Genomic DNA, 56010 nt, shown 5'->3' with positions numbered 1-56010 from the left:
GTATTGCTCGTGTCCGGGCGTATCGGCGATGATATATTTGCGCTTTTCTGTGGTAAAAAAGCGATATGCCACATCGATTGTGATTCCTTGCTCTCTTTCACTTGATAGCCCATCGACAAGCAACGCAAAGTCCAAATTCCCGCCTTGTGTGCCGATTTTTGCACTCTCTTTTTCTAATGCGCTTAGCTGGTCTTCAAACAACGCCTTTGAATCATAGAGCAATCGCCCTATAAGCGTGGATTTGCCGTCATCTACGCTCCCGCAGGTTATGAATCTACATAGCTCTTTGTTTTGGTGCTTTGCTAAATATTCGTGCAAAGTCTCGTGTGTCGCGTTCTTTTTCATTAGAAATACCCCTCTTGTTTTTTCTTTTCCATACTTGATTCTTCATCGCTATCTATGAGCCGTCCTTGTCGCTCACTCGTATTTGCAAGGAGCAATTCCTCGATGATTTTTTCCAAAGTATCTGCGGTAGATTCTACCGCGCCTGTGAGCGGATAGCACCCCAAAGTGCGAAAGCGCACCATTTCTTTGCGCGCATTTTTGGCAATCTCGCTAGGGATGCGTTCATCATCGATGAGAATCTTTGTGCCTTTATATGGGCTTACCAAGCGTTCTTTGGCAAAATACAGGCTAGGAATGGGAATCTTTTCAAGCAAGATATATTGCCACACATCTAACTCTGTCCAATTACTAAGCGGAAAAACGCGAATCGATTCGCCCTCTTTGTGCCGTCCGTTGTAGAGATTCCACACTTCGGGGCGTTGATTTTTAGGGTCCCAGCGGTGATTTTCATCACGGAATGAATACACGCGCTCTTTTGCCCTTGACTTTTCCTCATCGCGCCTAGCCCCGCCAAACACCGCGTCAAACTTATACAAATCTAACATTTGCTTTAACCCCTGCGTTTTCATAATGTCCGTGTGCATTGCGCTTCCGTGCGTGAATGGCGAAATGTTGATTTTTTCGCCCTCAGGGTTGCTATATACGATGAGATTCATACCCACTTCCTTTGCGCGTTTATCGCGAAACTCAATCATCTCGCGAAACTTCCACTTCGTATCCACATGCACCAGCGGAAATGGCGGGAGCGCGGGATAAAACGCCTTTTGGATTAAATGCAGTAGCACCGAGCTATCCTTGCCAATGCTATAAAGCATAGCAGGATTGCCAAACTCCGCGACAACCTCGCGGATAATGAAAATCGATTCAGCTTCCAAAGCCTTTAAATGCGTGGTTTTGTTCATTTTTCGCTCCATTTGAATCTAAAATTTTAAAAGCGCAATTTTAGCAAAAAATTCACACTTTTTAGATTCGCGAGGCTTTTAGATTCGCAAGGTTTGAATCAAAAATGCGTTGTAGATTCGCAGGGTTTGTTAGATTTGCGCGAATCAAATCAAAATCTACCTTTTAGATTCGCCTAAATCTATGACAAATCGCCACTAGATTCGCATTTTAGATTCGCTAGATTTGCCCTAATCATAGCACCCACGCCAAATGCAAGTGCGAATAAGATTTTGCTTAATTTTTGCATTTCTCACACTCTGTTTAAAATTTACATTTTAAAAACGCGATTCATCGCCTTTGCCTATTTATTTTTACCAAAGATTGCGCGATATTCATCATTGTCTAAATATTGCTTTAAATAATCTAGCGCACTTTTGCCAAACTCATCTTTTGCATTTATATCTGCGCCGTGTTTGATAAGAGATTTTATTACATCAATTTGTGTCTTTTCATACTTCTCATTATCGTATAAATACCGCGACACTAACGCCAAAGCCGTATTGCCTTTATTGTCTTTTAGATTGACATTTGCGCCATTTTCTATGATAGGCTCTATGGCATCAAACCAGCGCAAACTTGCAAGATATAGCAAAATGCTTTTACCTTCATCGTTTTTTTTATCTATATCCACGCCATTTGCAACCAAAACATCTATCATTTGGGTATTAACTCTATCTAGGACATCAATAATATCAAACACCGAAATACTACTTATATCCGCACCATTTTGTATTAAAAATCGTGTTATTTCCTTGCTATCATATCCATATTCTGTCAATGCGAACTTCAGTGCTCCAAGCCCAAAATTTACATCTGCACCATTTTCTACTAAAAATTTAACCATTTCTAAATTTCCATTGACTACTGCCAACTCCAATGGAGTGCTAGAAGATTGCATACAATCATCATAACCGACACATAAATCTACATTCACATTTGCGCCTTGTGATATGAGGCGTCTTGCCTCTTGCAAATCCCCAAATAAAGCTGCAGATATAAGTTCCCTATCAATGTCTTTTAGATTCGCATTTGAGTGTGAATCTAAATGCAAATCTGTCGAATCTTGAACCATTTCACACGCAGTTATCAAAATCACCACGATTGCTAATCCTAAAATTTTGCTTGCATTTTCTCACTCCATTTAAATTTAAATTTTAAAAGCGCGATTGTAGCGAAAATTTGTGCGTTTCAGATTTGTGGTAAAGTTTAGATTCGCGGGGCTTTGATTTTCGTGAATCTAAAAGCGCGGATTCGCACGATTTGCGATAGTTTGAATCAAAATTTACCTTTTAGATTCGCGCAAATCGTGCATTATTTTTGCTGATATTTTTCGCACACTTTAAGATTTGGCTCAATCTCACAGGCTTTTTTGTGAAATTCATATCCTTTTGTGATATTTTTTTGTGTGCCTTTCTCTGATTTTATTAGCGAACCAGCATTATAACAAGCCTTAACCTCATTCAAATCACACACTCTTCAAATGTGAAATTTGAATCCACGCGCGATTTATCTTAATCGTTGTTTGTTATTTTTTGTGCTTTTGCGCGGAGAATGAGAAATAAAATAAGCGAAATCCCGCACACTAGCGCGATTGTAAGAAATGCGTCCGCATAAGTCACCTTTGCCGTAAAGTCAAAAAATCTAATGCCAAAAATGCTAAATCCCAAAATTTGCCCCTTATAAAATTTGTAAAAAATGATTTGCGAATCGTGTGTTTTAAAAAAAAGCGAAATTGTAGCAAAAATTTAGAGCGATTTTGCGTGAAAAATAAATCAAACGCCATAATTCTTATCGGATTTGTAAAAATTTGCTATAATTTTGGCTTTTATATGATTTAGCAAGGGCAGAAATGGCGACAAGTGCGAGTTACAAGGACTTTGTGTTAGAGCAGTTAGCGCGGTGTAATGATAAGTTTTTAGAAAATCGATTTGCATTTAGCGCGAAAAAAATGTTTGGCGAATATTGTGTTTATGCGGATTCGAGTGAAACTTGCGTAGATTCGCATTTAGATTCGCCAAAAAAAGTGCTATTTTTGCTCTGCGATGAGAGCGTATTTATCAAAAAGTATGAATCTTTGGACGCAATCGTGCGCGAAAATAGCGAATTTTTCACGCTAGGCTATCCATTTGATGGCGCAAGAGAGCATTATATAATAGACATTGAAAATCTCACGCTCATCGCACAAATCATACAATCCGCACTGCCATTTCTCCCCACACCAAAGCCACGCAAATCAAAAGGCAAGTAATTAGTGCAAAATTTGTAGCAAGATTCGCGCTTTTAGCTCTTCGGGCGAAAGGCTTTGATGATTGATTCATCTGTCTCTAAATAATCTCCGCCAATTAAGTCCAAGCAATAAGGCACAGCGGGGAAAACTGCGTCCAAACATTCTTTGATGCTTTTTGGTTTGCCGGGCAGATTTATGATGAGGCTCTCATCGCAGATTCCAGCACTTTGACGCGACAAAATCGCCGTTGGCACATATCGCAAACTTATGCTTCGCATTAGTTCGCCAAAGCCGGGCAACATTTTTTGGCATACCGCTTCGGTGGCTTCCACGGTTACATCACGCTTTGCGGGTCCCGTGCCACCTGTGGTTAAAATCAGCGAACATTCTTTTGATAAGTCAAGCAATGCGCCCTTTATGATTTCAAATTCATCGCTCACAAGGCGGTATTTCGCCTCCCATTTGGTGGTTAGATAGCTTTGCAAAACCTCAACAATCGCCTTGCCACTAATATCCTCATACACACCATTAAACGCCCTATCTGACGCCACCAAAACGCCTATTTGAACTATTTTTTCTTGCATTTTGTCCCCCATTTATTTGAATCAAATCCGCGCGAATCTAAAGCTAAATTTACCATTGTAGCGAATCTATCCACTCCAAAACTTCTCTGTGATTATCTAAATCAAGTATAGTTTTGCCCTTAAATGCGGGATTTTGCGCAATATTTGCAGAATCTATCACCGCAATCGCATTTGCATTTTCCACATCGCTATCCACAAAATCCCCGCGCACCACGCAGATTCGCCGATATGGCATAGTCTTAAATCCCTCAATAAAGATATAATCAAGCGGTTCGCAGCGATTTAGCAAATCCATAATTATGTCATTTTGTAGCCCTTTTTGCAGGCGAATCGTAGTTTGCGCAGGTGATACAACCGCCACATTTGCGCCAGATTCAAAGAATTTGTAGCTGTCCTTGCCAATGGTATCAAATACGACTTTATTTTTGGGGTCGTGCTTTATCACGCCTACTTTAAATTCAGGGATTAAAATCTTGCAAAGTCCCGTAATCAGCGTAGTTTTCCCACTATTTGAGACACCGCTAAAACTAATGATTTTTGTCATTTTTGCCCTTTTATCGCGCGAATCTCATAGCTCCAAAATCCCCGCACCTCGCAGTTTTTTGCTTCTATCTTTGGCATAGATTCGCGCTCCATCTTTAATATCATATTTCCATATCGGCGCATTTGCCTTAAAATCCTCGATAAATTCATCATAAATCGCTAGTGCCGCTTTGCGATTGCGCGACAAAATAGCGCACATAAAGGACGATTCGCCCACGCTCACATCGCCTTTTGAGTGCGCCATCAAAATCTGCAAGTTTTTTTCAGCACTTTGTGCGCGAATCTGCCACGAATCAACCCACGATTTTAGCAAAGGCATATAAATATCAAAGCTAAGCGCACTTATGCCATTTTCAGCGCGGACAACGCCGATAAACACCGCAACTGCGCCAAAATTCTGTGCCTTTGCCACTTCCTGCCACTGCGCTAAAATCGTATTTGTATCAAGCGCAGAATCTACGATAATTAGATTTTCCATTTTTATCCTTTAAATTTCGTTTGAATCGTAGAATCCACTAGCGCACCATTTGCAATGATTAGATTTTCCATAACCTGCCCCCATTAAATTTTTGTGCGATTCACGCGAATCTAGCGCGATTTACCACGCAAAATCATACGAATCCAAAAACGCGATTCACCCGCCACACACAGGCGGTAGCAACGAAATCTCATCATTATCCTTAAATTCAATCTCGCTAGGATTTTGGATAATCTTATCATTCAAAGCCACCGCACATAGCGGTATCCACGCTTTTAGCTCATCGATTTTGCCAAGCTCTGCCTTTAACTCATCGAAATTTTTACAATCCACTTCTATCGAATCTAACCCAATGGGTCCCAAAAAATGCACCTTTATCATCTAAATCCTCCCTACAATCGCAATAAATCATTTAGCAAAATTATATCCACAAATTCGCCTTTTTGGTAGCTTTTTTGCGCCAAAATGCAAAATGCGCCACTAAAATCATTTATCATATATGAATTGCGGTTGTTGCGCGGATTCACCGCATAAAAGCCCGATTCGACACTCAAATCCGCCAACTCAAAGCAAAGTCTATCATTTTTCACATTATCCACAGCGCGAAGCAATTTGCCCTTTTTGATAGGGATTTGCGGGGGCAAATTTAGCATTTTTTGCATTATGATTCGCCCAAAGAGCAAAAAACTCACAATGCTAGAAGACGGATTGCCGGGCAGTGCGAAAATGTGCTTCCCACTAAATGCGCCATCGCATTTGATATGCGCAACCACTTTGCCGGGCTTAATTTTCACACCGCTAAACACGCACTCGCCAAACTCGCGGATTATGTCCTTTGTAAAGTCAAAGTCGCCCCTACTCATACCGCCTGTGGTGATGATAATGTCATTGTCGCGCAAGCTGCGCGAAAGCGATTCGCGGATAGATTGCGGATTATCTTGCAAAAGCGGGTAGATTTTGCACTCTGCATTCAAAGCCCTTGCAATCGCACAAAGTGCGTGATTATTTGAGCTATAAATGTAATTTTGGCTTTGTGGCAACTCGCCTAGCTCGATTAGCTCATCGCCCCCGCTTAAAATGCCTACGCGAATCTTACGATAAACGCTAATTAAAATATTGTGATTTTGCGCCAAAATCCCTACGCTAAATGGCGATAAAATCTCGCCTTGTGCGAGTAAAATATCGCCTTGCTTGTAGTTTTCGCCCATTTTGCGGATATATTGCCATTGCTTTGGTGTAGATTCTGCGTTTTTTGTGTGATTCGCAGAATCTGATTTTAAATCGTTTGCAATTCTAGTATCTTGCGTGAGATTCGTGGGTTGCGTAGAAAAATTCGATTGAGATAAGGCTGGTTGCCTATCGAATGAGAATTTTTCAAGCTCCCGCGAAGATTGCGTAAGAGACGAATTGCCCACCAAAAAAATTCGCCCATTTTTCACTTCTACATTTTCTACGATTACCAAACAATCCGCACCTTGTGGCATTTTCGCGCCTGTAAAAGTTTTGATACACTCGCCTTTTTGAATCGCACACGAATCGGCATTACCAGCTTTATTTACACTTGCGATTTTTAGCCCAGATTCGCTCAAAATCCCCAAATCCGCGAATCTAAACGCATAGCCGTCCATATTTGAAGTGTGAAATTTGGGATTATTTTCCCGCGCCAAAATACTCTCACAAAGCACACGCCCCACGCATTTATCGATAAACACTCGTTCAATCCCAACACACTCAACCGCAAGATTTTCTAGCAAATCCACGCACTCGCTAAAAGAAATATTATCGTTTTTCAAAATTTATCCTTATTATGTTTTGCTTATATTGTCCGTAAGACCCCAAACCAAAGCCATTACCCAAAATAAAAAAGTCCAACCCAATAGCAAATTAAGGACTAAAATGGCATTTTGGTTATTGTGGTTTCGCCTCCAAGCAACAGCAGATGGTAGTAAATAGCCTAATGATATTATAATCAAAACATAGCTTAACAATACCCGCACTTCAATTCCTTAAATTATTTTTTGTGATTGTAGCAAAAAAATCTTTTATGATATAATGCGATTTTATTTTAAGGCAAGGGCTTGTTATGAGCAAAAAAGATGAAGTTAAAGCACAAATAGGTATTTTTAAATTTTGGCTTGGCGTTGTGGTGGCTACGCTTTTGGCACTTATTGGCTGGTGTGCTACAAATTACCAAAATGTCGAAACTTGGTTGCTAGTGTTGTCTCTTGTATTGTCTTTTGTGTGTTTTATTCTAATCGTTTGGATTTACAGCAAAATCAATAAAAAAATCAAAAAATTAAGGAGGCTATAAATGAAAACTTTTATTGTTGCTTGTATGGTTGCAATGCTATTTGTTATCCCTGCTATGGCTATAAAAGCGGTTTTAGACAATGACAAAGATTAGATTATTTTAAATGCAAGTGAGGCACAAATGCAAAATTTAGATGAGATTCTTAAAAATCACAAGCTAGGTCGTGCGGATTATAACAATATCACACAGATTTTAGGGCGTTCGCCAAATCTACTTGAAATAGGCATTTTTAGCGCGATGTGGAGTGAGCATTGCAGCTATAAATCAAGCAAAATTTATTTGAGTGGCTTCCCCACGAAAGCAGAGTGGGTGATTCAAGGACCGGGTGAAAATGCTGGTGTGATTGACATTGGCGGGGGCTATGCGGCGATTTTTAAGATGGAGTCGCACAATCACCCTAGCTTTATTGAGCCGTATGCGGGGGCGGCTACGGGCGTGGGTGGCATTATGCGTGATATTTTTACGATGGGTGCGCGTCCTGTGGCTAGTCTTGACTCGATACGATTTGGCGAGATTTTGCGTGATGATGAAGTCGGCAAATTGCATAAATACCTGCTTTCACGCGTGGTAGCTGGGATTGGCGATTATGGTAATTGTATGGGAGTGCCGACAATCGGGGGCGAAACGAGTTTTGAATCCTGCTACAACGGCAATATTTTGGTAAATGCGCTGAATCTTGGCATTGCAAAAAAAGAGCGCATTTTCTATGGTAGGGCAAGTGGCGTGGGCAATTCTATCATTTATGTGGGGAGCAAAACGGGGAGAGATGGGCTTGGCGGGGCTGTTATGAGTAGCGATAGTTTTAGCGAGGATTCAAAGTCTCTGCGCCCCACGGTGCAAGTAGGCGACCCATTTAGCGAAAAGTTGCTGTTAGAGGCGTGTTTGGAGGTGTTTGAGAAAAATTTAATCGTTGGGATTCAGGATATGGGCGCAGCGGGGCTTACGAGTTCTAGCTTTGAGATGGCTTCGCGTGCGAGTGATTCGGCAAATCAAAGCGGAATGAAACTATATTTAGACAAAATCCCTACAAGAGAGCCAAATATTTCACCTTATGAGTTAATGCTTAGCGAATCCCAAGAGAGAATGCTGCTTTGTGCTAAAAAAGGCGCGGAGCGCGAGATTATGGAGATTTTTGCAAAATGGGAAGTGAATGCCGAAATCATCGGCGAAGTAACCGATAGTGGTGTAATGGAACTATTTTGGGAAAATGAGCGCGTGGGCGAAATCCCTATCGCTCCTATTAGCCACAATGCGCCGATTTTAAAGAGAGAAGTGCATAAGCCAGAGTATATCGAATCCTTGCAAAGCGTGGCGATTCAAAAGAGCGAAAAATCCCAAAACGAGCTATTTCGTGCGATTTTGAGCCACCCAGAGATTGCCGATAAAAGCTACATTTACACGCAGTTTGATAACACTATTTTATGTAACACCATTGTCGGCAGTGGCAGTGGCGATGGGAGCGTGATTCGCGTCCGTGAGAATGGGAATTTTTTGGCGATGAGTGTGTATTGCAATCCGCGCTTTTGCTATCTCTCCCCAAAAGATGGCGCAAAAATCGCCGTAGCTACCGCAGGGCGCAACTGCGCAACGCGGGGCGCGAAGCCACTAGCGATTACTGATTGTCTAAATTTCGGTAGCCCTGAAAATCCTAGCGTTATGTGGCAGTTTGGCGAAGTGTGCGAGGGCATAAAGGAAGCCTGCGAAGTGCTAAAAACGCCTGTGGTAAGCGGAAATGTCTCACTTTACAACCAAACAAATGGCGTGGATATTTACCCCACGCCTAGCATTGGAATGGTGGGGCTAATTTGTGGCGAATCTAATGCAAATTTAGGCGAATCCACCGCAGATTCACGCGAATCCACCGCAAAAATTTTAGACTCCGCACTCAAAAGCAAAGGCAATCTTATCGTGCTACTAGGCGATTTTGGCGAATGTTTTGGCGGGAGCTTGTGGCTAAAAGTCGCACACAACCAAATCGTAGGCACACCCCCGCAAATCAATCTCTACAAAGAACTTGCCTTGTGGAATGTCCTTCAAAATGGCGCGGGGTTCATCAAATCCGCCAAAGCTGTGAAAGAAGGCGGAATCGCCATCGCTGTGGCAAAAATGGCGTTATTTGGCGGATATGGCGTTGCTGTTGATTTAGATGAAGGTAAGGACGCAATTTTTAGCGAATCCCAAAGCAACGCGATTGTGGAAATCACAGAGGGCGATATGGACGCACTAGACGCACTCTCACGGCAATTTGGGTTAAATTATCGCGTAATTGGGCGCGTGGAGGGCAAGGGCGCGAATCTAAATATTGACACTATCGCAATCACGCAAAATGAAGCAAAAGAGCTATTTTTCGGCTCATTTGGGAAAATATTTGGAGCGTAATCTATTATTTTGTGTTAAAATTGCACTTCTAAATCACCACAAAGGACGCCAAATGATTTTCCCACAATTTCCAAAGATTCGCACTCCGTTACCCAAACAATATGCCGAAATTTATGAGAGTTTTTACAAATCAAATCGCAAGGGCGACACAACTGCTAGTAGCGTGGCACAGAGAATGGAGCGGTGGCTTCATAAAAAAGTCGCGCTTGACACACGCGATTTACAGGGCAATAGGACGCTAGAAATCGGCGCAGGGACGCTAAATCAGATGGAGTTTGAGCGCGATTTTAGCCACTATGATATTATTGAGCCATTTTCCGCACTTTACAAGGATTCGCTAAATCTGCCCAAAGTGCGCAAAATTTACGCTGATATTAGCGAAGTTGCAAGTGATTTTAATATTAGCGTAAATTCAACTATGGGGGGGGGGCAAATCCGCTAAATAAGGGCGATTTAGCATTACATTCTCCGCAAACATTAGATTCGCAAAAAGATAAACTTTACAATCGCATAATTTCTTGCGCTGTTTTGGAGCATATCTTGGATTTGCCCCGCGTGATGGCAATTTCGTGCTTATTGCTTGAAAATAATGGCGTGTTTTCAGCCTCCATTCCATCGCAAGGGCGATTCCTTTGGACGCTTGGATATAAGGCGACTACGGGATTTGAATTTCGCCTAAAATATGGGTTAGATTATGATGTGATTATGAATTACGAACATTGCAACAATCAGCGCGAGATTATTGCCGTGTGTGAGTATTTTTTTGATTCCGTGCAAAAATCGCTCTTTGGGATTTGTGATGAATTAAGCCTATATACGCATTTATCTTGTCGCACACCGCGCAAAGAAGTCGCAATGGCATTTTTATCTAACTAGCACTTTTCGCAGAATCTCGCGTAAAAACGCAGAATCTGCCACATTTTGCCATTTAGATTCTGCGTTTTTCGTGCGAATCGCAGAATCTATCAAAAATCAAAGCAGATTCTGCGAATCTCTAATGTCGCTTACCCTCTTCTAAACTGCAAAAGCCAAAGCTTTGCGCACAGCCGATTTGGTTGCGTCCGCCCTCTTTTGCGATGTAAAGTCCCTCGTCTGCCTTTTTTAGCAAGTCGATGTAGGTTTTGGTGTCGCCATCGCGCTGTGCCACGCCTAGCGAAATGCTGCCTATCCACTCATCGCTTGTGAATTTTAGGTGGATTTGCGCGATTTGCTTGCGGATATGCTCGGCAAGCTGCATAATGTAGGCAAGATTCGTGTTATTTGATAGCACGACAAACTCATCGCCCCCAAGCCGACACACAAAGTCATCATTTCGCACTGAATCGCGGATTTTGGTGGCAACGGTTTTTAGCACTTTGTCCCCGCACTCGTGCCCCTGCGTGTCGTTTATGTGCTTAAATTTATCCACATCAATCATTATGCAAGTTAGCGTAATGCGCTCATCAAAGGGCTTTTTCCACTCATTTTGGAGATATGCCACAGCGGCACGGCGATTGCCGAGATTTGTGAGTGTGTCGGTGAGTGCCATCGCTTTTAGCGTATCATTTGCGCGTTGGAGCTGTTGTGTGCGGAGCTGAACTTGCTCATTTAAAGAGCGATTTAGGCTCATAAGCTTGTGATTCATATTCGTAGTGCGGGTAAAAAGCTGATTTACCGCGTAGAGTAGGGGAGCGACAGTCTCATCTACCACATCTTGCACGGCGTCAAATGCCTCTTTTGGGCTTTTGCCCTCAGTGATATTTTTGATTTGCTTTGCCATAATCTTATCCGTGCCTAAAATGTGGATAGAAATCCAATTCGCCAAAAAGTGAAACAAAAACTCAGGTCCGATGAGCTTGTTTTTCACGCCCTCATAGAGCTTGGTTGCCTCTTGGAGAAACATTTCGTGGGCGTGTTTATGGGCGTCCTTGTGCCGTGAATCCACCTGATACTCCGTCATATACGCCTCTTCATCGCCAAAATGCACCTTCGCATAAAGCGCGAGATTTTCAAAATATTTATCCAAAACCTCCGGCGCAAGTTCCTCTTTTGCGTAAATGCTCTCCCCTAGCTTGTTTATCATATTTACGAGCATTTTGTGCTGCTCATCAACCGTGTCGATATTTGTCACAAATGATTTATTCCACTTGAAAGTTAGCAAGATTTGTCCTTTGTTTCCTAAAAATAAATGCGTGAATTTTAGCATAAAATATCGATTATTTAAGTGAATTTGTGAAATTTGAACGCAGAATCTGCGCGTAGATTCTGCGAAATTTGGAGATTCTGCGAGATTTTGGATTCTGCGAAATTTTGCGAATGGACGCGAAAAACGCAGAATCTGTTTATTTTTCGTTGTAGATTCTGCGAATTTGGCGCAAAACGCAGAATCTTATTGTGGCAAATTGCTTTTAGATTCTGCGAATCGCAGAATCTCACACGCCGTTACAAACAATCGAAGTGGTTGCGGTAGTTTGAAAAGCAAAAAAAGAGTCTTGCGCGGAAGTATCGTGAGTGAATTTCGTGGGTTGTGCCGAAAAATTCGAGCGAAGATAGGACTTGGGAGTCCATCGAGCGAGAATTTTTCAAACTCCCGCGAAAGTCGCCACGAGACAACGCGCATTACAGCGCGAAATTTTCGATTTTATCAAAGTTTAGATAGCTATACACCCTCTCTTTTTGCACCACTTTTCGCTTCACGATTCCCAAATACTCCGCTGCGCTTGGGATTTTGCCTAGTATCGCACACACGGCGGCAAGCTCCGCGCTCCCCAAATAGACTTTCGCGCCTTTGCCCATACGATTATCAAAATTTCTCGTGCTTGTGGAGAAAACTACGGCATTATCCTTTACACGCGCTTGATTGCCCATACATAGGCTACATCCGGGGGCTTCGATTCGCGCTCCACTTGCGCCAAAAATCGATAAATAGCCCTCATTTGTGAGCTGTTTTTCGTCCATTTTTGTCGGTGGCGCAATCCATATTCGGCTATTTAACTGCCCCTCGCCCTTCACAATCTCGCCAAATGCGCGAAAAAGCCCGATATTTGTCATACAGCTCCCCACAAAAACTTCATCGATTTTATGCGCTCGGCTCGAATCGCCCAAAACCTCGCTCAAAGTCGCCACATCATCAGGGTCGTTTGGACAAGCTACGATTGGCTCTTTGATTTCGCTCAAATCAATTTCTATAATCGCCTCATACTCCGCGTCCTTATCCGCCTCCAAAAGCGTGGGATTTGCTATCCACTCACGCATTTTTTCAGCGCGATTTTGCAAAGTCGTAGCCGATTCGTAGCCGTCCTTTATCATCGCTTCAATTAGCGCGATATTTGAGCGCAAATATTCGATAATTGGCTCTTTGTTTAGCTTGATGACACACGCTGCCGCGCTTCGCTCCGCACTCGCATCGCTTAGCTCAAAAGCCTGTTCGACTTTTAGATTTGGCAGTCCCTCAATCTCTAAAATCTTGCCATTAAAGATATTTTTTTTGTTTTTTTTCTCAACGCTTAAAAGCCCCTTTTTTATCGCATAGTAGGGAATTGCATTTACCAAATCCCTCAAAGTTATGCCATCATTCATCTCGCCCTTGAATCGCACCAAAACGCTTGGCGGGACATCAAGTGGCATTATGCCATTTACCGCCGCAAACGCCACTAGTCCGCTACCCGCTGGGAAGCTCACGCCTATGGGGAATCGCGTGTGCGAATCGCCCCCCGTGCCGATTGTATCAGGGAGTGTGAATCGATTTAGCCACGAATGAATCACGCCATCTTTTGGGCGCAAAGCCACGCCACCGCGACTTGTGATAAACTCTGGCAGAGTTGCTTGAAGCGAAATGTCCGCTGGTTTGGGATAAGCAGCCGTGTGGCAAAAGCTCTGCATAACAAAATCCGTGCTAAATTTTAACGCCGCCATTTCTTTAATCTCATCGCGTGTCATCGCGCCTGTGGTATCTTGTGAGCCCACGGTGGTAGTTTTTGGCTCACAATATTCGCCCACTCTGACGCCATCTTTGCCACAGGCTCTGCCTAAAATCTTTTGCGCTAGGGTAAATCCGCATTTGCTCTCTTTTGGCGCAGTGGGTTTTGTGAAAAAATCGCCCTCATCAAGCCCCAAAAACGCCCTTGCTTTTGCGGTGAGTTTGCGTCCGATTATGAGATTGATTCGCCCGCCTGCGCGCATTTCATTAAAAATCGTATTTGGCGTTAGGCTAAATTGCGCGATTTCTTCGCCATCGCGCATAATTTTGCCCTGATATGGATAAATCGTAAGTTTGTCGCCCTCTTTTATTGCGCTCACATCGGCGATGATGGGCAGTGCGCCCGAATCTTGACAAGTATTAAAGAAAATCGGCGCAATCACACCGCCAATCACCACGCCACGCCGTTTTTTGTTTGGTATGAATGGGATTTCATCGCCAAAATGCCACATTATCGAATTACACGCGCTTTTTCGCGAACTGCCAGTGCCGACTACATCGCCTACATAAGCGACTTTGGCGTTTTGATTTGTCGCTTGTTGTTTCACCGAATCGATTCGCGCTTCATAATTTTCTACGCGATTTTTTAGCATTGCTTGTGCGTGAAGCGGAATGTCGCTTCGTGTGAAAGCATCGCTTGCGGGGCTCAAATCATCGGTATTTGTTTCGCCATCAATTTTTAGCGCGATAAGCTCGATTTTTTCATCAAGTGCGGGTTTGTGCGAAAACCACTCGGCATTTGCCCAAGATTCGATGACCTCTTTGGCAAATTTATTTGTTTTGCTAATCTCAGCGATAATCTCAAAATTATCATACACAAAAATCAAATCTTTTAGCGCGTTTGCGGCGTGTTGTGCGATAGATTCATCGCTTAGTGCGCTAATCAAAGGCGCAATGTTGTAGCCACCTACCATCGTGCCTAAAATCTTAATCGCTTCGACTTTGTCAATGCTTTGGAGCGCGATTTTGCCACTCACAATCTCGCCTAAAAAAATAGCCTTTATTTTCGCGCTCTCATCGACGCCGGGCGCGATTCGATTGACTAGCAAATCTTTGGCAAAATCTACTTCTACGCCACTTTTTAGCAAGTCAATCACAGCGTTTGTCTCGCTTGGATTTAGCGGAAGTGGTGGGACGCCATCTTTTGCTCGCAACGCGACATTTTCTAAATATTTTGCTTTGAAGTCCATTTATCTCTCCTTAAAAATTAGATTCGCCCTAATGATATAAAATCTTTGCTTTATAAAGCGAAAATTTTGCGAAAATCAGCGCGAATCTTGCAAATTTTAAGCGAAATGGTAACTATATGATAATTTTTTGGTGCGGATTTGCAAAAATATTTAAATGCGATGATTCTAATACGCGCCCTCACGCGTGGAGATTTTGATGATTTCAATCAGCAATTCGGCATTTTTCACACGCCCTATGATTCGATAATTACTCACGCGCCACCTCCATAAATCTTTGCTTCCTTGCATTTTTTTGCAGTTTGGCAGGGCAGTGGGATTATGCTCTTTGCTTAAATCCGCCAAAAACACGCGAACTTTATATATCCCCTTTGGGTCGCCATCGCCTTGCTTGTCTAAAAATTTTTCGGCACTATTTGATAGGATTACTTGCATAGCTTCTCATTTCAGCTTCTAATTCTAATCTAGCTTGTTTGGCTAAATCAGGATTTTCACGCGCCCATTTGTCAATCTTTTTTATCGCGGGTGAATCTTCTAGAGTGTAATATTTTGGCTCTTTTGATTTGCCTATTTTGCATTTGACATTTGCGGCTTTTGCCATATTTTTAAACGCCCTCAAAAGCTCATCGCTAGGGTTTTCTAGTGTCAAAATCGTAGTCATTTTTTGTCCTTTGAAATTTAAAAATGCGGTATTTTACCTAAAAATCCTAAAAACGCACTTTATTTCGCAGAATCTAGCGTTTTTGCGCCTCCCAAGTGTTTATTTTCTCCAAAATATCCGCTGTTGTTTTGTGTGCGCCTTTGTAAAGATGGCTTGGGTCGCCAAAGTCGCTATTTGGCAACGCCCAAATATTATTTAGCGAAATTATCCCATACGCACTTTGCATAGAATCTAAAAATGCGTTATAATCCGCCACAAACGCAGAATCTAGCGCATCAAAACTTGCTTCATTAAATGGCATTTGATAATGAAAAATTTTGATATTATGTTCCACCGCCAAAGTGGCGATTTTTTGCAAATACAAGTCATAAAGCGGATTTAATCTAAAAGATTTTTGATTTGCTTCAAAATTTAAATCTTTTGATTCTAATGCTCTGCCATAGAAAAAATGTCCGCCATTTTGCGCTAAATCCGCCATAATCTGCATATTTATCGCAAACCGATTGCGCCCATTTTTAAAATCACGCCACGCATTATAAATCTCAGGTGCAAAGTTTTTAAGTTGCAATTTGTATTTAAAAAAGTTAAATTTATAGCACTTGCCTTTGTGATGAAATACCTTGCATTGCGCTAGATTCTGCGCATTATCCATAATCTCGCTAAATTCATCAAATCCCAAATATTCAAACTTTATCGCGCGCTCCCAAAAAGTCTCATCGAACAAATAATGGTGTGCCATAAAGGATAAAATCAAAATTTTTGGCGGAGCGTTGTGTGCCAAATATCGCTTCAATGTGTAATATCCGCTAATCGCCGTGCTTCCGCCGATAGCAAGGTTTAAAAACGCAGAATCTGGCGGTATAAATCCCGCCTTTGCACGCGAATCGCCAAGTATGATGATTTGTGCGCTGTGATTTTGGGCGGTTTTTAACTGCGTGTCTTTGTAAGTGGGGTATTCGACATTCATATACGCCATCTTAAAAAACGCCACAAATGCCACAAGTGGCGCACTTGCAACAAGCGGGGTAAAAATCATAAAAATCGCGTAAAATTTATATTTTTGCATTTTGTCGCCTTAAAAGTTGAAGTATAAAAATTCGATTTTGCGATTTGCAAAGAGCATTGCGCCGAAACTAGCGATGATTAGAATTGTCGCGAATGCGGATTTTAGGGGCGTGAATCTATCGTAATTTTGCATTTTTTCAACACTATTTCTGCACCACACGCAAATTAGAAGTGCGATGGTAATCCACGCCACCATTTCATTTGCATTCACGCTAAGTGCGCTAAAAGTGCTATGCCATTTTTGTGGCAAATCCACCCACACAATCCCAAACATACCTTTGAGTAGATTCACCGCTCCGCTGACATTCTCCGCACGAAAAAATACCCAAGCGATATTCACAAAATTAAATGTGATAAACCACGCAAGGATTTTATAGATTTTGCTTTGGGTAAAGTGAATAAAATGTAATTTTACCCACCCCCTTAATCCCCCTCCGCAAGGGAGGGGGAAATTTTTAAATTCTGCATTTTTACAAACAATCGAAGTATTTGCGGTGTTGCTTTCGTAGTTTTTAGCGAATCGACACAAGGATAGCGGACTTTGTGTCCGTGCCTTGTGGCGATTTGCTAAATCTACGGAATGAATACCCAAAGACAAATTGCCAATCCACCACGCATAGATTCTATGAATCACCATTGCCACTCCGTGCAAAACTCCCCAAATCACAAATCCCCACCCTGCGCCGTGCCAAATACCGCTTAAAAAGGCGACAATAAATAGATTGCGTAAATTTAAGATTTTACTCACGCGACTGCCACCTAGCGGGATATAAAGGCACTCTTTTAAAAATCGCCCCAAAGTGATATGCCACCTGCGCCAAAATTCTGCGATATTTAGCGATTTGTAAGGTGAGTTGAAGTTTAGCGGGAGGATTATGCCAAACATTAGCGCAAGTCCCATCGCCATATCGCAATATCCGCTAAAATCAAAGTAGAGTTGAAATGTGTAGCTTAGCGAAGTCGCCCAAGATTCGGCGATATTTAGCACTCCACCGTTTTCGACAATACCAAATCCTGCATTTGCCCATTTGGCAAAGCTATCTGCGATAAAGACTTTTTTGAAAAGCCCGATTGAGAAAATAAAAATGCCTTTGGCTAAAAATTCGTAGTTGATTCTGTCATTGCGAGATTCTGCGACTTTGTTAAAAGTTGCAGAATCGTGGCAATCTATTGTGCTATTTAAATTATGGATTGCCGCGTTCGCTTCGCTCACTCGCAATGACGAATCCTTTGATTTTTTTAAATCGTTCGCAATTCTAGTATCTTGCGTGAGATTCGTGGGTTGCGCAGAAAAATTCGATTGAGATAAGGCTGGTTGCCTATCGAATGAGAATTTTTCAAGCTCCCGCGAAGGTCGCGCAAGAGACGAATTGCCCATTTTTGCAAATTGTGGCATCATTTCTCTGTGATGGACAATGGGACCTGCTATAAGTTGCGGAAAAAAGCTAATAAAGAGCGCGTAATCGATAAAATCAATATTTTTGCTGTTTAGATTTTTATTTGATTGCCCTGTCGCGTGTTTGTAGCAGTCAAACAAAAATGCGATTTGCTGAAAGGTTACAAAACTAAGCGCAAGGGGCAAGAGAATATGTGGCAATGGAATCTCAAAATCCAAATGCGCGATTTGACTAAACAAATTGAAATTTTCTAGCAAAAAGTCCGTGTATTTGAAAAAGCAAAGAAGTGAGAGATTGAAGATAATGCCTAAAATGAAGTAGAATTTGGGTGTAAATCTATCTAAATAGCAATTCCCCCCCCCCCTGTCGTGCGATTCGCGTAAATCTTAAAATACATTTTGCTAAAAAGTAATTCACAGCGATTGAGCCAAGCATTATAGGCAAATACGCCACTTTCCAAAATGCGTAGAAAAATAGCGATGAGAGAATCAAAAATATTTTTGCCCAAAGAAAATGTGCTTTAAACTTTGCATTTTTTAGCAAATGAAACACTATCCACACGAGCGGCAAAAATGCAAAAATAAAAGCAAATGATGAGAAAAGCATAGGCGAATCCTTTGAAATTTATGAAATTTTGCAAAAAATAAAAGCGCGATTTTAGCAAAAATTTCTAAAACTTCGTGCTTTTTGGCGAAATGTTTAGATTCTGCGCTAGATTCTGCGTTTTTAGTGCGAATCGCAGAATCTAATCCAAAAATCGCACTAGATTCTGCGAATTAAATAAAAAATCGCAGAATCTGCTTAATTTTTCGCAAAATCCGCAGAATCTAACTTCGCTCTGCCACCAAAACCCCTTCGATAATCTCATCAATATCCCCATCCATCACCGCCTCCACATTGCTATACGCGATATTGCTCCGCAAATCCTTCACCTGCTGATAAGGCGCAAACACATACGAGCGGATTTGATGCCCCCAGCCGATTTCGCTTTTTTCGGGCACATCACTATTTTGCTTTTTTAGCTCCAAATCATAAAGGCGCGATTTTAGCATTTTTAGCGCGGTGGCTTTGTTTTTGTGCTGACTTCTATCATTTTGGCACTGCACGACTAGCCCTGTGGGAAAATGCGTAATGCGAATCGCGCTCTCCGTTTTATTGATATGCTGCCCACCTGCGCCACTTGCGCGATAAGTGTCGATTCGTATGTCTTTTTCCTCAATCTCAATTTGAATGTCATCATCGACTTCGGGGCTAACTTGCACACTTGCAAAGCTTGTATGTCGCTTTTTATTCGCATCAAAGGGGCTGATTCGCACCAAGCGATGAATCCCATTTTCGCTTTTCGCGTAGCCATAGGCATTTTCGCCCTTTATAAGAAAACTAGCACCCTTAATCCCCGCCTCTTCGCCATCTTGATAGTCCAAAAGCTCGACTTTGTAGCCCTTGCGCTCACACCAGCGCAAATACATTCGATAAAGCATACTCGCCCAATCCTGCGATTCCGTCCCGCCTGCGCCGGGCTGAATGCTTACAATCGCATTCGCGCTGTCGTTTTTGTCGCTTAACATTATCTCAATCTCAATTTGCTTGATTTTGTGCTCCAAATCGTGCGATTCGGCAAAGAGATTTTCTAACATTTTGCTATCATTTTCTGCGGTGGCAAGGGCGAAAAGCTCATCGCTGTCATTTAGCGCATTTAGCGCGTTTTCATAAATCTGCAAGATTCGCTCTATGGCGCGTTTTTCCTTGCCGATTTGCGCGACATTTTCGGCATCATTCCAAAAATTTGGCGCGTTTTCTTGCGTAGCTATTCGCGCTAAATTCGCCCTTTTTTCATCGACATTGATAATCTTTGCGATATTTTCAACTTTGATTTTTAAAGCCTTTAAAAGCTCCCCATACTCGTAAGAATCCACGATAAAACCTTAAAAATTTTTTACGAAATTATACACAAAAATTGAGTGTGAATCTAAACTTGCCAAAGATTCGCCACAAATTTTGCGCTAAAAAACTTGATAAATTATGACTTACAAGCTATAATTACACAAAAATTTTGCAAAGGTATAGACATTGTTTGAAGTGATTACTCTTAATGAAAAAGTAGATAAGCAAATTAAAGATTTGCCAACTAAGATTCGAGTAAAAATGCTTCAAAATATGGAGCTTTTGAGCGAGTTTGGCAATGAGTTGCGAGAGCCTTTTAGTAAGAGCTTTGGCGATGGGCTATTTGAGCTACGCGCAAAGGGAAAAGAGGGTATTGCTAGGGCGTTTTACACTTTTAAGCAAGATAAAATCATCATTATTTTTGGCGTTTTTATCAAAAAGAGCCAAAAGACGCCAAAAGGTGAGCTTGATAAGGCTAGAAAAATCTTAAAAAACATTAAGGGGGAAGTATGAGATTGCAAGAGTTAAAAGATGAATTGCTAAAAGATGGTAAGTTTCGTGCGGAATATGAGCGATTAAAGCCACTTTTGGAATTAAAACGCACGATTATTCAAGCGCGAATCAAAGCAAACCTTACCCAAGCTCAAATCGCCAAAGCGATGAATGTGAGCCAAAGCGTGGTGGCAAGATTTGAAAATGGCGATGGAGATTTTAAATTCTCCACTTTGCAAAGCTACGCAAAGGCTGTGGGCGTCCAAAGAGTTGTGATTGAGTTTTAGGGGGATTTGCATATTGCACTGACTTTAAGAAAATGACTTTATTGCGCTATAATGCGAAAAATTTTATTTTTGGGAGGCGTGAAATGACGCTAATTATCGAAAATGTCAAAGAAGAATATGTCCCAGCGTTTAGGGAGTTTGCAAAGAAAATGAATGCGAATCTTACCGCCGAATCAAGCGATGATGAATGCCCCATTTGCAAGGCACACGATTATAGATTCGAGCCTAGCGATAGGCTTTTGGAGGCGATATGTGAAGTGGAAGAAATGAAAAAAAATCCAAATGATTATAAAGGCTATTCAAGTGGCAAAGAAGTCATTGAAGCGTGTTTAAATGGCTAAATATACGATTAAATATTCGACAAAATTTAAAAAGTCTATTAAGGATTTTAGACACAATCGACAGATTTTAGATGAGATAGCCACGATACTTGATAGACTTGCAAATGACGAGATTTTAGAGCCAAAATATAGCGACCATAATTTGACGGGTAACTTAAAAGATTTTAGAGAGTGCCACATACGCCCCAATTTATGCCTAATCTACCAAAAACAAGATGATAAATTGATTTTATATTGCCTTGACATAGGCACTCATAGCGAACTTTTTAAGAAATAATTTTATGCAAAAAAATACGCCAAAAGATTCAGCCAAAATCCCCAAAATTTGCACCATTAAAATCATTGCGGGGCGGTTTAAGGGCAAGGTTTTAAATGCGACAATTTTGCCCCACACACGCCCGACAAAGGCGATTGTGCGCGAATCTGTATTTAATACGATTGCGCCGTTTTTGCGTGGCAAAATTTTTGTGGAATGCTTCGCAGGATACGGCTCTATGGGCTTTGAGGCGTTATCGCGTGGGGCTTTGCGTGTGATTTTTTTGGAAAAAGATGCGCAAAGTTTTGGGATTTTGCAAAAAAATATCGCGCTTTTTGATAAAACTTTTGAAGATTCGCGTGGCGATTCGCACAATTTGCGCGATAAAATAAAGGCGCAAAATGTGGATTGTTTCGCAGTTTTGGGCGAGATTATGCGCAAATATACAAATGCGATTTTTTATTTTGACCCGCCATTTGGGGAAAATGGCGAGTTTTATAAAAAGATTTTTATGCTTTTAGATTCGATAGTTTCGCCAAAAGATTTGTGCGAATCGAACATAGATTCAGGCGATTCGCACACGAATCCGCCAAATCTAGCGAATCAAATGCTAATTTTTGAGCATAATTCTGCGTTTCAAATGCCTGATTTGATTGCGAATCTCCCACGCCAAAAATACAAGAAATTTGGCAAAACGAGCATTAGCTATTATTTTATGGCATAATTTTTGCTTGATTCGCGGTAGAATTTAATATAAAAATTTACAAAAATGGAGTAAAAATGGCAGAGGAACAACAACAGAGCGGTGGCAAGGGCAAAATAATCGTTATAATCATCGTAGTTTTATTGCTACTAATCGCGGGACTTGTAGTGGCATTTATGTTTTTGACGCAGACACCAGAGGAAAGCGCACAGGCAGCGGCAGGAAACAGCAACGCACCACAGCAGACGCAAACAAGCAATGTGATGGGCGAGACAAATGCGCGGTATCTGCGAATCGGACCGATTTTTCAGCTTGACCAATTTATCGTAAATCTGCTCTCGCAGGGCGGTAGGCGATATTTGAAAATCAGCATCGGGTTGGAGATGACTACGGCGAATTTGGAAAATGAGCTAAACGCCAAACGCGCGCTTGTGCGCGATATAATCATCGGCATTTTGTCTTCAAAATCACCTGAAGACATAAGCACCACGCGGGGCAAGGACAAGATGAAAGAAGAAATCGTGCAACGGCTTAATGAAAACCTTGTCGATGGCAAGATTCGCAATGTGTTTATCTCTGATATGGCGATACAATAGCGTAATTTAGGGCGTTTTGGCTTTATGAGTTAGGGAATCTATCGCGTGGTAGGCGTAGATATAGTCGCCATAAATCGCATTGAGCGACTTTTAAAAAAATATAATATAAGTTTTTTGAAAAATTTTTTATGTCAAAGCGAGATAGATTTATGCGTTAAGGGGCGCAAATCTTGCGACTTTGGCGATTTAAGTTGCTTTAATATCGAGCGAATCGCAGGATTTTATGCCGCAAAAGAGGCGATTGCAAAGGCACTGCGCTGTGGAATCAGCAAAAATCTCACATTTAAAGACATAATTTTAAGCAAAGATTTTCAAGGCGCACCCAAAGCAAAGCTAAGCAAACGCGCCAAAAAAAGATTTGGCATTAAAAAAATTCATCTCTCAATCTCGCACGAAAGGGGACTGCGCGGAAGTTCGCAAGGTGGATATGCAGTCGCCTTTGTGATGATAAAAAAATGCTAGATTCTGCGAATTTGAGCATTAAAACGCAGAATCTATAAAAATTATAAAGGCAGATTCTGCGATTCGCAGAATCTTGCACGAAATTCGCAGAATCTACCGCAGAATCTTGCGTGAATCCCGCAGAATCTGTCCTTAAATTGTCATTGCGAGAAGTCGCACTTTGGGCGACTTCGTGGCAATCTAATCAAAATTCATAGATTGCTTCACTCTCTCGCAAAGACGAAATGACGGCAATTCGCAGAATCTACGCAGATTTTAAGATTCGCAGAATCTCGCCCAAATCCCGCAGAATCTACCGCAGATTCTGCGATTTATCGCATTAAATTTGCATTAAATTCATCGTAGCGCAATGAATCCCGCCACCTTGATTTATGAGAATGCGCGAATCTATTGGGATAATCGCTCTATTTTTTACAAGTTTTTTGAATGTTTCAAGTGCGATTTTGTCATTTTTTTTATCCCCAAATGTCGGCACAAAAATTGCACCATTTGCAAAAATAAAATTTGCATAACTTGCTGGAAGCCTTTGCTTGTCGTAAAAAATCGCCTTTGGCAAAGGCAGTGGCACTAGCTTAAAATCTGCGCATTTTTGTTTTAGCTCCGCCTTCATCGCGCTTAATGCCCCAAAATGTGCATCATTTTTATCATAGCACTTCACATAAACAATCGTTTTTTTATCCACAAATCGCGCCAAATTATCGATATGGCTATCCGTATCATCGCCCATTAACTCGCCATTTTCAATCCAAATGACGCGCTTTACGCCCAAATATTTTTTTAGTTTTTTGGTGATTTGCGTTTGATTTAGGCGATTGCGATTAGGTGAGAGAAGGCATTTTGTGGTAGTTAGCAAAGTTTCGCCGTTTGTCTCCACACTACCGCCCTCTAAAATGAAATTTTTTTGCTTAAATTTTACAAGATTTTTGCCAAAAAAGCCCATTTTTTGCAATTTTTTAAAGATTTTTGTCCCCGCTAAATTATCCAAATTTGATGGATATTTCGCGCCCCACGCGTTAAAAATAAAGTCATTTAAAATTAACTTGCCATTTTTTTTAACGCTTATTGGCGCAAAATCCCTGCACCACGAATCATTTAGCGCAATCTGCAAAAAAATACAATTTTTTTGCTTTTTTATTTTGCTAATATCGCTTTCATATTTATACAAAACTATTACAGGCTGAAAGTGCGCAATTTGCGCCACAATCTCACACATTTTGCTTTGAATTTCAGCCAAATACGGACGCCAATCGCTATCAATGTGTGGCATTGCGATGATTGTGGCACTCTGTCGCTCCCATTCTGGCACAAAATATTTCATTTTAACCCCCTTTTTATTTTGGTATCAAATCGCATAAAATATCATAAATTTGACATACGCTATCCAAATCTAACGCCTCACTTTTAGAATGCGGGTGCAAAATCGTAGGACCGATTGAGATAACCTCGTGCAACGCGCACTTTTGCTTTAAAATGCCACACTCTAACCCAGCGTGAATCTGCACGATTTTATGGGCGATTTTGTGCTTTTTGTAGAGCGTTTGCAACTGCGCCAAAATAGGCGAATCTTCATTAGATTCGCGCTCCCACGCACTATAAAAGCCACTAAAAGCGACATTTTCGCCAAAGAGCGATTTTAGGCGCGATTTGTGGCGGTGCAATTGCTCATCGCTATTTGCGCGAACCATAATTTTAAGGCATTCATCGCTAATAAGCGAAAAATTTAGGCTAGAAGTTACGCCCTGTGCGCTCATCTCATAAATGCCGTTATGCAAACGCAACAAATGCGGGATAATGGTGCTAGGCAGGGGATTTTGTGGCGAATCAAAATTATAGGATTTTAGTTTTTTTATGGCGATTTGTGGCGTAGATTCGTCATTGCGAAATTCTCTTTGTAAATCGAAGCAATCCACGCTAGATTCGTCATTCTGAGCGAAGCGCGAAGTGCGAAGCGAAGAATCTGTTTTTAGATTCTGCGAAATTGCGTTAGATTCTGCGTTTTTTGCGCGATTCGCAGAATCTGCCTCCAAATTGTCATTCTGAGCGAACGAAGTGAGCGAAGAATCTCTATTGTTTTGAGATTTTTCGCTACGCTCAAAATGACAATTTAAATTAGATTCTGTGATAAAATCGCCGTTTTTTAGATTAGATTCGCTAGTTTCTTTTCGCAAAAAGGGCTGCACCTCGCTCCCGCTCCCCCCGACTTCATTTAAATTGTGTTCCCAAAAAGCAGCCGCTTTTTCGCTTTTAGGGGGAGTGCCTCGCTTCTCCGCTTCTAGCAAAAAATCGGCACTCGCACTACTGCTCGTTTGCTCCCGATTTTTTGCACCACGAAGCGGGCGAGATTTTGGTGCTTCGCACGGATTTTGTTTTATTGAAATTACTGCTCTTGCGTTTATTGGGATAGCATTTCTTGCCTCCCCTCCGCTGATTTCTACAATCTCAAATTCTCCCATTTCGCGTAGCGATTCAAGTCCCCAAAGTAGCTCCACAATGGCATTTGGGATATTTTTGTCAATGTCGATTCCGCTGTGTCCTCCGCGAAAATTTTGCGCGGTGAGTTCGTAAAATGCGCACTCTACATTGTCATTTTGAGCGAAACGCGAAGTGTGAAGCGAAAAATCTCTAATATTTTTTTGAGATTCTTCGCTACGCTCAGAATGACAAAAAGTTGGTTGCCCTCGCAATGACGAAAAAGGCACAGATTTGCGCATAAACACACCAAAAGAAATATCCGCGTCAAAGCCTCCCGCGCAACCCACGCAGATTTCATTCACACATTCGCTATCCAAATTTATCATCGTTTTGGAGTGCGTTTTAAGCGCGATATTGTTCGCGCCAATCATTCCTATTTCCTCATCATTTGTCAGCAAAATTTCAATATTTGTCCGCATTTTGGCAAAATGCAAAAGCAATGCAACGGCGATTCCATTGTCCGCGCCAAGCGATGAATCGCGGGATTTTAAAAAGCCATTTTCCACAAAGGGCGCGATTTTGTCCCCCACTAGCACCATATCGTAATGCGCTTGAAAGATTATATGTGGTTTGCCTTTGAGTGCGTGGATATTTCCCGCGCTGTCGGTTTGAATCTTGCAATCGCACTTCGTTAAAAAATCAATGATAAATTTTGCAAGATTTTGCGTTTGTCCGCTTGGGTGCTGGATTTCACAAATTTTATAAAAAATTTCTAGGATTTTTTGTAAATGTTTGCCCATCAAAATTCCCGCTTTTTTACTTTATGCACCTTACTATATTCCACGATTTTGCCGTGAAAGCGCGCATAGACTTCATATAGCGGTATTTCGCGCCCATAAAGCAAAACCACGCGCCCATAATTTTCCACGATTCCGCGCATTAAAAAGTCCGCAATGTCATCATACTCGTAAAATTCAAAGCCATATTCGCCTAAAAGTCGTTGCGTATATTTATCGCACACCATTATTTCGCGCCCACAGGCATAGTTTAGGATTGAATCCGCGCTCTCTTTCCCAATGCCCTTTTGATTTAGTAGCCACTCCCGCGATACATTTTCCGTGAATCTTTCAAAGTCGCCAAAGTCATTTAAAATATTTTGCGCCAGATTTTGCAAGCGAATTGCCTTTTGCCGAAAAAATCCACTTGTTTTTATCGCATTTTGTAGAATGATTAAATCGCAATTTGCAAGCGATTCAAGCCCTAGCAAATCCAAACGCGCCAAAGATTCCAAAGATGATTCCACATTTTTCCAATTTGTATTTTGCGTAAGAATCGCGCCCACTACGACTTCAAAAGTCCTAGCATTTTTCCACCACAAAGGCGGTGCGTTATCTAGCAAATTTCGCGCTTTAAGAAAGGCTAGTAAATCAAAAGAATTTTGTAAGTTTTGCATTGTTTAAAAATGGCGCGTGAAAGTCCGCGCAGAGCGAACTTTCCAACACCAAAAGAGTAACACCAATCAGTTAAGCAATCGCAAAATATTTTGCTGAATTGCATTTGCCTGACTCATCGCGTAGCTTCCGCTTTGTGTCAAAATATTTAGCTTGCTAAATGTCGAGCTCTCCGCTGCGAAATCCACTTCGCGGATTTGAGATTCTGCGGCTTGGACATTTACTTGCGTAACAGAGATATTATTCACCGTGCTAATCATTTGCCCTTGCACCGAGCCTAAATCCGAGCGCACTTTGTCAAGCTGTTTTGTAGCAGATTCTGCGATATCCATCACGAGCATCGCGCCTTTTAGCGTGGTTACACCTGCGCCGACAATTAGCGGTTTGCCATTGTCGAATGCTTCCTCAGACTGCTTAACCCAAAAATTATTGTAGTTTAATCCAGCTGCGGAGCGGACATCTTTATTAAACACGCCCAAAACATCGCGCAAATTTATCGTAGTTTGCGCAGTTTCCTCCACATCCTCATAAAATCCAATATCCTCAAACATCAAGTCATCCGGGTCCTCCGCACTCGCCACGACAATATCTTTCGCATCGGTTCTAATTAGCGTTAGTCGCCCATAGTTTAGCGAACCTTCATCCGCTTCAAATGGGTCGCCATCGATACTTTGTCCGCCATTCATCTCTTCGATTGCCATATCATCGTTTGCGCCATCGTCATTCGCAGAGAAGCGAATCCCGCGCCCATCGATACTTCGCAAGTTTAATCGTCCATCCGCATCGACATACGCTTCCACGCCTGTGTCGCTTGTGACTTTGTTGATTGACTGCACTAGGCGTCCATCGCTGTCATTTGCCTTAATCCCTGTGATATTGCCAATAAGCATTCCATTGATTGAGACATTCATCAAGCTCCCTGAAATAATCGCAGTATCCGATGTCGAAATCACATTCCAAGTCGCCTTAATGCCTGTTTTATCGGAGCTTTTATTGATAATCTCCGCCAAAACGCCAATCCCTGTGCCCGCAGAGTGCGATATTTTCACGCTCTCAAAGCTGAAATCATTCACACCATCAACTGATTTTAGAACGATTTTCGCATCCAATGATTCCTCAATCATTTTGCCTGTTTTTAGGCGCACTTGACCGATTTTATCGCTTGTAGTTGAGCCAATCGAAGCTTTTATGCTTTGATTTGAATACGCACCCACTTGGAATTCTTTATTTGTGTATTGCCCTGAAAGTAACGCCTGCCCGTTAAATGTAGTCGTATTACCGATATAATCTAGCCCTTGAATCAAACGAATAATATCCGCTTGAATCGCTTGGCGAGATTCAGTAGTCTGCCCATCTTGCGCTGCTTGCGTTGCCTTTGTTTTGATGGTATCCAAAATTTTGATTTGCTCATCCATCGCTTTATCCGCGATTTGGATAATGCCCATCGCATCGTTCGTGTTACGAATCGCCTGACCCAAAGAATTCGCTTGTGAGCGAAGCGAGTCCGCAATCGTCATACCCGAAGCATCATCTGCCGCCTTGTTAATCCGCAATCCTGAACTCAATTTTTCTAGCGAGTCTTTCATAAGTCGCTGAGTGAGAGTAGCCTGCACATGCGAGTTCATCGCATTTATGTTAGTATTGACCTGAAAAGCCATTTTAAACTCCTTTTTAAATATTTGCTAAGATGTCCTTATCTTAGGTAGAATTCAAATCGAATTTTTAGGATTTGTTTTAAATAAATTTTGGAGAATATTTGTGAAAAAGCATAAATTTAGCGCAGAATCTCGCATAAAATCGCAGAATCTAGATTCTGCGAATCTTGCCAAATCTCGCAATGCCAAAAAGGGCAAGCGCGGGTTTAAGCGCATTTACAACGCATTTTTTTACTCAATAAGCGGACTAAAAACGGCATTTTGCGAAGAAGAGGCATTTCGCCAAATTGTGCTAGTTTCGGCGATTTTAATCCCGCTTGGCGCATTTTTGGGTGAATCTTTTAGCGAAAAAGTGCTTTTGATTTTGCCCTGCGTGATTGCCATTTTGGCGGAGTTAGCGAACTCGGCGATTGAAAATGCCATCGATTTTGCGGGGTTAGAAATCCACCCATTTGCCAAAAATGCCAAAGATATGGGAAGCGCGATGCAATTTATCGCGTGTGCGTTTATGGCGGGTGTGTGGGGATTTTATCTAATTGAAAGGTTTTTATGATGAAAATTTTTTTGGCGATTTTTATGGCGATTTTTATGGCTTTTTTTATCAATGGTTGCGAGAAAAAAGCGACTTTTGGATTTACTTCAAGTGATTGCAACGAAGTTTATAGTATTTGCCTAAACAAATGCACACAAAGCGGAAAGTCCCGCGCAGACTGCCTCCAAAGCTGTGAGCGAAGTCGCGGAATGTGTAATGCGGTGAAAACAAAAGGCTGTATGCAAAATTGCAATAAAAGCTACGGCAAAAACACCCCCTCCGCTGAATCTTGCAAACGACAATGCGTAGAAAACGCGAGGTAGGGATTTCGTGCGATTAGATTCTGCGAAATTTGGCGAGATTCTGCGATTTTTGATATTTCGCAGAATCTAATAAAATCACGCAATTCGCAGAATCTTTTTTAATTTGTCATATTGATTTAAATTGTCATTTTGAGCGAAGCGAAAAATCTCAAAAAATCAAACAAAAGAGATTCTTCGCTCGTTGCACTCACTCAGAATGACAATGTGGGGGCAGATTCTGCGCTGATTTTTGTTAGATTCTGCGATTTTCGTGCGAGATTCTGCGGAGTTTTGAAGTAAGATTCTGCGATTTTTGATATTTCGCAGAATCTAAATTGTCTCGATATGGACGCTAATTGCGCCACTTTTTTTGATTGCGTTTAAAATCGCGATGATATTTTGCGAGTCCGTCCCGATAGTTTGCAAAGCACGGACGAGGGATGAAATCGTGGGTAATTTTGCAGATTCTGCGGATTTAGATTCTGCGATTTTCGTGCGAGATTCTGCGCTAATTTTTTCGCTAGATTCTGCGTCAATAACGCTAGATTCTGCGTTTTTATGCGCCGTATTTCCCACGCTAATGCTAGATTCTGCGATTTCGATTGTTATATCGCCGTAACTTATGGTAATGGGTTGAATTGTGATTTCCTTGCCCGTGATGATTGTGCCGTTTGCCTCATCGATGATGATTTTATCGCCCTTGCTGTAATTCACCTCAATCTCGCCTATGATGGAGAGAAACTCCACCATTCCCATATTTTGCGGTTTGTTTAGCGCGATTGTGCGCGGGTCTTTTGCGGTGGCGAGATTATCGCCAAAATGCGCGTTTATGCGCTCTTGGATATTAAAGGCGTTTTTAAAATCCGCCGTTTTTAAACTCAGCAGGGCATTTTGCTTGTTATAAATGTCATAAACTAGCTCCCGCTCGATGATTGCGGCATTTTGAATAGTCGCACTTGGCGCATTTGCGCTAATTGAGATATTGCCCTGCGCGATGGCGTAAATATTCCCATCAATCGCGCTAAGTGGCGTAAGCACGAGCGTCCCGCCTGCCAAAGACTTCGCATCGCCGATAGATGAGACAAAAACATCGATTTTATCGCCCGAACGCGCAAATGGCGGGAGTTTCGCACTCACAATCACTGCGGCGACATTTTTGGATTTTATGTCATTTGGCGAGACTTTGATATTCATCCCTTCTAACATATTTGAAATGCCCTGCATTGTGAATTTTGAGCCTTTATCGCCCGTGCCATTTAGCCCGATAATCAGTCCGTATCCTGTGAGTTCATTTTCCCTCACGCCCACAACGCTGCTAATATCCTTTATTTTCGCACACAGCGCAAAATCAAGCAATAAAAATAATGCAAAAATTACTCGCAAAACTCAATCCTTGTGTGAAATTTGCATAAATCAAGCAAATAATATTCCGTGAGTGCGTGGGGCAGAATCTGCGCTAAAATCGCCCCAAAATCACTCCCCACCAGCTTTTTGCTTTCTCAAACTTCGCATTTTTATCTTTTAGCGCAAGTGCCATTTTGCCATCAAAATCATCGCTTGGATAATGACTTGCCAAAATCCAAGATTTATCACACGATTTTGCATTGTGAAAAATATACTGATAGATTCTGCTAAAAATGGCAGTGGCAAACAAAAAAATACGCCAAAAAAGAAATGATTTGCGGGGGATTTGTGCTTGGATTAAAATTTGTAGAATTTGGATTTTGCGAAAGATTTAGATTCTGCGGATTTTGCGCTAGATTCTGCGGATTTCTATTCTGCCCCGATTTGCGTTACACATATTTACACTCCAAATTTAAAATGAAAATCGCTATTTTATCATAGTTTATCGCACAATTTTTTTACAAATATACACAAACGCAGGGGGGATATTTAACACCACACTTTTGCTTTTTCGCACTTCGCCAAAAGTCTTATAAAGTTTGCGTTTAAAGACTTTCGCGCTTGGCAGTGGCGAGTGGTAGGCAAATGTATTAAAATAACCGCCGTCTTTTAGCGCATTATGAACGCTTTTTAGCATTACGCTTTGCTCTCTTACATTCAAAAACGACCACGGAATGCCACTTATGATAACATCCGCGCTATCCATTTCGCGCATCTCCATCATCGCACTCAAATCTTTTGCCGAGCCTAGCGCAATATCAAGCGTTGGGAATTTGCCTTTTAGCTCCCGCGCGAAGTTTGGATTGATTTCTACGGCGAAAAACTTCGCATTTGGGGACTTTTTTCGCAATATTTCTTTTGTAAATGCCCCGCTACCCGCGCCAATTTCGATGATATTTTTAGCGCACTCCAAATTTGCGCCCTCCGTGATTACCTGCGCTAGGGCTTTTGAGCTTTGAATAATTGCGCCTGTGGTTTTTGGGTGGCGAATGTAATTTAGTAAAAACATAAATTTGCCCTTGATTTTTTAAAAATAAAGGCGCAATTATAGCGTGAATCTTATAAAATCGCAGAATCTTAATGAATTCGCAGAATCTCACAAAAAACACAGAATCGCGCGGGAGATTTTGGTAGATTCTGCGATTGCGACAAAAATGCAAAATCTTAATAATATCGCAGAATCTCGCAAATCAAAGGCATATCGCAGAATCTAGCTCATTTCACAATCATTTCACAATTTCACTCTAACATTGCGCTTGGGATTTTTGGAATGCCGACTTTAAAAAACTCCAAAAATCCCGCAATTTTTGATTTGTAAGGAGCAAATTATGAAAATTTTACGCAGTATTTTGGCGGTAACTATCGCTAGTGGTGCGCTTTTTGCGACGGATTTTAGCAAAAGTAGCAATGATGAGTTGCTAAATTTGGCTGGGAAAATCAAAGCAGAGGAAGCAAAGGATTATTTTGCTGAAATTGAAAAGCGCGTAGATGAGATGACAGGCAAGGAAGCGCGAGAATTTAGGGAAAAATTTCACGCAAATGAGCAAAAAGTCTTTGACAATATGAAAATGAAAGACATTCGCACTTATAAGCAATCACTTGCAGGTGCGCGTGGCGGGAAACTTCACGGATTTGGCGAATGTGGCGGAAATTTTGGCACACCTTTTGATAAAGGTAGCAAGGGCGCAAAAGGCACAAAAGGTGCAAAAGGTGAGCGTAGCAAAGGACAAGGGCGCGTAAATTGTGGTGCAAACTGCAATCCTCCCGCACCACCTGCGAAATAATTTGTAATTTTATGCTAGATTCGTGGTAGAATCTAGCACATATTTTTTGGCGATTTTGCTTTGCGATTCGCCGTAGATTCGCCAAAAAATATCACAAAAATTTTAGGATTTGGGTAAAAAATGAGCGCGAAAATTTTGCTTTTAGAAGATGATTTTGTGTTGAGCGAAATACTTTGTGAGTTTTTGGAGGAAGAAGGCTTTGAAGTCGCCCACTGCGTGAGTGCGAGTGAAGCACTTGATTTAGCGTATGAAAAGCCCTTTGACATTTGGCTTTTAGATGTGAAAGTGCCTTTGGGGGATTTTGAGGCAGGCGATTCGCCCGGATTTGCCGTGCTAAAAGCACTGCGTGAGGCGGATAAAACCACACCTTGCATTTTTATCACTTCGCTATCAAGTATCGGCGATTTAAAAGAGGGCTATGGCGTGGGTTGCGATGATTTTTTACGAAAGCCCTTTGAGCTGACAGAGCTAAAATTGCGAATCCAAACGCTACTCAAACGGACATTTTCGCATAAAAATGAGGATTTTTTGTCTTTGGGCGATGGCTTTAAATTTGATATGATTTCAAAGGTTTTGTATAAGGATTTAAGCCCTATCGCACTGACAAAAAAGGAAAATATGCTTTTAAATATTTTGCTAAAAAACGCGCCATCTTATGTGAGCGTAGATGCGATTTTTGAAGAGCTGTGGGATTACAATCAAAGCCCAAGCGAAATGAGCCTCCGTGCGTATATCAAAAATCTGCGAAAGATTTTGGGAAAAGAGCGAATCTTAAATCTGCAAGGGAGTGGATATTGTTATGTTTTATAAAATTTTAACGCGCTTTGGTGGCAATTTGTTCTTGGGTAATCATTTGCGTTGTTTTGGCACAAAATTTCGCTCAATGAACCCATCAGTTCTATTTCGCTCATTTCGCGCCAAAACAACGCAAAGCACCACCGCAATTACTTCGATTGTTTGTTTAGATTCTGCGATTCGCAAAATCTAACAATCACAAGGCACATATAATGTTTAGAGATTCAAAAAAAACCATCATAAAGATTTTAGCCCTCTATCTTGGCACAAGCGCGGTTTTTCTTTGTATCGGCTTTTATTTTCTAAATGTCAAAATGACGCAAAATATCGTCTATAAGCAAATGGCAGAGCTTCGCGACACTTCGTTTTATATCCTTGATGTGTTGCGCCGTAGCTACATTTGGGAAATCGCATTAGAGGACATAAAGGCGCGCACACCGATACCATTTGCGATTTATGATAGGCGAAATAATTTGCTATTTTCAAATCTCTCACGCGACCCAAATCCCCGTGAATTGCGTGATGGCTTTTATCGATTTGAGGATAAAATCATCGTAAATCCGCTTATGCCTCCGCAAAATGAGCGCGGACAATGGCAAATGCGTGGCGAGATGGGCGATGAAGTCCGCGATGGACGCGGATATAGGCGTTCGCATTACAAGATTTTTTTGGAGAGAGACAACGCTGATGATGAGATTTTGGCGATGAGGTTAAAGCTAGGATTCGCGCTACTAGCGATATTTGTGGCGATGGGTGCGGTGGCGACTATTTTGGTTCATCTTTTTTTAAAACCGCTAAATGAATACATCGCCGCGCTAGACGCATTTATCAAAGATTCAACCCACGAAATAAATACGCCTTTAAGCGTGATTTTGATGAGTATTGAGACGCTAAAAATGGACAATTTCGCCCCAAATGAGCGCAAAAAGATTGAGCGAATCAAATTTGCGAGCTTACAATTAAACTCCATTTATAATTCGCTTGTGGCGTATAATTTTCCGCGCGTCGCGCAAAAAGAGCAAATAAATTTGGAGGCGATTTTGCGGGAGCGATTAGAATTTTTTACGCCGTTTTTTAATCAAAAAAATTTAGAGATTCGCCTAAATTTGCGCGAATCTTACATAAACGCCGAGCAAAACGCGCTAAATTCACTCTTTGACAATCTAATCAGCAATGCGATTAAATACAACAAAAAAGGCGGATTCATCGCTATTGCGCTAGAAAATGGCACATTTAGCATTGAAAATAGTGGCGATTTGATAAAGAGCGAAAACAAAGCTAAAATTTTTGATAGATATGCGCGGTTTGGCACGGATACGGGGGGCTTTGGCATAGGACTTAGTTTGGTTAAAAAAATCTGCGATGAATATGGCATAAAAATCACGCTAGAATGCCAAAATCAAAGCAATAAATTCATCCTAAAATTCGCAGAATCTAAAAAGGCAATTTAAGTGCATTTGCCAAAAGTATCAGTCATAATCCCCGCATTTAACGCCCAAAAGCACCTACACACCTGCCTAAAATCCTGCATTTCGCAAAATCTACGCGAGATTGAAATCATTTTGGTGGATGATAAAAGCAAGGACGCTACGCTACAAATCGCCCAAAACTTCGCCAAAAATGACGCACGGATAAAGATTATCTCGCATTCGCGCAATCTTGGCACATTTTTAGCGCGGAAAAGTGGCGCATTAAAGGCAAGGGGCGAGTTTATTACATTTTTGGATGCGGATGATTTTTTGAGTGAAAATGCGCTAGATTCTGCGTATAAAAAAGCGCGTGAAAATAGCGCGGATATGGTGCATTTTGGCATTTCGCTTGTGCCTTCGCCAAAATTTGCTTCGCTTCCAAAGTTGCAAACGCAGATGCTAGAAAATGACGAAATTTTGGGGCAGATTTTTGTGAAGGATTTTAAGTGCGGATTTTTGATTGCGTGTGGGAAGTTATACAGCGCAAATCTCGTGTGCCGTGCGTTTGGCAAACTAAATTTTATAAATCGCCATTTGGTTGCGAGTGAAGATTCTGCGCTGTTTTTGGTGCTTTGCGCGCTTGCAAAAAAGAGCATTAGCGCAGAATCTGCCTTATATTTTTACACGCAAAATCCCCTCTCGCTTTTAAAAAGCGATGAAAATAGCGCGATTTTAAAGCAGGTGGAAAATAGGGAATTTTTGCGCGATAATTTGCCGATTTTAGCGCAGGATACGGAGTTAGCGGGGAATATTTATTTTGGCAAAGCACTAAAAAATTTGCAAAATTTGATGGATTATTTTATTTGCTACTCAAAGCGATTTTTGCCCCAAAGTGTGGGAGATTCTGCGCCATACATAAAATATAGTTTGCAAAGTTTTAGATTTGTCGCAAGGTGGCAGATTGCGGTAAAATTGGCGATTTATGTGCTATCATTTGGCAAAAAAAGGTTGTAAAATTGAGTGGCGTAAAGTTGAAAATAAAAATTATCTTAAAGGCGATTTTCCACGCAGTGCTTGGGAAAACGAGATTGAAGGCGAAGATTCTGCGATTTTTTTCGCGTGATTATGAGTTAGATTCTGCGGAGTTAGAAATGCTTTTTAAGATGCCTTTAAAAAATGACACGCCAAAGGGCGATTTTATCGCCTCTCTTACGACTTTTCCTGCGCGAATTGGGATTTTAAAATACGCTTTGCATTCTATATTTTCGCAGAATCTCGCGGCAAAAAAAGTGATTTTGGTTTTAAGCAAGGCGGAGTTTGCGGAGGCAAACGCCAAAATCCCGCAAGAGGTGTTAGAATTTCAAAAATATGGATTAGAAATTATGTGGGTTGCAAAGAATCTAGCGCAATATAATAAGATTATCCCGATTTTACGGGCATTTCCAAATGAAAATATTATCACAATCGATGATGATATTTATTATGATAAAAACACTTTTAAGACGCTTTGGCGCGCACATTTGAGCGATAAAAGTGCGATTTGGGCGCACAAATCGCGCATTGTGCCGTTTTCTGCGACAAAAATACAAGATTTTTTTGAGTGGAAAATCATTCGCAAACGCAATAAAAAGTGGCAAAATCGCCCACGATTTGATATATTTTTGGAGGGTTGCGGAGGCGTTTTTTATCCGCCAAACTCGCTTCATTGCGATGTTTGCGATGAAAAAAAGTTTATGAACCTCGCTCCAAAGGCGGATGATATTTGGTTGTGGGCGATGGCGATACTAAAAGGCACGAAGATTGCTTGTGTAAGTCCGCCACTAATGGGCGATGGAGCGGCATTTACGAATTCTGCGAATAATCCAGCACTTTGGCAGCACAATATGAATGGCGGAAATGATAGGCAAATGCGCGAAGTTTTGGCGGAGTATCCGCAGATTCTGCGGATTTTGCAAGATTGCGCGAGATAAAGGGGCGATTTGAGAGTTTTACAATTAGGGAAGTTTTTTCCGCCTGATATTGGCGGGATTGAGACGATTATGAGCGATATTACAATCTCGCTAAATAATCGAAAAATCACCTGCGATGTGCTTTGCAGTAACTCAAAACCAAAATACAGCGAGCAGATTCTGCATTGTGGGGCGAAAATTATGCGCTGTGCGAGTTTTGGTAAGATTGCCTCCACTGCCATCGCACCACAAATGATTTTCAAACTCCGCAAAATCATCGCAAATTACGACATTATTCACCTGCATTTGCCTGACCCGATGGCAAATCTCGCGCTATTTTTGGCAAATCACAAAGGCAAAAAAGTCATAATCCATTGGCACAGCGACATTGTGCGTCAAAAAATTTTGCTAAAACTTTATGCGCCCTTGCAAAATGCCCTGCTAAAAAGAGCGGATAAAATCATCGCCACAAGTCCCAAATATATCGAGTATTCGCCACTTTTGCAGAGATTTTCACATAAAGTTGTCGCAATCCCCATTGGCACGCACTCATCGTTTAGAAGCGATATTTATGACGAAAATGCGAGTTTTGAGAAAAAGAGCATTTTTGCGCTTGGGCGGATGGTGCATTACAAGGGGTTTGAATATTTGATTGAAGCGATGAAGTTTTTGCCTGAATTTCATTTATTTATCGCAGGTGGCGGGGATAGAAAAGAGAGTTTGGAGGGTTTGATAAAAGAGTTAGATTTAGAGAAGCAAATCACGCTTTTAGGCGAGATTGACAATCGGTGCAGAATCTATCATTACAACACAAATAGCATTTTTGTTCTGCCCTCAATCAACCGCAGCGAGGCATTTGGCGTGGTGCAAATCGAAGCGATGAGTTGCAAAATGCCCGTAATTTCGACAAATATCAAAGGCAGTGGCGTCCCGTGGGTGAATAAGGACGGAGAGAGTGGCGTAGTCGTCCCGCTTGGCGATGGGAGGGCGATTGCGGATGCGGTTTTGCGAATTATGAGCGATTATAAAAAATTTAGCGAAGGTGCGCAGAGGCGGTATTTGCAGTGCTTCACGCTAGAAAAAATGATAGATGAAATAATCGCACTTTACAAAAGAGTAGGGGGAGAGAGATGAATTTTATAATCTTATTTGGCGGGGCGAGTTTTGAGCACGAGATAAGCGTGGTGAGCGCGATTACGCTAAAAAAAGAGTTGCGAAATATTTCGCATTTTGTGTTTATCGATGCGGAGAATGAAGCGTTTCTAATCCCGCAAAATGCGATGAAATCAACGCATTTTAGCAGTGGCGCGTATAAAAATGACGCAAGGTTAAGTTTCACAAAGGGCGGATTTGCGAAAAAATCGCTGTTTAAAAGCGAGATTCTGCGTGGGGTGGTGGTAAATCTCATACACGGGAAAAGTGGCGAGGATGGGCAGATTGCAGGGATTTTGGACTTTTATGAAATCCCATTTATCGGTCCGCGAATCGAAGCAAGTGCGATAAGTTTCAGCAAGGAACTCACAAAACTTTACGCAAAATCGCTTGGCGTGAAGGTTTTGGAGTATAAAATCGCAGAATCTAATAAAACTTTGGCAGATTCTGCGAAAAACGCAGAATCTAATGCGAAATCGCAAAATCTAGCAAAAATCGCAGAATCTGCGAATTGTCCGTCATTGCGAACGAGCGAAGCGAGTGTGGCAATCCACAAAATTTGCGAACAAAGCGAAGCAAATATCCATAAAACAGATTCGTGGATTGCTTCGGCAAATCAAAATTTGCCTCGCAATGACAAGACGGAGGCAGATTCTGCAAAAAACGCAGAATCTAGCGCAAAATTCAGCGCAGAATCTAATAAAAATGGGGCAGATTCTGCGACTTTCCCTTGCATTGTCAAACCCGCGCATTTGGGGAGTTCGATAGGCATTGCAGTGGCAAAAACGATGGATGATTTCTCTTACGCGCTAGATTCTGCCTTTGAGTTTGATAGTCGCGTGATAATTGAGGCGTTTTTCCCGCATATTAGGGAGTTTAACTTGGCGGGGTGTAAGATAAATGGCGAGTTTGTGTTCTCCATAATTGAGGAAGTCAAAAAGGATGAATTGTTCGCATTTGAGGACAAATACTTGGATTTTCAAGGCGATGGTGCAAAGAAAAAAGAGGCGGATTTGAGTGCGGAAATGGCGGAGAAAATTAAGGAAAATTTTAAGGCGATTTATGAAAATTGCTTTGAGGGGGCGATAATTCGCTGTGATTTTTTTATGCTACAAAATGAAATTTATCTAAATGAGATAAATCCCATCCCCGGCTCAATGGCGCATTATTTATTTGATGATTTTAACGCTGTGGTGCAGAATCTCGCCCAAAATTTACCACAATCACAAAAAATCAAAATAAAATATCAATACATCTCCAAAATCCAAGCACAAAAGGGGAAATAATCCCAAGCTAGAGAGGCAAGCAAGACTGCCACTAGTCGCTTGGAATCTAGTGGCTCGGCTTATCTTAGTAGCAAACATTGACTAATATAAAAAATATCAGTATAATTGCTACCAAGATTTTCGGTGAAATCTTGCTTTTCATAGCCTTAACCTCCTTTTGTGTGGATTAAGGCTACCTTAGGGAGGTTGCGTCTCTCTAAGGCAACCTCAAAGCGCATTATAGCATTTTATAAATCAATTATATCAATCTCCCATCACAAGCATTTCTCCGTCAAATTCGCCAAAAAGTTGCGGTGTGTGCGTGATGAAAATATAACTTATCGCATTTTGCCCTTGCCACCGCGCTAAAAATCGCAGAATCTTTTTAGCGATACTCAAATCAAGCGGGGCGGTGAGCTCATCTAAAATCAGCACTTTTGGATTTAAGAGCATTGAGCGGATAAGCCCCACTCTTTGCGCTTGTCCGGTGCTAATCTCGCGTGCCTTGCGCTCCATTATCGCGGTATCTAGCTCAAATGCGCCAAACATCTCATCTGCCTTTTTAAAATCACTCGCAAAGCCAAAATTTTCGCACACGCAAAGCAAATCTTTGATTTTTCTTTGCGGATTTAAGGCGAGTTTTTGCTCTTGAAAAACATAAGAAATTTTCTGTCGTAATTTTCTTTGTGATTCAAAATTTAATCCCAAAATGCTATTTTCTTCAAAGAAAACTTCGCCATAGCTTGGCGATTCAAGCATTGCGATGATTTTAGCAAGCGTGCTTTTGCCGCTGCCACTCTCGCCACAAATTATAAGATTTTTGCCACATTCTAACTCAAAATTTACATTTTCAAAAATGCTTCGCTTCTCACTTTTTAAATACAAGTGCCGCCTGAATTGGTAAGATTTGCCTAAATTGCGCACTTTTAGAAGCATTACTTGCCTTTATAGAGTTGTAAAATCTCTTTGCCATACTCACTTTTTGGTGTGCTAAAAAAGTCCGCCACACCGCTATTTTCAGCCACCGCGCCATTTTCAAGCACCAAAATTTCATCGCTTAAAAACTCCACGAACTCTACATCGTGCGAAACCAAAATAAGCGTTTTTTCGCCCTTTAACGCCTTAAAAATCTCCGCGATATTTCTCACATTCGCCGAATCTAGCGCACTTGTGATTTCATCACACAGCAAAATCTCAGCCCCCAAGCTTAGTGCCAAAGCGATTTGCACTCGCATCGCAATCCCCGCGCTTAATTGATGAGCGAATGAATGCCAAAGCAACTCGCAATCATTTAGATTTAGTCGCCTAAACCACGCAAATGCGACATTTTTTCGCTCTTTTTTATCACGCATATTTTTGCCACGCAAACTTCTATCACGCAAATTTCTATCACACAAATTTTGCTCGAATCTGGCATTTTCTTTTAAGTGCATTTCAAAAATCTCGCCAATATTTAGTAGCGGGTGAAAACTGCCCCTTGCATCTTGAAAAATAAATCCAACCTTTTTTCGCAAACTCCGCAAATTGCGATGATTTAGCGGTGAATCATTTGCGATTTGCAAACGCTCCGCGCAAATTTTTAAGCGCGAATCACACAGCGCAATTAGCGATTTTAAAAGCAGAGTTTTACCCGCGCCACTTTTGCCAAGAACGCCAAGCGCGCGATTTTCGCCTAGCTCAAATGAAATATTTTTTAGCAAACTTCGCTCGTCTAAAAACACGCAAAGATTTTTCACGCTAATCAATTTTCACTCCCAAATCATCTTGCAGATTCTGCGATAGTGCCAAAAGTGGCAAGATTAAAAGTAGCAAAAATGCGCTAGGATAGGCGACTAACCACCACGCACCGCTAAAAATCGCCACCGCCCCTTCGCTTAAAAGCACACCTAAACTCTCACACTCCAATCCCACCCCAAATCCAAAAAAGCTCAAAACCGCTTCGTGCGCGATAGAATGAGCGATATTTACAATAAAAAGCACGGCGATTAGATTCACACACAAGGGCAATAAATCCTTGCAAAATGCGCGAAATTTCGATGCGCCAAGCGAAATAGCGCAAAGGTAAAATTCGCTTTTTATAAGATTTGCAATCGCAGAATCCACCACCTTTGCGATAAATGCGAAGTGCCCAAGCGCAATGACAACAATCATCGCAAATAATCCCCCGCCAAACAAACTTTGAAAAAACGCCACCATTAGTAAGCTAGGCAGTGCCAAAAGTCCGTCCAAAACTCGCATAAAAAATTCATAAAATATAATTCTCGCAAAAATTACAAAAATAATCGCAAAAAAAATGGAGAGAAGCGATGCGCCAAATCCAACAATTAGCGAGATTCGAAGGGCATTTGCGATTTTTGTAAATAAATCCCTCCCAAGCAAATCCGTCCCAAAAATATGCGCGAAACTCGGCGGGAGATTTGAATATGCCAAATCACTCGCAGAATCTTGCGCAAAAATCGCCATAATCACGCAAAACACAAGCGGAGTAAGCAAAAATGCGACTTTATACATAAGCATTTCGCCTATCTAGCGCATTTGCGATTAGCTCGGCAATCGTATTTAGCACAACTACGGCAACCACGCTCAAAAGCACCACCGCCAAAACCACAGGATAATCCTTAAAAATAATCCCCCTAATCGCCAAACTCCCAATCCCGCCGCAAACAAACACGCTCTCAACTACATAAATATTCATCAAAAATGCCACGCAATTCGCGCAAAAATACGCAATCATCGGGGCAAACGCACTTTTTAGCACCAAATGAAAGTAGATTTGCCACTCGCTTAATCCCCTTGCACGAGCAGATTCTACGAAACTTTGATTTAAGCAATCAAGCAAAATTGTCCTAAAAATCCGCGTAAAAACGCCCAAATGCGCCAAAACAAGCGCACTTACAGGCAAAATAAGATGCGTTGCGCGATTTAGCAAATCGCCTTCAAATCCAATATCCGCACTCCCCGAACTTGGCAAAACCCCCAAATACACGCTAAAAAACAAAATCAAAAGCAAACAAATCGCAAATGACGGCATCGCAAAAAAACTAATCGAAATAAAATTTATGATTTTATCGATGAATCGCCCCCTAAATCGCACACTAACCAACGCCAAAAGCAAACTTAAAATAAAAATCAAAACTAGCGAAACGCCCCCAAGTATGAGAGTCTCCCCCAATCGCTCAGCGATAATCACACTAACACTCTCGCCACTAATTAGCGAATGCGACAAATCGCCCTGCACCACGCGCTTAACCCACGCAAAATATTGCGTATTTAGCGGTTTGTCTAAATTGAGATTTGATTCAATCTGTGCCTTTATTAAATCACTCACACCTTGCGGACTTTTGGCATAAACTACGCTCCCCTTGCTAAAATGCACCATCGCAAAGCACATATAACTCACCGCAAAAAGCAAGATGACAAGGGATAAAACGCGCTTTAAGATAATCACACTACTCTTTGCTCCACTGCCACGCATTCCACGCGAATCCCACGCCGTGATGCCCTAAAATGTGCGGTTTTATCCCCTTAATATTACTTGCAAAAACAAGCGGAAAATCCAAATACACCAAAAATAAAAACGGCGAATCGCCTTGAATCGCGCTTATAAAATCCGCATAATATTTTTTGCGAATCGCAGAATCTTGCGTATTTCTCGCATTTTTTAGCGCGATATCAACGCCTTTGTTGTTATATCCACCAAAATTCCACACGCTTTTTTGCGAACTTTCAAACACACGATAAGTATGCAAATCAGGGTCAAAAGGACTTCCCCACCCCACCAAAAAACTATCGATTTTCGTGTAATCAAAACTACCTGCGTGTTTTGCGTGGATTTTTGTTTTGATGCCTATTTTGGCAAATTCGGCGGATAGTAGTTTGACTAACGCCACGCGCAAGGGGTCATTACTCATCGCATACATTTCAAACGCCAGCTCCACGCCGTTTTTCTCAAAAATGCCTTTTTTATTTTTCGCCCACCCGCCATTTTGTAGAATCTGCTCCGCTTTTTTGGGATTATACTCGTATTTTGCGAAGTTCGCGGGATTTACCCACGAGTTTTGCAAAGGGTGATAAGCGGGCGTGCCAAGCGAATGGAGCAATTTTTGCGCTATCATCTCCCTATCCACCGCATAATTTAGCGCATTTCTAACCGCCAAATCCGCCAAAATAGGATTATTAAAATTATACGATAAAGCGCGATAATCGGCGGATTTTTGCACTATTATCCTAAAACGCGCATCATTTTTAAAGCTTTTTGCCATCTCAAACCCCACAAGCGAGACATCAACGCTACCATTTTTCAGCTCAATGGCACTCATATTCAAATCGCTAATGTGCCGAATGATGAGTTTTGGCGTCCGCACCGCGCCTAAATGATAGTTTTCATTCGCACTCAATGCGATATACTGCCCTTTTTGCCAATGCTGAAACTTAAATGCGCCCGTGCCTATGGGATTTTGATTGAATTTTGTGGTGTTTAGATTTTCATTTTGCAAAAGATGAAATGGGATTATCCCAACGCTCATTGCGTCTAAAAACGGCGCAAAGGGCGATTTTAGCGTGATTTTGATATGAAAATCATTTATGATTTGGACTTTGTCTATCATCTCAAAGTTTGCTTTAAGTGGCGAATTTAGCGCAGAATCTAGTAGCGATTGTAGCGTAAATGCGACATCTTTTGCGCTAAACTTCGCTCCATCGTGCCATTTCACGCCTTCGCGCAAGTAAAAGTCATAGATTCGCCCATCTTTGCTAATCTCCCAAAATTTTGCCAAATCGCCCTGTGCGCGCATATTTTCATCAAATCTAATCAAACCAGAAAAGATTAGTAGCAAGGACTCATCGTGGTCTTCGCTAAAAAGCGGATTTAACCGCTCGCTTTGATTTTCTACGGCGATGATGATTGTATCTTTTGGCGTTTTGCTGTGTGTTTTGTTTTGCGTTTTGCTCGGAGTTTCGCCCCAAATCACGCCACAAACTAACACACATAAAACGCAGAATCTAGCGATTTTTCTAATCATTTTTCACCCCCATTTTCGCTTTCATTTTTCACTTTCATTTTTTACCTCCATTTTTAAAAACCGCAATTTTAGCAAAAAATGCTACAATTGCACTTTTATTGACTCTTGATTTTTACGCAAATTTCACGCAAAAAAGGACATATTTGGCAAAGCGAAGCATTATTTTTAACTCTCAAAAATTCGCAATCAGTTATAAAATCATCGATAATAAAAGCGAGGATTTCGCGCTATTTTTGCACGGATGGGGCGCGAATAAGGAACTGATGGAAGGCGCGTTTGGCGCGAGGTTTAAAAGCATAAATCATCTTTATGTCGATTTGCCCGGATTTGGCGGAAGTGAGAATGAATTCATATTAGATTCTGCGAAGTATGCGGAGATTCTGCGGATTTTTTTAACTTCGCTTAACATTATTCCAAAAATTATTTTTGCGCATAGTTTTGGCGGGAAAGTCGCAACGCTTTTAAACCCGCCAAATTTGGTGCTTTTGAGTTCCGCGGGATTACAAAAATCGCAGAATCTAAAAGTGAAATTAAAAATAAAATGCGCTAAAATTGCGAGATTTTTTGGCATAAATGCGCGGTTTTTAGTCTCACAGGACGCAAAAGATTTGCCAAAAAATATGTATGAGACTTTTAAGATTGTCGTGCGTGAGGATTTTAGCGAGATTTTTTCGCATTTAAAGTCAAAAACGCTGATTTTTTGGGGCAAAGATGATGACGCCTTGCCACTTTGCGTGGGGGAGCAAACGCACAAACTCATTGCAGATTCTGCGTTTTTTGCGTTAGAGGGCAATCATTTTTTCTTTTTAGATTCTGCGAATTTAGCGCAGATTGAGGACATTACAAATGATAGGATTTTAAGATGAATTTTTCAATAGATTTTTTTGAAGCATTTTTGGCGAAACTCGCGCCATTTGTGGAGCATTCCGTTACGACACAAGTGACAAATTTTATTTTTATGCTTTCACTTGGATTTTATCTAATCCAAAGTCTGCAATGGTTTAATTACAGCATTTGGCGCATTTTAACCAAGCACACGAAGTATCAATGGCATTTGTTTTATGTGATTTTCCCAAGTGCGATGTTTTTTGTGATGGGGAAATATTTTTGCTTTTATTTGGTGGTGCATTTAATCGCGTTAAGTGCGTGGTTTGCGAAGTTAGATAAGAAATTAGTTTGGACTAATCGCGTTAGGCGATTTTTTGCCACTTGTGTGATATTTTTAGGTATTGAAATCGCACTTGATTTAATCTTTGAAATGCCTTATTTCTCGTGCTTTGTGACGCTTGGGGTGGCGTTACTCGTCTCAAAAATTAGCGAATTTGTGATAATGCTTCAATATAGAAGTTTGGCAAAAGAGAAACTCTCCGCAATGCCAAATCTCAAAATCATCGCAATCACCGCATCTTTTGGCAAAACAAGTATGAAAAATTTCATAAACGAACTTCTTTGCAAAAAATATAAAACCTACGCAACGCCCCGCAGTGTGAATACAATCGATGGCATTATCGCAGATATCAACGATAATTTAAGCGAGGGGACGGAAATTTATATCGTTGAGGCAGGTGCGCGAAAACGGGGCGATATTGCCAAAATCGCGCATTTTTTAAATCATCAAATCGCCGTTATTGGCGAGGTGGGCGAGGCGCATTTGGAGTATTTCAAAAGTATCGAAAATACCCGCGCCACGAAATATGAGTTAGTTCAATCGCCAAATTTGACGCATTTGTATTTTTTCAAAGATAATTTTAACTTTGGCACTCCGCAAACACCCGCCAAAATCACGCCCTTCCCCTGTGAAGTGCAAAACGCAGAATCTTCGCTTAGCGGGACAAAATTTACGCTAGATTTTGGGGCAGATTCTGCGAATTTTGAGACAAAAATTTTAGGTCGCTTTAATATCACAAATATTTCGGTGGCAGTGATGATTGCAAGGGATTTGGGCGTGGAGATGGAAGAGATTATAAAAATAGTGGAAAATCTGCATTTCATCCCGCACCGCTTGGAAAAAATAGAGGCAAATGGTAAGATAATTTTGGATGATAGTTTTAATGGAAATTTGCTAGGGATGAAAGAGGCAATCCGCATTAGCGCAAAGCACACAGGCGGGAAAAAGATAATCGTCACGCCCGGACTTGTGGAGAGTAGCGTGGAGAATAACACGCACCTTGCGCTTTTGATTGATAAAATCTTTGATATCGCCATAATCACGGGCGATTTGAACTCCGCGCTTTTGGCGCGAAATATCACTCACGCACAAAAGGTGATTTTGAAAGATAAGTCGGATTTGCAAAATATTTTGGCGTCTTTCACGCACAGCGGGGATTTGATATTGTTTGCAAATGATGCGCCAAATTATATTTGAGATTTTGCGAGATTCTGCGATGAGATTCTGCGAGAATGCCGTGATTTGCGAGATTCTGCGAAAATGATTAGATTCTGCGAAAATGCGCTAGATTCTGCGCTAAAAATCGCAGAATCTGCATAATTTTTGCTAAAATCTTAATATTTTTATAAAAAGGATTGACGCAATGGATATTTTATACGCGCCGTGGAGAGAGGCATATTTCAGCGAAAAGCCAAGTGAAAAGCAAGGTGACTGCGTGTTTTGTGGCATTTCGCAAAGTCCAAAAAATGACAGCGCAAACAAAGTCATTTATCGCAATGATGAGCTTTTCATCGTTATGAATAAGTTCCCATACACCCCCGGGCATATTCTAATCGTCCCGCACACGCACGAGGATTCGCCTGAAAAATTGCCGAGCGACATTTGGCTAAATCTCTTTAAGAGCGCACAAGATTCGATGCAAATCCTTTATGATTACGGCGCAAGTGGCATAAATATGGGTATGAATATCAAAAAAAGTGGTGGGGCAGGCATTCCTGCGCACCTTCATTTGCACCTTTTGCCTAGATGGAGTGGCGATACAAATTTCATCACCGCAATCGCGGGTGTGCGAAGCTATGGCATCGACTTTGAGCGAGTTTATCAACAATTCGCAGAATCTGCCAAGAAATATTTGCATTAAAAAATGTTATAATGCGAAATTTTAAAATTTAAGGGGGAAAAAATGGCACCGAGTTTTTGGAATGTAGTGGTTATTTTGGTGGTGATTTTGCTACTTTTTGGGGGCAAAAAAATCCCCGAACTTGCAAAAGGTTTGGGCGCAGGGATAAAAAACTTTAAAAACGCCGTAAAAGACGATGAGAGCGATATAAAAACGATTTCAAAAGACGAGCAAAACGCGCCAAAAAACGATGAGCAAAAAGCGTAAATGCAAAAGCAAATAAAGTCTGTTTTAGATTCTGCGTTTGCGGAGTTTGCGGGAGATTCTGCGGAAATTATCTTAAATGTGCCAAAGGATTCAAATTTAGGGCATTTTACCACGCCTTTGGCTTTTAGCTTGGCAAAATCGTTGAAAAAATCGCCAAATGAAATCGCCAAAGATTTAGCGCAAAAATTGCAGAATCTGCCCGAATTTAGTCGCAATTTTAGCAAAGTGGAAGCGGTAAATGGCTATGTGAATCTATTTTTGAGCGATGAATTTTTGGCGGAATTTTCGCGTGTGGTTTTAAAAAAAGGCGATTTGCGTGGTGAATCAAATTCAAACAAAATAAGCGTGAATCCAAGCGATTCAAGCGAATCGCAACGCATTTTATTAGAATTTGTCAGCGCAAACCCCACAGGACCACTTCACATAGGACACGCAAGGGGCGCGATTTGGGGCGACACACTTGCGCGAATCGGACGCTTTTTAGGGCATAAAATCATCACTGAATATTACATAAATGACGCGGGAAGCCAAATCGAAAATTTGGTAAATTCTGTATTGAACGCGCTAAATGTGCCATTAGATTCGCAGAATCTGGACGCAGAATCTACGCAAAATCTCTATAAAGGTGCGTATATTGTGGATTTGGCAGATTCTGCGAAAAAACATTTTGGGGCGCAAAATCTTACCAAAACCCAAGATTTGCGCGATTTTTGCGTGAATCAAATGCTAGATTTAATCAAAGCAAATTTGCAATCCGCAAACATTAGCTTTGATAATTTTGTGAGCGAAAAATCGCTAATGCCAAAGCTAGATTCGACACTAACACAGCTAAAATCAAACGGCGCATTATACGAAGAGGGTGGCAAAATCTGGCTAAAATCCACGCAATATGGCGATGAAAAAGATAGAGTGATTGTGCGCGAAAGTGGCGAACCAACCTATCTTGCGGGAGATATAGTCTATCACAATGACAAATTTTCGCGCGATTTTGATAGATACATAAACATTTGGGGCGCAGACCATCACGGCTACATCGCGCGAATCAAAGCGAGCGTGGCATTTTTGGGATATGATTCATCAAAACTTGAAGTGCTTTTATCCCAAATGGTAAGCCTTTTACAAGACGGCGCACCTTACAAAATGAGCAAACGAGCGGGGACTTTTATCCTAATGAGCGAGATTATCGATGAAATCGGCATTGACGCACTGCGCTTTGTATTTCTCACCAAACGCGCCGATACGCATTTAGAGTTTGACATCACAAGCCTAAAAGCGCAAGATTCAAGCAATCCCATTTTTTACATAAACTACGCAAATGCGCGGATTCACACGCTTTTAGGCAAAAGAGATTCGAGCGATTCAAGCGAATCTGCAAAAGATTTAAGCGAATCAAGCGATTTTGACTTTGCAAATTTGGAGCGCGAATGGGTTGATTTGCTATTTTTCGCGCTATTGTTGCCACGAATCTTAGAAGTCGCATTTGATGAAAGGGCAATGCAAAAACTCCCCGAATACCTTAAAAATCTGGCTTCAAAGTTGCATTTTTGCTACAACTCTTTTAAAATTATCGGTAGCCCAAATGAAGGCGTGATTTGCAATATCCTAAAAGTCGTCTCACTCTCCATCACAACGGGCTTAGGTTTGATGGGTATAACCGCCAAAACCAAAATGTAGATTTGCTAAAAAGGGCGCAAAATGGGCGATTCAAATATCAATGAAATTCAAGTCGCAGTCATCGGCGGGGGAAATTGGGGACGCGCACTCTCTTATGCGTTTAGCCAAAAAAACAATGTCGGCATTGTCTCACGGCGCAAGTTAAAATTTTTAAATGCCATCGCCACGCATAAAGTTACGCAAATTAGCCTAAAATCCGCCCTAAAATGCAAATATATCATCATCGCCATAAAAAGTGAAGCAATGCGGACAATGCTTGATAAAATGCGCTTTTTGCCCGAATCTATCGTGCTAATCGCATCAAAAGGCATCGAAGTAGAGAGTGGCGCATTTATGAGCGATGTTTTTGATGAAGTTTGCGCGAACAATGGCGCAAAGCACGAAAAAGTCGGCTATCTTATGGGACCTAGCTTTGCAAGTGAAGTGCTGGAGGGAATGCCCTGTGCGCTTACCATTCACACAAAGGCGCAGATTGCGGATTGTGCGAAGATTTTTCCAAACTTTATCAAAGTCTATATGAATGATGATGTCATCGGTGGCGAAGTGGCTGGGGCGTATAAAAATATCATCGCCATTGCGGCGGGGATTTGCGATGGTTTGCAGCTTGGCAATAACGCAAAGGCTTCGCTTATCGCGCGTGGGCTGGTTGAAATGGCGCGATTTGGGGAGTTTTTTGGTGCGAGAGAGAGCACATTTTTGGGATTAAGCGGGGCTGGGGATTTGTTTTTAACGACAAATTCGATTTTATCGCGCAATTATCGTGTGGGAAACGCTTTGGCAAAGGATTTGCCACTAAATAATATTTTGGATTCGCTAGGTGAAGTGGCGGAGGGCGTTTTTAGCACAAGGGCGGTGATGAATCTTGCCAAAAAGCACAATATTTACACGCCGATTGCTTGTCAAGTCTATGAGATTTTGGAGGGCAAAAATCCGCGAGTTAGCGTAAAAGAGCTACTTTTGCGCGAATTTGATGATGAATGTCAGTTGGATTTTTTGAAGTAGATTTTGGATTCTTAACCAAATTTTGATAATTGATAGGTAAGATTTTCGCTTTAATTTCAACAAAAAAGGACAGAAAAATGAAAAAAGCATTAGTTTTGGCGTTGGTAAGTGTATTTTGCGTGGCGTTGAGCGCGGCGGATTACGCGCTAGACAAATCGCATTCGCAAGTGGAGTTTAAAATCAAGCATTTGGCAGTCAGCAATGTAAAGGGCAGTTTTGGCACATTTGATGGCAAAGTGAGCGCGGAAAATGGCAAACTAACCGCGCTAAGTGGCGAAGTTGATATAAATTCTATCAACACAAATAATAAAAACCGCGATGAGCATTTGCTAGATGATGACTATTTTGGCGCGAAAAAATTCCCAAAAGCGACTTTGAAGCTAGTGAAAATGAAGGGCGACAGCGGGACATTTGAGCTGACAATCAAAGGCGTTACAAAGCAAGTTAGCCTAAATGTAGAAGTTTTTGGCGTTACCAAAGATGAGCGCACAGGACAAGAAGTCATCGGGCTTAGTTTGAGTGGCAAAATCAATCGCAAGGATTTTGGCATAGCAAAAGGCACACCAAGCGCAGCGTTGGGCGAGGAAGTGAGTCTTACAATCGACATTGAAGGACGAAAATAAATAAAGCGCGATTGTCTCGTGGTGGCTTTCGCGGGAGTTTGAAAAATTCTCGCTCAATGGACTTTATGTCCTATTTTCGCTCGAATTTTTCGGCACAACCCACGAAATCCCCTCACGATACTTCCGCGCTTAGATTCGCTTGAATCTTAAAAAACAAAAAACGCCGTCATACTGAGCGCGACAGCGCGAAGTATCCAAATCCAACGAATTTAAAATATAGATTAGCATAACATTGTAAAATTGAATCCACCAGATTCGTCATTGCGAGACTTGCGAAGCAAGTCGTGGCAATCCAAATCAAGAGAATCTAAACAAATATTAAATCAATGACTCAAAGGTAAATCAATAAATTATTTGCATTTAGATTCGCCAAAAGTAAGCGATTCGCCCTTGATTCACGATTCGCATTAGTGGATTGCTTCGTTGTTTTCGCTTCGCTCAAACCGCCTCGCAATGACGAAGTGGGGGCGACTCGCTTTATTTTGTGGATTGCTTCGTCAGTGCCACGCACTTCCTCGCAATGACGGCGTAATAATTTCGCAGAATCTCGCCCAAAATCAATCGCAGATTCTGCAAAAAATACAAATCTCGCAGAATCTCGCCCAAAATCAATCGCAGATTCTGCGATTTACTCAAAAATCGCCCTAAAATCCGCAGAATCTCGCGTTAAAATCTCGCAGAATCTCCCCTATTTTGCAAATAGATTTTGTGGCATTGTTTGTGAAAATTGCTGTGAGAGCGCAGAATCTGCCCCCAAATCATCGCTGTTTAGTCGCTGATTTAGCGCGAGAGTTAGCGCATTTATCTCATCTAACTTTTGCGCGCAATAGGCAAGTGGCGCGTTGTGATTTAGCGGATTTTCCACGCACAGCGCAAATTCCCTGCCATTCACCACGCAAGATAGTTGCGTCCCAAACAACGCCACACCGATGAATTTCGTCCCATCCACGACATATTTTAGGTTCGCAATGTGCGTGCTTTTCTGCATTTTTAGCATTGCGGTTGTGCTGTCATTTTTCTCACTTTTTAGCATTTCGTCAATCCACTCGATTTTTTCGCTTAGATTTTTCACCTTTGCCAAATTTATGTTAAGCACCTGCACCGCGCCGATAAATTCATTTATCCCTTTCATACTCTCTCCAAAATTGTGAATTTGCGTTTTTGACATTTCATTTGGCACAATCGCGCCGCTATCGATATGCTTTTTAAGCGTGTTTAAAAAATCATCATTCATCCTAAAATCCTCCGCATAAAGCGATTTAAGCAAATTTTATTCCACGATAAAAATTGCAAATTTCGCATTTCAAATTTCGCAGAATCTGCTATAATTTCGCTTTTTTAAATCTAAATTTTGGCGGTAATTTTTTTGAGAATTTTTGCGTTGATTTTGCTTTGTGTGCTTTGTGTTGCGCTAAATGCAAGGGTGATTGATTTTGATTTATACAAATTAGATTTTGCGAGTGGTGCGCTAGTTTTGGCAGAATCTAATGATGATTTTGCGATAGATTTTGCGAATCTAAACTCAGATTCAGCAAAAGATTCTGCGAAAAATCCAAAAGATTCAGCGAATCAAAACCCGCAAGATTCTGCGCAAGATTCTGCGAAAAACGCAAAAGATTCAGCGAATCGCAATTTAGATTCTACGCAAACCCCCGCTTTGCTTATTTTATCAGGCATTCAAGGCGATGAGCCGGGCGCATTTAACGCCACTTCGATTTTAATAAAGCATTATAAAATCACAAAGGGCAATCTTTGGGTTGCTCCAAATCTCAATCAGCACAGCATTTTGAAAAACAATCGCGGGATTTATGGCGATATGAATCGCAAGTTTGCCCACCTAAATCCTAGCGACCCGGAGTTTAGGGCGATTCAAAAGATAAAGGCGTTGATTTTAAATCCGCAAGTGGGGAGCATTCTGCACCTGCACGATGGGAGCGGATTTTACCGCGAGAGCTATATCAGCCCCTTGCTAAATCAAAATCGCTGGGGCAACTGCTCGATAATCGACCAAGAGACGCTTTTTTCGCAGGGCGATTTGAATCAAAATATTACGCAGATGATAAATCACATAAATGACAATCTTCTCGCCGAGCTGCACCGCTACCGCATTCGCAACACAAACACCGCGCAGGGCGATGATGAGCAGATAAAAAGTCTCACTTATTTTGCCACGCAAAATCACAAAATGGCATTTGCAAGTGAAGCAAGCAAGGCACTTTCGCTTGATAAGCGCGTGTATTATCATTTATTAGCGATTGAGGGGATGATGCGAAATTTTGGCATTGAGTTTGAGCGGGATTTTGAGCTAAATTTGCCAAATATTCGCGCTAAAATCAACGATAAAAATATGGATATTTTGATTGCAGGGCGGGTGTTTTTGCCACTGCATAATCTAAAAGCGCAACTTAATTTTTTCCCGCTCCCAAAGGGCGATGTGGCGTTTAAGAGTAACACGCCGATTTTGTGGTTATTCAAAGATGGCGCGAGATTTCGCATAAAAAATGGCAATCGTGGCGTGGTGGTGCTAAATCCGTTTTTTATCGACTTTGATGAGAGTTTGGAGAGTGCGAAATTTGTGATTGATGGCGCGGAGGTGGAGGCAAAAATCGGCTCTGTGGTGAAGGTAAAAAATAGTTTTATTGTGAAAAATCTCCCCTACCGCGTGAATGTGATTGGATTTAATGGCAATGGGAGCGAAGTGGATATCGAAATAAAAAGGCGCGATTTGATGGGTAAATTTGCGATAGATAGGGCAAATACGAAGTTTCGCGTGGAGTTTTATAAAAACGCAGAATCTAGCGGGGATTTTGAGGAAAATGCGGGAGATTCTGCGAATTTAGATTCTGTGACTCGTGCGAAAAGCGCAGAATCTAGTGGGAATTTTGGGGGAGATTCTGCGAAAAAAGAAAAATCCACAAAAGAAAAATTCGCGGGTATGATAATCGTAGATTTTAGCGATTAGATTTTGCAAAATCGCAGAATCTAGCGGAGATTCTGCACTAGATTCTGCGATTTAAAGAATTTCATATTTTAGGATTTCCGCCCATTTCATATCTTTTCCGCACTCTATTGCAACTCTATTTCCCACCAGTGAAAATAGCGGAATATCACTCGGGCAATCGCTATAAACAAAACTTTTCTGCAAGTCAAATTCGCTTAAATCAAGCATTTTGGCGAGTTTGTAAAGTTTGCGATGATGCATTGTGTGAATGCCTTTGATGTCGCCACTCAAAACGCCATTTTGCGCTTCTAATTCGAGTGCTATGATATTTTGTATCTCAAAAAATTCTGCAAAATATTTTATGTAAATCTCTAATCCACCAGAAACAATTGCTATGCAGTGATTTTGCGCTTTATGCCACTGCAATCTATCGATAACCTTTTTATTTGTGTGCGTCAAAAGATATTTTGCGTAATCTTTGGCGAGATTCTGCGCGATTTCCTCGCTAAATCCGCGCAACTCTTCAAACTGCGCATTTTTATAATCAAAAATTTTTAGTGGCACTCGCCTATAAATCCTACTAAAAAATCGCCTACGAAATGCGCGAAATCGCCCTTTGTAGTGTTGATTCTGCGATTTTATTATGTTTAAAAATGGAGGCACACTTTGAAATGGGACCAAAGTCTCGCAAAAATCAAAAATCGCCAAAATTTTCATTTCCCCCTCCAAATAAATCTTTTAGTCCCGCTAAAATCGCGTTGTTTTCATCTTTTGTGCGAGATGAAAGGCGGATGAATTCGCCTTCTAATCCAATCTTATCATTGCAATTTCTTGTGTAAATGCCGTAATTTAGAAGCATTGCATTGACAAAATCCTGCGATTTCATTGCGTTTGTGAGTTCCACCAAAGCAAAATTTGCCTTTGATGGATAGACTTTTAATCCTTTGATTTGCGATAATTTTGCAAAAAAATCTTGCGTTTCTTTGATGTATTTTTTGCGAATAATCTCGTATTTTTCCCTAAAATCCGCTCTTTCATACACACTAAAAAAATATTCTCCAAGTCCGCTTATATTCCACAAATATCCATTTTTTAGTAACATTTCGACTTTTTCTTTTTGCATTATGGCGTATCCTGCGCGGATTCCAGCGACACCAAAATCTTTTGACATTGATTTGATTAAAATCACATTTGGAAATTTTTTGAAAAACCAAGCATAAGAAATGGGCGATAATCTCTCATCATCAAAAGCAAAATGCAAAAAACTCTCATCAATAATGATATTTTCCACAAAACTCAAACTTCGCAGAATCTCTTCCATTTCAACGCCCACAAAACCGCCATTTGGGTTGTTTGGATTGATTAGCACGATACTTTGCGGACGCACTTTTTTCACAAAATCAATGTAGTTTTTTGGCGAAAGTTGATAATCATTATCTTTTTGCAAGGGGTAAAAAATCACCTCCACTTTATCTTTGCAAAACTCATAATATGATGAAAAAGTAGGAATATTTATGATGATTTTCCCTTTTACAAAATTATGTAAAACCGCCTGTATTGCTTCGATTGCGCCATTTGAGATGAAAATATTTTGATGTGAGATATCTGAAATATTTTCTAATTTTTGAGCGATGATGGCATTTTGCGATGGGTAGAATTCAAGCACATAGCGCAATTTCGCAGAATCTAGCAAATCTTTTTTGAGATAATCCAAAAATAATTCCGTGGCGTATGGATTTGATAAAAAACAAGCATCGATTTTTATTTGAAGTTGCGGGATTTCCTTTTTAATAGTGGCGATGCTTGGCGAGTGCGTGCCAGAGGCACATTTCAAATCATATAATTTTTTTGCGATATTTTTCATTTTGCCCTCCACGCAGCACCTAAAATCTCATCATATTTCGCAGGGTAAAATTTATCCGTGCCACACATTGGCGTGAAAGTAAGTTCGCCAGCAATCGCCCTTTTGCCCTCCGCAGAATCTGCCTCATATAAATCAATGCGCACATAATCAAATGGATATGCCAAAATTTCTGCGATTTGTTGCATTTGCAAGAGGGATTTTGGAGGTTGCGGGAGTGCTTTTAAAACATTGCTTTTACCTAAACCAAACGCCGCTTTTTTCCAATCCATCGTAAAAATACTACGACAATAATCTTGCGTCCATCGATTTGCGGTTACTTGAATGAAATTATTTGCATTTTTTGTCCCAAAAATATGGAATTTGTAGGTCGTGGGGTCGCTTCCATTTTCATACAACATCTCT

At 41.2% G+C, this 56010-nt stretch carries 70 protein-coding genes (1 of these 70 only partly in view); 32 read left to right on the top strand and 38 right to left on the bottom strand.

Annotated elements, in window-relative coordinates:
• The 5 genes from cysN to ACWIUD_RS00330 all read right to left on the bottom strand — a co-directional run.
• Nucleotides 1–345: the 5' end (the start) of a sulfate adenylyltransferase subunit CysN gene (gene cysN, locus ACWIUD_RS00350; protein ID WP_454145590.1), read on the bottom strand. The gene continues 1122 nt to the left of window position 1, outside the view; the window shows 345 of its 1467 coding nt (coding positions 1–345); it begins with the start codon at nt 343–345; its stop codon lies off the left edge, out of view.
• Entirely contained in the window at nt 345–1247 is a 903-nt protein-coding gene (gene cysD / locus ACWIUD_RS00345) for a sulfate adenylyltransferase subunit CysD (protein ID WP_454145588.1), read from the bottom strand. The genes cysN and cysD overlap by 1 nt, the downstream gene beginning before the upstream one ends.
• Before the next feature lie 341 nt (nt 1248–1588).
• Nucleotides 1589–2386, bottom strand: coding sequence for an ankyrin repeat domain-containing protein (locus tag ACWIUD_RS00340; protein ID WP_454145586.1), 798 nt, complete (start codon nt 2384–2386; stop codon nt 1589–1591).
• Between the two features lie 212 nt (nt 2387–2598).
• Nucleotides 2599–2751, bottom strand: a complete 153-nt coding sequence (locus tag ACWIUD_RS00335; RefSeq protein ID WP_454145584.1) for a hypothetical protein — start codon at nt 2749–2751, stop codon at nt 2599–2601.
• Between the two features lie 47 nt (nt 2752–2798).
• Complete coding sequence (locus ACWIUD_RS00330; protein ID WP_454145582.1) at nt 2799–2954, bottom strand: hypothetical protein; 156 nt, start codon at nt 2952–2954, stop codon at nt 2799–2801.
• A 182-nt stretch (nt 2955–3136) separates the two neighbouring features.
• Between ACWIUD_RS00330 and ACWIUD_RS00325 the strand changes: the two genes are divergently transcribed.
• Nucleotides 3137–3535 carry a transcriptional regulator gene (locus ACWIUD_RS00325; protein ID WP_454145580.1) on the top strand — a complete coding sequence of 133 codons (399 nt, stop codon included), beginning with the start codon at nt 3137–3139 and terminating at the stop codon, nt 3533–3535.
• 32 nt (nt 3536–3567) lie between these two features.
• On the opposite strand, the gene mog is transcribed toward ACWIUD_RS00325, so the two are convergent.
• The 6 genes from mog to ACWIUD_RS00295 all read right to left on the bottom strand — a co-directional run bounded on the left by mog (nt 3568) and on the right by ACWIUD_RS00295 (nt 7116).
• Nucleotides 3568–4098, bottom strand: coding sequence for a molybdopterin adenylyltransferase (gene mog, locus ACWIUD_RS00320; RefSeq protein ID WP_454145578.1), 531 nt, complete (start codon nt 4096–4098; stop codon nt 3568–3570).
• Nucleotides 4099–4147: 49 nt separating this feature from the next.
• Entirely contained in the window at nt 4148–4642 is a 495-nt protein-coding gene (gene mobB / locus ACWIUD_RS00315; RefSeq protein WP_454145576.1) for a molybdopterin-guanine dinucleotide biosynthesis protein B, read from the bottom strand.
• Between the two features lie 24 nt (nt 4643–4666).
• Complete coding sequence (locus ACWIUD_RS00310; RefSeq protein ID WP_454145574.1) at nt 4667–5119, bottom strand: molybdopterin synthase catalytic subunit; 453 nt, start codon at nt 5117–5119, stop codon at nt 4667–4669.
• 156 nt (nt 5120–5275) lie between these two features.
• Nucleotides 5276–5500, bottom strand: coding sequence for a MoaD/ThiS family protein (locus ACWIUD_RS00305; protein ID WP_454145572.1), 225 nt, complete (start codon nt 5498–5500; stop codon nt 5276–5278).
• A gap of 11 nt (nt 5501–5511) precedes the next feature.
• Complete coding sequence (locus ACWIUD_RS00300) at nt 5512–6912, bottom strand: molybdopterin molybdotransferase MoeA (protein WP_454145570.1); 1401 nt, start codon at nt 6910–6912, stop codon at nt 5512–5514.
• A 12-nt stretch (nt 6913–6924) separates the two neighbouring features.
• Nucleotides 6925–7116, bottom strand: a complete 192-nt coding sequence (locus ACWIUD_RS00295; protein ID WP_454145568.1) for a superinfection immunity protein — start codon at nt 7114–7116, stop codon at nt 6925–6927.
• An 86-nt stretch (nt 7117–7202) separates the two neighbouring features.
• Between ACWIUD_RS00295 and ACWIUD_RS00290 the strand changes: the two genes are divergently transcribed.
• The 4 genes from ACWIUD_RS00290 to ACWIUD_RS00275 all read left to right on the top strand — a co-directional run bounded on the left by ACWIUD_RS00290 (nt 7203) and on the right by ACWIUD_RS00275 (nt 10685).
• Nucleotides 7203–7430 carry a hypothetical protein gene (locus ACWIUD_RS00290; RefSeq protein WP_454145566.1) on the top strand — a complete coding sequence of 76 codons (228 nt, stop codon included), beginning with the start codon at nt 7203–7205 and terminating at the stop codon, nt 7428–7430.
• Nucleotides 7431–7550: 120 nt separating this feature from the next.
• On the top strand, nt 7551–9809 hold the full coding sequence (gene purL / locus ACWIUD_RS00285) for a phosphoribosylformylglycinamidine synthase subunit PurL (RefSeq protein ID WP_454145564.1): 2259 nt from the start codon (nt 7551–7553) through the stop codon (nt 9807–9809).
• Between the two features lie 52 nt (nt 9810–9861).
• Nucleotides 9862–10251, top strand: coding sequence for a hypothetical protein (locus tag ACWIUD_RS00280; RefSeq protein WP_454145562.1), 390 nt, complete (start codon nt 9862–9864; stop codon nt 10249–10251).
• Between the two features lie 86 nt (nt 10252–10337).
• Nucleotides 10338–10685, top strand: a complete 348-nt coding sequence (locus tag ACWIUD_RS00275) for a hypothetical protein (protein WP_454145560.1) — start codon at nt 10338–10340, stop codon at nt 10683–10685.
• A 118-nt stretch (nt 10686–10803) separates the two neighbouring features.
• On the opposite strand, the gene ACWIUD_RS00270 is transcribed toward ACWIUD_RS00275, so the two are convergent.
• The 9 genes from ACWIUD_RS00270 to prfB form a co-directional block, all read right to left on the bottom strand.
• Nucleotides 10804–11994, bottom strand: a complete 1191-nt coding sequence (locus tag ACWIUD_RS00270; protein WP_454145557.1) for a diguanylate cyclase — start codon at nt 11992–11994, stop codon at nt 10804–10806.
• A 14-nt stretch (nt 11995–12008) separates the two neighbouring features.
• The gene (locus ACWIUD_RS00265; RefSeq protein ID WP_454145556.1) at nt 12009–12224 is read right to left on the bottom strand and encodes a hypothetical protein; all 216 of its coding nucleotides are present in this window, start codon (nt 12222–12224) and stop codon (nt 12009–12011) included.
• 183 nt (nt 12225–12407) lie between these two features.
• On the bottom strand, nt 12408–14957 hold the full coding sequence (gene acnB, locus ACWIUD_RS00260) for a bifunctional aconitate hydratase 2/2-methylisocitrate dehydratase (protein WP_454145554.1): 2550 nt from the start codon (nt 14955–14957) through the stop codon (nt 12408–12410).
• A 165-nt stretch (nt 14958–15122) separates the two neighbouring features.
• The gene (locus ACWIUD_RS00255; protein ID WP_454145552.1) at nt 15123–15389 is read right to left on the bottom strand and encodes a type II toxin-antitoxin system RelE family toxin; all 267 of its coding nucleotides are present in this window, start codon (nt 15387–15389) and stop codon (nt 15123–15125) included.
• Nucleotides 15367–15615: a hypothetical protein gene (locus ACWIUD_RS00250; RefSeq protein ID WP_454145550.1), complete on the bottom strand. Its 249-nt coding sequence runs from the start codon at nt 15613–15615 to the stop codon at nt 15367–15369. The genes ACWIUD_RS00255 and ACWIUD_RS00250 overlap by 23 nt, the downstream gene beginning before the upstream one ends.
• A gap of 73 nt (nt 15616–15688) precedes the next feature.
• Complete coding sequence (locus ACWIUD_RS00245) at nt 15689–16681, bottom strand: hypothetical protein (RefSeq protein ID WP_454145548.1); 993 nt, start codon at nt 16679–16681, stop codon at nt 15689–15691.
• 9 nt (nt 16682–16690) lie between these two features.
• Nucleotides 16691–18316: an MBOAT family O-acyltransferase gene (locus ACWIUD_RS00240; RefSeq protein WP_454146346.1), complete on the bottom strand. Its 1626-nt coding sequence runs from the start codon at nt 18314–18316 to the stop codon at nt 16691–16693.
• Nucleotides 18317–18413: 97 nt separating this feature from the next.
• Nucleotides 18414–18683 carry a hypothetical protein gene (locus ACWIUD_RS00235; protein ID WP_454145546.1) on the bottom strand — a complete coding sequence of 90 codons (270 nt, stop codon included), beginning with the start codon at nt 18681–18683 and terminating at the stop codon, nt 18414–18416.
• Between the two features lie 221 nt (nt 18684–18904).
• Nucleotides 18905–19993 carry a peptide chain release factor 2 gene (gene prfB / locus ACWIUD_RS00230; RefSeq protein WP_454145544.1) on the bottom strand — a complete coding sequence of 363 codons (1089 nt, stop codon included), beginning with the start codon at nt 19991–19993 and terminating at the stop codon, nt 18905–18907.
• A 163-nt stretch (nt 19994–20156) separates the two neighbouring features.
• On the opposite strand from prfB, the gene ACWIUD_RS00225 reads away from it, so the two are divergent.
• The 7 genes from ACWIUD_RS00225 to acpS all read left to right on the top strand — a co-directional run bounded on the left by ACWIUD_RS00225 (nt 20157) and on the right by acpS (nt 23098).
• Nucleotides 20157–20474 carry a type II toxin-antitoxin system RelE/ParE family toxin gene (locus tag ACWIUD_RS00225; RefSeq protein ID WP_454146344.1) on the top strand — a complete coding sequence of 106 codons (318 nt, stop codon included), beginning with the start codon at nt 20157–20159 and terminating at the stop codon, nt 20472–20474.
• Nucleotides 20471–20740 carry a helix-turn-helix domain-containing protein gene (locus ACWIUD_RS00220; protein WP_454145542.1) on the top strand — a complete coding sequence of 90 codons (270 nt, stop codon included), beginning with the start codon at nt 20471–20473 and terminating at the stop codon, nt 20738–20740. Before ACWIUD_RS00225 ends, ACWIUD_RS00220 begins: the two co-directional genes overlap by 4 nt.
• Before the next feature lie 83 nt (nt 20741–20823).
• On the top strand, nt 20824–21081 hold the full coding sequence (locus ACWIUD_RS00215) for a hypothetical protein (RefSeq protein ID WP_454145540.1): 258 nt from the start codon (nt 20824–20826) through the stop codon (nt 21079–21081).
• Nucleotides 21074–21358, top strand: a complete 285-nt coding sequence (locus ACWIUD_RS00210) for a type II toxin-antitoxin system YafQ family toxin (RefSeq protein ID WP_454145538.1) — start codon at nt 21074–21076, stop codon at nt 21356–21358. Before ACWIUD_RS00215 ends, ACWIUD_RS00210 begins: the two co-directional genes overlap by 8 nt.
• A 4-nt stretch (nt 21359–21362) precedes the next feature.
• Nucleotides 21363–22061 (top strand): 16S rRNA (guanine(966)-N(2))-methyltransferase RsmD, encoded by a 699-nt coding sequence (gene rsmD, locus ACWIUD_RS00205; protein WP_454145536.1) that lies wholly within the window; start codon nt 21363–21365, stop codon nt 22059–22061.
• Between the two features lie 56 nt (nt 22062–22117).
• A complete protein-coding gene (locus ACWIUD_RS00200; protein ID WP_454145534.1) occupies nt 22118–22636 on the top strand; it encodes a flagellar basal body-associated FliL family protein in 519 nt (172 codons plus the stop codon).
• Nucleotides 22637–22681: 45 nt separating this feature from the next.
• Nucleotides 22682–23098 (top strand): holo-ACP synthase, encoded by a 417-nt coding sequence (gene acpS, locus ACWIUD_RS00195; protein WP_454145532.1) that lies wholly within the window; start codon nt 22682–22684, stop codon nt 23096–23098.
• A 319-nt stretch (nt 23099–23417) separates the two neighbouring features.
• Here acpS and ACWIUD_RS00190 read toward each other — a convergent pair whose 3' ends face one another.
• From ACWIUD_RS00190 to ACWIUD_RS00175, 4 genes are all read right to left on the bottom strand, one after another.
• Nucleotides 23418–24416 carry an agmatine deiminase family protein gene (locus ACWIUD_RS00190; RefSeq protein ID WP_454145530.1) on the bottom strand — a complete coding sequence of 333 codons (999 nt, stop codon included), beginning with the start codon at nt 24414–24416 and terminating at the stop codon, nt 23418–23420.
• A gap of 13 nt (nt 24417–24429) precedes the next feature.
• On the bottom strand, nt 24430–26310 hold the full coding sequence (locus ACWIUD_RS00185; protein WP_454146342.1) for a M28 family peptidase: 1881 nt from the start codon (nt 26308–26310) through the stop codon (nt 24430–24432).
• Nucleotides 26310–26963 (bottom strand): 3-methyladenine DNA glycosylase, encoded by a 654-nt coding sequence (locus ACWIUD_RS00180; RefSeq protein WP_454145528.1) that lies wholly within the window; start codon nt 26961–26963, stop codon nt 26310–26312. The genes ACWIUD_RS00185 and ACWIUD_RS00180 overlap by 1 nt, the downstream gene beginning before the upstream one ends.
• A gap of 66 nt (nt 26964–27029) precedes the next feature.
• Nucleotides 27030–28619: a flagellin A gene (locus ACWIUD_RS00175; protein ID WP_454136624.1), complete on the bottom strand. Its 1590-nt coding sequence runs from the start codon at nt 28617–28619 to the stop codon at nt 27030–27032.
• Nucleotides 28620–28719: 100 nt separating this feature from the next.
• Between ACWIUD_RS00175 and ACWIUD_RS00170 the strand changes: the two genes are divergently transcribed.
• The 3 genes from ACWIUD_RS00170 (at nt 28720) to ACWIUD_RS00160 (ending at nt 29750) form a co-directional block, all read left to right on the top strand.
• Nucleotides 28720–29169 (top strand): diacylglycerol kinase, encoded by a 450-nt coding sequence (locus ACWIUD_RS00170; RefSeq protein ID WP_454145526.1) that lies wholly within the window; start codon nt 28720–28722, stop codon nt 29167–29169.
• Nucleotides 29169–29471 (top strand): hypothetical protein, encoded by a 303-nt coding sequence (locus tag ACWIUD_RS00165; RefSeq protein ID WP_454145524.1) that lies wholly within the window; start codon nt 29169–29171, stop codon nt 29469–29471. The genes ACWIUD_RS00170 and ACWIUD_RS00165 overlap by 1 nt, the downstream gene beginning before the upstream one ends.
• Nucleotides 29472–29600: 129 nt before the next feature.
• Complete coding sequence (locus ACWIUD_RS00160) at nt 29601–29750, top strand: hypothetical protein (RefSeq protein WP_454145522.1); 150 nt, start codon at nt 29601–29603, stop codon at nt 29748–29750.
• A 30-nt stretch (nt 29751–29780) separates the two neighbouring features.
• Here ACWIUD_RS00160 and ACWIUD_RS00155 read toward each other — a convergent pair whose 3' ends face one another.
• The 3 genes from ACWIUD_RS00155 to ACWIUD_RS00145 all read right to left on the bottom strand — a co-directional run bounded on the left by ACWIUD_RS00155 (nt 29781) and on the right by ACWIUD_RS00145 (nt 31863).
• Nucleotides 29781–30833, bottom strand: coding sequence for a flagellar basal body P-ring protein FlgI (locus ACWIUD_RS00155; RefSeq protein WP_454145520.1), 1053 nt, complete (start codon nt 30831–30833; stop codon nt 29781–29783).
• A gap of 73 nt (nt 30834–30906) precedes the next feature.
• Nucleotides 30907–31104 (bottom strand): hypothetical protein, encoded by a 198-nt coding sequence (locus ACWIUD_RS00150; protein ID WP_454145518.1) that lies wholly within the window; start codon nt 31102–31104, stop codon nt 30907–30909.
• 192 nt (nt 31105–31296) lie between these two features.
• The gene (locus ACWIUD_RS00145; protein WP_454145516.1) at nt 31297–31863 is read right to left on the bottom strand and encodes a class I SAM-dependent methyltransferase; all 567 of its coding nucleotides are present in this window, start codon (nt 31861–31863) and stop codon (nt 31297–31299) included.
• A 43-nt stretch (nt 31864–31906) separates the two neighbouring features.
• On the opposite strand from ACWIUD_RS00145, the gene ACWIUD_RS00140 reads away from it, so the two are divergent.
• From ACWIUD_RS00140 to ACWIUD_RS00100, 9 genes are all read left to right on the top strand, one after another.
• On the top strand, nt 31907–32068 hold the full coding sequence (locus tag ACWIUD_RS00140; protein ID WP_454145514.1) for a hypothetical protein: 162 nt from the start codon (nt 31907–31909) through the stop codon (nt 32066–32068).
• Between the two features lie 114 nt (nt 32069–32182).
• On the top strand, nt 32183–32638 hold the full coding sequence (locus ACWIUD_RS00135) for a DUF1104 domain-containing protein (protein WP_454145512.1): 456 nt from the start codon (nt 32183–32185) through the stop codon (nt 32636–32638).
• A gap of 120 nt (nt 32639–32758) precedes the next feature.
• Nucleotides 32759–33448, top strand: coding sequence for a response regulator transcription factor (locus tag ACWIUD_RS00130; RefSeq protein ID WP_454145510.1), 690 nt, complete (start codon nt 32759–32761; stop codon nt 33446–33448).
• A complete protein-coding gene (locus tag ACWIUD_RS00125) occupies nt 33438–33626 on the top strand; it encodes a hypothetical protein (RefSeq protein ID WP_454145508.1) in 189 nt (62 codons plus the stop codon). Before ACWIUD_RS00130 ends, ACWIUD_RS00125 begins: the two co-directional genes overlap by 11 nt.
• Nucleotides 33627–33645: 19 nt before the next feature.
• Entirely contained in the window at nt 33646–34884 is a 1239-nt protein-coding gene (locus tag ACWIUD_RS00120) for a sensor histidine kinase (protein WP_454145506.1), read from the top strand.
• A 6-nt stretch (nt 34885–34890) separates the two neighbouring features.
• On the top strand, nt 34891–35856 hold the full coding sequence (locus ACWIUD_RS00115) for a glycosyltransferase family 2 protein (RefSeq protein ID WP_454145504.1): 966 nt from the start codon (nt 34891–34893) through the stop codon (nt 35854–35856).
• Between the two features lie 2 nt (nt 35857–35858).
• Complete coding sequence (locus tag ACWIUD_RS00110) at nt 35859–36812, top strand: hypothetical protein (RefSeq protein ID WP_454145502.1); 954 nt, start codon at nt 35859–35861, stop codon at nt 36810–36812.
• Between the two features lie 9 nt (nt 36813–36821).
• Nucleotides 36822–37925: a glycosyltransferase gene (locus tag ACWIUD_RS00105; RefSeq protein ID WP_454145500.1), complete on the top strand. Its 1104-nt coding sequence runs from the start codon at nt 36822–36824 to the stop codon at nt 37923–37925.
• The gene (locus ACWIUD_RS00100) at nt 37922–39229 is read left to right on the top strand and encodes a hypothetical protein (protein ID WP_454145498.1); all 1308 of its coding nucleotides are present in this window, start codon (nt 37922–37924) and stop codon (nt 39227–39229) included. Before ACWIUD_RS00105 ends, ACWIUD_RS00100 begins: the two co-directional genes overlap by 4 nt.
• Nucleotides 39230–39472: 243 nt before the next feature.
• Here the strand turns inward: ACWIUD_RS00100 and ACWIUD_RS00095 are convergent, their stop codons facing one another.
• From ACWIUD_RS00095 to ACWIUD_RS00075, 5 genes are read right to left on the bottom strand one after another with little or no spacing between them, the layout of a single operon-like run.
• Nucleotides 39473–40093, bottom strand: a complete 621-nt coding sequence (locus ACWIUD_RS00095; protein WP_454145496.1) for an ATP-binding cassette domain-containing protein — start codon at nt 40091–40093, stop codon at nt 39473–39475.
• Nucleotides 40094–40143: 50 nt separating this feature from the next.
• Nucleotides 40144–40944, bottom strand: coding sequence for an ATP-binding cassette domain-containing protein (locus ACWIUD_RS00090; protein ID WP_454146340.1), 801 nt, complete (start codon nt 40942–40944; stop codon nt 40144–40146).
• A gap of 1 nt (nt 40945) precedes the next feature.
• Complete coding sequence (locus ACWIUD_RS00085; protein WP_454145494.1) at nt 40946–41719, bottom strand: ABC transporter permease; 774 nt, start codon at nt 41717–41719, stop codon at nt 40946–40948.
• Nucleotides 41712–42683 carry an ABC transporter permease gene (locus ACWIUD_RS00080; protein WP_454145492.1) on the bottom strand — a complete coding sequence of 324 codons (972 nt, stop codon included), beginning with the start codon at nt 42681–42683 and terminating at the stop codon, nt 41712–41714. Before ACWIUD_RS00080 ends, ACWIUD_RS00085 begins: the two co-directional genes overlap by 8 nt.
• Nucleotides 42658–44229 (bottom strand): ABC transporter substrate-binding protein, encoded by a 1572-nt coding sequence (locus ACWIUD_RS00075; RefSeq protein WP_454145490.1) that lies wholly within the window; start codon nt 44227–44229, stop codon nt 42658–42660. Before ACWIUD_RS00075 ends, ACWIUD_RS00080 begins: the two co-directional genes overlap by 26 nt.
• A gap of 143 nt (nt 44230–44372) precedes the next feature.
• On the opposite strand from ACWIUD_RS00075, the gene ACWIUD_RS00070 reads away from it, so the two are divergent.
• From ACWIUD_RS00070 to ACWIUD_RS00040, 7 genes are all read left to right on the top strand, one after another.
• Nucleotides 44373–45095, top strand: coding sequence for an alpha/beta fold hydrolase (locus ACWIUD_RS00070; RefSeq protein ID WP_454145488.1), 723 nt, complete (start codon nt 44373–44375; stop codon nt 45093–45095).
• Nucleotides 45092–46594 carry a Mur ligase family protein gene (locus ACWIUD_RS00065; RefSeq protein WP_454145486.1) on the top strand — a complete coding sequence of 501 codons (1503 nt, stop codon included), beginning with the start codon at nt 45092–45094 and terminating at the stop codon, nt 46592–46594. The genes ACWIUD_RS00070 and ACWIUD_RS00065 overlap by 4 nt, the downstream gene beginning before the upstream one ends.
• A 166-nt stretch (nt 46595–46760) precedes the next feature.
• Nucleotides 46761–47258, top strand: coding sequence for an HIT family protein (locus tag ACWIUD_RS00060; RefSeq protein WP_454145484.1), 498 nt, complete (start codon nt 46761–46763; stop codon nt 47256–47258).
• Between the two features lie 42 nt (nt 47259–47300).
• Complete coding sequence (gene tatA / locus ACWIUD_RS00055) at nt 47301–47504, top strand: twin-arginine translocase TatA/TatE family subunit (RefSeq protein WP_454145482.1); 204 nt, start codon at nt 47301–47303, stop codon at nt 47502–47504.
• Complete coding sequence (gene argS / locus ACWIUD_RS00050) at nt 47505–49178, top strand: arginine--tRNA ligase (protein ID WP_454145480.1); 1674 nt, start codon at nt 47505–47507, stop codon at nt 49176–49178.
• 45 nt (nt 49179–49223) lie between these two features.
• Nucleotides 49224–50180, top strand: coding sequence for an NAD(P)H-dependent glycerol-3-phosphate dehydrogenase (locus ACWIUD_RS00045; protein ID WP_454146338.1), 957 nt, complete (start codon nt 49224–49226; stop codon nt 50178–50180).
• A gap of 77 nt (nt 50181–50257) precedes the next feature.
• On the top strand, nt 50258–50803 hold the full coding sequence (locus ACWIUD_RS00040; protein ID WP_454145478.1) for a YceI family protein: 546 nt from the start codon (nt 50258–50260) through the stop codon (nt 50801–50803).
• A 331-nt stretch (nt 50804–51134) separates the two neighbouring features.
• Here ACWIUD_RS00040 and ACWIUD_RS00035 read toward each other — a convergent pair whose 3' ends face one another.
• Genes ACWIUD_RS00035 through ACWIUD_RS00025 form a run of 3 tightly spaced genes read right to left on the bottom strand, consistent with a single transcriptional unit; the run spans nt 51135 to nt 52070 of the window.
• Complete coding sequence (locus ACWIUD_RS00035; RefSeq protein WP_454145476.1) at nt 51135–51314, bottom strand: hypothetical protein; 180 nt, start codon at nt 51312–51314, stop codon at nt 51135–51137.
• The gene (locus ACWIUD_RS00030) at nt 51281–51439 is read right to left on the bottom strand and encodes a hypothetical protein (protein WP_454145474.1); all 159 of its coding nucleotides are present in this window, start codon (nt 51437–51439) and stop codon (nt 51281–51283) included. Before ACWIUD_RS00030 ends, ACWIUD_RS00035 begins: the two co-directional genes overlap by 34 nt.
• A gap of 52 nt (nt 51440–51491) precedes the next feature.
• Nucleotides 51492–52070: a flagellar FLiS export co-chaperone gene (locus tag ACWIUD_RS00025; protein WP_454136658.1), complete on the bottom strand. Its 579-nt coding sequence runs from the start codon at nt 52068–52070 to the stop codon at nt 51492–51494.
• 99 nt (nt 52071–52169) lie between these two features.
• On the opposite strand from ACWIUD_RS00025, the gene ACWIUD_RS00020 reads away from it, so the two are divergent.
• Nucleotides 52170–53765, top strand: coding sequence for a M99 family carboxypeptidase catalytic domain-containing protein (locus ACWIUD_RS00020; RefSeq protein ID WP_454145472.1), 1596 nt, complete (start codon nt 52170–52172; stop codon nt 53763–53765).
• Between the two features lie 51 nt (nt 53766–53816).
• Here the strand turns inward: ACWIUD_RS00020 and ACWIUD_RS00015 are convergent, their stop codons facing one another.
• From ACWIUD_RS00015 to ACWIUD_RS00005, 3 genes are all read right to left on the bottom strand, one after another.
• A complete protein-coding gene (locus ACWIUD_RS00015; protein WP_454145470.1) occupies nt 53817–54461 on the bottom strand; it encodes an HAD-IB family hydrolase in 645 nt (214 codons plus the stop codon).
• The gene (locus ACWIUD_RS00010) at nt 54439–55608 is read right to left on the bottom strand and encodes an aminotransferase class I/II-fold pyridoxal phosphate-dependent enzyme (protein WP_454145468.1); all 1170 of its coding nucleotides are present in this window, start codon (nt 55606–55608) and stop codon (nt 54439–54441) included. Before ACWIUD_RS00010 ends, ACWIUD_RS00015 begins: the two co-directional genes overlap by 23 nt.
• Nucleotides 55605–56010, bottom strand: a 406-nt coding sequence (locus ACWIUD_RS00005) for an ATP-grasp fold amidoligase family protein (protein WP_454145466.1), incomplete at its 5' end; no start/stop codon positions are given. The genes ACWIUD_RS00010 and ACWIUD_RS00005, both read right to left, overlap by 4 nt.

The sequence above is a fragment of the Helicobacter sp. 23-1044 genome (assembly GCF_053654695.1).
This window is presented reverse-complemented; position numbering and strand designations above follow the sequence as displayed.

What these genes read in the sequence shown, in the direction of transcription:
- ACWIUD_RS00270 (WP_454145557.1), bottom strand. Translation starts at nt 11,994, where the DNA reads ATGCTAAAATTCACGCATTTATTTTTAGGAAACAAAGGACAAATCTTG.
- ACWIUD_RS00305 (WP_454145572.1), bottom strand. Translation starts at nt 5,500, where the DNA reads ATGATAAAGGTGCATTTTTTGGGACCCATTGGGTTAGATTCGATAGAA.
- ACWIUD_RS00325 (WP_454145580.1), top strand. Translation starts at nt 3,137, where the DNA reads ATGGCGACAAGTGCGAGTTACAAGGACTTTGTGTTAGAGCAGTTAGCG.
- ACWIUD_RS00290 (WP_454145566.1), top strand. Translation starts at nt 7,203, where the DNA reads ATGAGCAAAAAAGATGAAGTTAAAGCACAAATAGGTATTTTTAAATTT.
- mog (WP_454145578.1), bottom strand. Translation starts at nt 4,098, where the DNA reads ATGCAAGAAAAAATAGTTCAAATAGGCGTTTTGGTGGCGTCAGATAGG.
- ACWIUD_RS00060 (WP_454145484.1), top strand. Translation starts at nt 46,761, where the DNA reads ATGGATATTTTATACGCGCCGTGGAGAGAGGCATATTTCAGCGAAAAG.
- ACWIUD_RS00080 (WP_454145492.1), bottom strand. Translation starts at nt 42,683, where the DNA reads ATGCGTGGCAGTGGAGCAAAGAGTAGTGTGATTATCTTAAAGCGCGTT.
- ACWIUD_RS00145 (WP_454145516.1), bottom strand. Translation starts at nt 31,863, where the DNA reads ATGTTTTTACTAAATTACATTCGCCACCCAAAAACCACAGGCGCAATT.
- ACWIUD_RS00255 (WP_454145552.1), bottom strand. Translation starts at nt 15,389, where the DNA reads ATGCAAGTAATCCTATCAAATAGTGCCGAAAAATTTTTAGACAAGCAA.
- ACWIUD_RS00180 (WP_454145528.1), bottom strand. Translation starts at nt 26,963, where the DNA reads ATGCAAAACTTACAAAATTCTTTTGATTTACTAGCCTTTCTTAAAGCG.
- ACWIUD_RS00190 (WP_454145530.1), bottom strand. Translation starts at nt 24,416, where the DNA reads ATGAAATATTTTGTGCCAGAATGGGAGCGACAGAGTGCCACAATCATC.
- ACWIUD_RS00310 (WP_454145574.1), bottom strand. Translation starts at nt 5,119, where the DNA reads ATGGAAAATCTAATTATCGTAGATTCTGCGCTTGATACAAATACGATT.
- argS (WP_454145480.1), top strand. Translation starts at nt 47,505, where the DNA reads ATGCAAAAGCAAATAAAGTCTGTTTTAGATTCTGCGTTTGCGGAGTTT.
- ACWIUD_RS00120 (WP_454145506.1), top strand. Translation starts at nt 33,646, where the DNA reads ATGTTTAGAGATTCAAAAAAAACCATCATAAAGATTTTAGCCCTCTAT.
- cysD (WP_454145588.1), bottom strand. Translation starts at nt 1,247, where the DNA reads ATGAACAAAACCACGCATTTAAAGGCTTTGGAAGCTGAATCGATTTTC.
- ACWIUD_RS00040 (WP_454145478.1), top strand. Translation starts at nt 50,258, where the DNA reads ATGAAAAAAGCATTAGTTTTGGCGTTGGTAAGTGTATTTTGCGTGGCG.
- ACWIUD_RS00200 (WP_454145534.1), top strand. Translation starts at nt 22,118, where the DNA reads ATGGCAGAGGAACAACAACAGAGCGGTGGCAAGGGCAAAATAATCGTT.
- purL (WP_454145564.1), top strand. Translation starts at nt 7,551, where the DNA reads ATGCAAAATTTAGATGAGATTCTTAAAAATCACAAGCTAGGTCGTGCG.
- ACWIUD_RS00280 (WP_454145562.1), top strand. Translation starts at nt 9,862, where the DNA reads ATGATTTTCCCACAATTTCCAAAGATTCGCACTCCGTTACCCAAACAA.
- tatA (WP_454145482.1), top strand. Translation starts at nt 47,301, where the DNA reads ATGGCACCGAGTTTTTGGAATGTAGTGGTTATTTTGGTGGTGATTTTG.
- ACWIUD_RS00100 (WP_454145498.1), top strand. Translation starts at nt 37,922, where the DNA reads ATGAATTTTATAATCTTATTTGGCGGGGCGAGTTTTGAGCACGAGATA.
- ACWIUD_RS00130 (WP_454145510.1), top strand. Translation starts at nt 32,759, where the DNA reads ATGAGCGCGAAAATTTTGCTTTTAGAAGATGATTTTGTGTTGAGCGAA.
- ACWIUD_RS00010 (WP_454145468.1), bottom strand. Translation starts at nt 55,608, where the DNA reads ATGAAAAATATCGCAAAAAAATTATATGATTTGAAATGTGCCTCTGGC.
- ACWIUD_RS00235 (WP_454145546.1), bottom strand. Translation starts at nt 18,683, where the DNA reads ATGCTTTTCTCATCATTTGCTTTTATTTTTGCATTTTTGCCGCTCGTG.
- ACWIUD_RS00245 (WP_454145548.1), bottom strand. Translation starts at nt 16,681, where the DNA reads ATGCAAAAATATAAATTTTACGCGATTTTTATGATTTTTACCCCGCTT.
- ACWIUD_RS00165 (WP_454145524.1), top strand. Translation starts at nt 29,169, where the DNA reads ATGAAAATTTTTTTGGCGATTTTTATGGCGATTTTTATGGCTTTTTTT.
- ACWIUD_RS00135 (WP_454145512.1), top strand. Translation starts at nt 32,183, where the DNA reads ATGAAAATTTTACGCAGTATTTTGGCGGTAACTATCGCTAGTGGTGCG.
- ACWIUD_RS00215 (WP_454145540.1), top strand. Translation starts at nt 20,824, where the DNA reads ATGACGCTAATTATCGAAAATGTCAAAGAAGAATATGTCCCAGCGTTT.
- rsmD (WP_454145536.1), top strand. Translation starts at nt 21,363, where the DNA reads ATGCAAAAAAATACGCCAAAAGATTCAGCCAAAATCCCCAAAATTTGC.
- ACWIUD_RS00085 (WP_454145494.1), bottom strand. Translation starts at nt 41,719, where the DNA reads ATGTATAAAGTCGCATTTTTGCTTACTCCGCTTGTGTTTTGCGTGATT.
- ACWIUD_RS00075 (WP_454145490.1), bottom strand. Translation starts at nt 44,229, where the DNA reads ATGATTAGAAAAATCGCTAGATTCTGCGTTTTATGTGTGTTAGTTTGT.
- ACWIUD_RS00185 (WP_454146342.1), bottom strand. Translation starts at nt 26,310, where the DNA reads ATGGGCAAACATTTACAAAAAATCCTAGAAATTTTTTATAAAATTTGT.
- ACWIUD_RS00125 (WP_454145508.1), top strand. Translation starts at nt 33,438, where the DNA reads ATGTTTTATAAAATTTTAACGCGCTTTGGTGGCAATTTGTTCTTGGGT.
- ACWIUD_RS00220 (WP_454145542.1), top strand. Translation starts at nt 20,471, where the DNA reads ATGAGATTGCAAGAGTTAAAAGATGAATTGCTAAAAGATGGTAAGTTT.
- ACWIUD_RS00210 (WP_454145538.1), top strand. Translation starts at nt 21,074, where the DNA reads ATGGCTAAATATACGATTAAATATTCGACAAAATTTAAAAAGTCTATT.
- ACWIUD_RS00250 (WP_454145550.1), bottom strand. Translation starts at nt 15,615, where the DNA reads ATGACTACGATTTTGACACTAGAAAACCCTAGCGATGAGCTTTTGAGG.
- mobB (WP_454145576.1), bottom strand. Translation starts at nt 4,642, where the DNA reads ATGACAAAAATCATTAGTTTTAGCGGTGTCTCAAATAGTGGGAAAACT.
- ACWIUD_RS00065 (WP_454145486.1), top strand. Translation starts at nt 45,092, where the DNA reads ATGAATTTTTCAATAGATTTTTTTGAAGCATTTTTGGCGAAACTCGCG.
- ACWIUD_RS00175 (WP_454136624.1), bottom strand. Translation starts at nt 28,619, where the DNA reads ATGGCTTTTCAGGTCAATACTAACATAAATGCGATGAACTCGCATGTG.
- ACWIUD_RS00015 (WP_454145470.1), bottom strand. Translation starts at nt 54,461, where the DNA reads ATGAAAATTTTGGCGATTTTTGATTTTTGCGAGACTTTGGTCCCATTT.
- acnB (WP_454145554.1), bottom strand. Translation starts at nt 14,957, where the DNA reads ATGGACTTCAAAGCAAAATATTTAGAAAATGTCGCGTTGCGAGCAAAA.